54 protein-coding genes and 1 other RNA gene (1 of these 55 only partly in view) are annotated in these 57,671 nt (G+C 30.3%); 16 read left to right on the top strand and 39 right to left on the bottom strand.

Going from position 1 to position 57,671, the window contains the following annotated elements:
* From AC2TEO_RS01360 to pepE, 26 genes are all read right to left on the bottom strand, one after another.
* Positions 1 to 571: the start of a S8 family serine peptidase gene (locus AC2TEO_RS01360; protein WP_442266389.1), read on the bottom strand. 653 nt of this gene lie to the left of the window's left edge; 571 of the gene's 1,224 nt are visible here — the first part of the coding sequence; the start codon lies at positions 569 to 571; its stop codon lies beyond the left edge, outside the window.
* A gap of 120 nt (positions 572 to 691) precedes the next feature.
* The gene (locus tag AC2TEO_RS01355; RefSeq protein WP_442266388.1) at positions 692 to 4,072 is read right to left on the bottom strand and encodes an amidohydrolase family protein; all 3,381 of its coding nucleotides are present in this window, start codon (positions 4,070 to 4,072) and stop codon (positions 692 to 694) included.
* 121 nt (positions 4,073 to 4,193) lie between these two features.
* Positions 4,194 to 5,642 carry a nicotinate phosphoribosyltransferase gene (locus AC2TEO_RS01350; protein ID WP_442266387.1) on the bottom strand — a complete coding sequence of 483 codons (1,449 nt, stop codon included), beginning with the start codon at positions 5,640 to 5,642 and terminating at the stop codon, positions 4,194 to 4,196.
* The gene (locus AC2TEO_RS01345; protein WP_442266386.1) at positions 5,639 to 6,712 is read right to left on the bottom strand and encodes an adenylosuccinate synthetase; all 1,074 of its coding nucleotides are present in this window, start codon (positions 6,710 to 6,712) and stop codon (positions 5,639 to 5,641) included. Before AC2TEO_RS01345 ends, AC2TEO_RS01350 begins: the two co-directional genes overlap by 4 nt.
* A gap of 2 nt (positions 6,713 to 6,714) precedes the next feature.
* Positions 6,715 to 7,572: a hypothetical protein gene (locus AC2TEO_RS01340; protein ID WP_442266385.1), complete on the bottom strand. Its 858-nt coding sequence runs from the start codon at positions 7,570 to 7,572 to the stop codon at positions 6,715 to 6,717.
* A gap of 2 nt (positions 7,573 to 7,574) precedes the next feature.
* Complete coding sequence (locus tag AC2TEO_RS01335; protein WP_299621980.1) at positions 7,575 to 7,910, bottom strand: hypothetical protein; 336 nt, start codon at positions 7,908 to 7,910, stop codon at positions 7,575 to 7,577.
* Positions 7,911 to 8,015: 105 nt separating this feature from the next.
* Complete coding sequence (locus AC2TEO_RS01330) at positions 8,016 to 9,008, bottom strand: ADP-ribosylglycohydrolase family protein (protein ID WP_442266384.1); 993 nt, start codon at positions 9,006 to 9,008, stop codon at positions 8,016 to 8,018.
* Complete coding sequence (gene ybiA / locus AC2TEO_RS01325) at positions 9,005 to 9,556, bottom strand: riboflavin biosynthesis intermediates N-glycosidase (protein WP_442266383.1); 552 nt, start codon at positions 9,554 to 9,556, stop codon at positions 9,005 to 9,007. The genes AC2TEO_RS01330 and ybiA (AC2TEO_RS01325) overlap by 4 nt, the downstream gene beginning before the upstream one ends.
* Positions 9,557 to 9,568: 12 nt before the next feature.
* Positions 9,569 to 10,111, bottom strand: coding sequence for a DUF6939 family protein (locus AC2TEO_RS01320; protein ID WP_442266382.1), 543 nt, complete (start codon positions 10,109 to 10,111; stop codon positions 9,569 to 9,571).
* 311 nt (positions 10,112 to 10,422) lie between these two features.
* Positions 10,423 to 11,199, bottom strand: a complete 777-nt coding sequence (locus AC2TEO_RS01315; protein WP_442266381.1) for a metallophosphoesterase family protein — start codon at positions 11,197 to 11,199, stop codon at positions 10,423 to 10,425.
* Between the two features lies 1 nt (position 11,200).
* Entirely contained in the window at positions 11,201 to 12,013 is an 813-nt protein-coding gene (locus AC2TEO_RS01310; protein WP_442266380.1) for an SIR2 family NAD-dependent protein deacylase, read from the bottom strand.
* A 245-nt stretch (positions 12,014 to 12,258) separates the two neighbouring features.
* A complete protein-coding gene (locus AC2TEO_RS01305) occupies positions 12,259 to 12,852 on the bottom strand; it encodes a DUF4291 domain-containing protein (protein ID WP_299677949.1) in 594 nt (197 codons plus the stop codon).
* A 10-nt stretch (positions 12,853 to 12,862) separates the two neighbouring features.
* Positions 12,863 to 13,462 (bottom strand): macro domain-containing protein, encoded by a 600-nt coding sequence (locus AC2TEO_RS01300; RefSeq protein WP_442266379.1) that lies wholly within the window; start codon positions 13,460 to 13,462, stop codon positions 12,863 to 12,865.
* 21 nt (positions 13,463 to 13,483) lie between these two features.
* Positions 13,484 to 14,032, bottom strand: a complete 549-nt coding sequence (locus AC2TEO_RS01295; protein ID WP_442266378.1) for a prolyl hydroxylase family protein — start codon at positions 14,030 to 14,032, stop codon at positions 13,484 to 13,486.
* Positions 14,033 to 14,039: 7 nt separating this feature from the next.
* Positions 14,040 to 14,585: an RNA 2'-phosphotransferase gene (locus AC2TEO_RS01290; RefSeq protein WP_442266377.1), complete on the bottom strand. Its 546-nt coding sequence runs from the start codon at positions 14,583 to 14,585 to the stop codon at positions 14,040 to 14,042.
* Positions 14,586 to 14,668: 83 nt separating this feature from the next.
* Entirely contained in the window at positions 14,669 to 15,535 is an 867-nt protein-coding gene (locus AC2TEO_RS01285; protein ID WP_442266376.1) for an MBL fold metallo-hydrolase, read from the bottom strand.
* Positions 15,536 to 15,617: 82 nt separating this feature from the next.
* The gene (locus tag AC2TEO_RS01280; RefSeq protein ID WP_442266375.1) at positions 15,618 to 16,091 is read right to left on the bottom strand and encodes a macro domain-containing protein; all 474 of its coding nucleotides are present in this window, start codon (positions 16,089 to 16,091) and stop codon (positions 15,618 to 15,620) included.
* 104 nt (positions 16,092 to 16,195) lie between these two features.
* On the bottom strand, positions 16,196 to 16,702 hold the full coding sequence (locus AC2TEO_RS01275; RefSeq protein WP_442266374.1) for an O-acetyl-ADP-ribose deacetylase: 507 nt from the start codon (positions 16,700 to 16,702) through the stop codon (positions 16,196 to 16,198).
* Positions 16,703 to 16,842: 140 nt separating this feature from the next.
* The gene (locus AC2TEO_RS01270; RefSeq protein WP_442266373.1) at positions 16,843 to 17,265 is read right to left on the bottom strand and encodes an ADP-ribosylation/crystallin J1; all 423 of its coding nucleotides are present in this window, start codon (positions 17,263 to 17,265) and stop codon (positions 16,843 to 16,845) included.
* Positions 17,262 to 17,696, bottom strand: a complete 435-nt coding sequence (gene ybiA, locus AC2TEO_RS01265; RefSeq protein WP_442266372.1) for a riboflavin biosynthesis intermediates N-glycosidase — start codon at positions 17,694 to 17,696, stop codon at positions 17,262 to 17,264. The genes AC2TEO_RS01270 and ybiA (AC2TEO_RS01265) overlap by 4 nt, the downstream gene beginning before the upstream one ends.
* On the bottom strand, positions 17,689 to 18,657 hold the full coding sequence (locus AC2TEO_RS01260) for an ADP-ribosylglycohydrolase family protein (RefSeq protein ID WP_442266371.1): 969 nt from the start codon (positions 18,655 to 18,657) through the stop codon (positions 17,689 to 17,691). Before AC2TEO_RS01260 ends, ybiA (AC2TEO_RS01265) begins: the two co-directional genes overlap by 8 nt.
* Positions 18,658 to 18,722: 65 nt before the next feature.
* Positions 18,723 to 19,541 (bottom strand): TIGR02452 family protein, encoded by an 819-nt coding sequence (locus tag AC2TEO_RS01255; RefSeq protein ID WP_442266370.1) that lies wholly within the window; start codon positions 19,539 to 19,541, stop codon positions 18,723 to 18,725.
* Positions 19,542 to 19,557: 16 nt separating this feature from the next.
* The gene (locus AC2TEO_RS01250; RefSeq protein WP_299840071.1) at positions 19,558 to 20,193 is read right to left on the bottom strand and encodes a DUF4291 domain-containing protein; all 636 of its coding nucleotides are present in this window, start codon (positions 20,191 to 20,193) and stop codon (positions 19,558 to 19,560) included.
* Positions 20,194 to 20,411: 218 nt separating this feature from the next.
* Positions 20,412 to 21,239 carry a ribose-phosphate diphosphokinase gene (prs, locus tag AC2TEO_RS01245; protein WP_442266369.1) on the bottom strand — a complete coding sequence of 276 codons (828 nt, stop codon included), beginning with the start codon at positions 21,237 to 21,239 and terminating at the stop codon, positions 20,412 to 20,414.
* Positions 21,240 to 21,304: 65 nt separating this feature from the next.
* Positions 21,305 to 21,994, bottom strand: coding sequence for an NUDIX hydrolase (locus AC2TEO_RS01240; RefSeq protein WP_442266368.1), 690 nt, complete (start codon positions 21,992 to 21,994; stop codon positions 21,305 to 21,307).
* A 43-nt stretch (positions 21,995 to 22,037) separates the two neighbouring features.
* Complete coding sequence (gene pepE / locus AC2TEO_RS01235; protein WP_442266367.1) at positions 22,038 to 22,751, bottom strand: dipeptidase PepE; 714 nt, start codon at positions 22,749 to 22,751, stop codon at positions 22,038 to 22,040.
* Between the two features lie 81 nt (positions 22,752 to 22,832).
* On the opposite strand from pepE, the gene AC2TEO_RS01230 reads away from it, so the two are divergent.
* From AC2TEO_RS01230 to thrC, 12 genes are all read left to right on the top strand, one after another.
* Positions 22,833 to 23,624, top strand: coding sequence for a hypothetical protein (locus AC2TEO_RS01230; RefSeq protein ID WP_442266366.1), 792 nt, complete (start codon positions 22,833 to 22,835; stop codon positions 23,622 to 23,624).
* 102 nt (positions 23,625 to 23,726) lie between these two features.
* Entirely contained in the window at positions 23,727 to 24,494 is a 768-nt protein-coding gene (locus tag AC2TEO_RS01225) for a BamP family beta-assembly machine protein (RefSeq protein ID WP_442266365.1), read from the top strand.
* Positions 24,494 to 25,294 (top strand): BamP family beta-assembly machine protein, encoded by an 801-nt coding sequence (locus AC2TEO_RS01220; protein ID WP_442266364.1) that lies wholly within the window; start codon positions 24,494 to 24,496, stop codon positions 25,292 to 25,294. Before AC2TEO_RS01225 ends, AC2TEO_RS01220 begins: the two co-directional genes overlap by 1 nt.
* A 75-nt stretch (positions 25,295 to 25,369) precedes the next feature.
* Positions 25,370 to 26,161: a hypothetical protein gene (locus AC2TEO_RS01215; RefSeq protein ID WP_442266363.1), complete on the top strand. Its 792-nt coding sequence runs from the start codon at positions 25,370 to 25,372 to the stop codon at positions 26,159 to 26,161.
* 58 nt (positions 26,162 to 26,219) lie between these two features.
* The gene (locus AC2TEO_RS01210) at positions 26,220 to 26,711 is read left to right on the top strand and encodes a DUF6702 family protein (protein ID WP_442266362.1); all 492 of its coding nucleotides are present in this window, start codon (positions 26,220 to 26,222) and stop codon (positions 26,709 to 26,711) included.
* 59 nt (positions 26,712 to 26,770) lie between these two features.
* A complete protein-coding gene (locus AC2TEO_RS01205; RefSeq protein WP_442266361.1) occupies positions 26,771 to 28,909 on the top strand; it encodes a M1 family metallopeptidase in 2,139 nt (712 codons plus the stop codon).
* A gap of 134 nt (positions 28,910 to 29,043) precedes the next feature.
* Positions 29,044 to 31,278 (top strand): M1 family metallopeptidase, encoded by a 2,235-nt coding sequence (locus tag AC2TEO_RS01200; protein ID WP_442266360.1) that lies wholly within the window; start codon positions 29,044 to 29,046, stop codon positions 31,276 to 31,278.
* A gap of 73 nt (positions 31,279 to 31,351) precedes the next feature.
* Positions 31,352 to 31,918: a Crp/Fnr family transcriptional regulator gene (locus AC2TEO_RS01195; protein WP_442266359.1), complete on the top strand. Its 567-nt coding sequence runs from the start codon at positions 31,352 to 31,354 to the stop codon at positions 31,916 to 31,918.
* Positions 31,919 to 31,975: 57 nt separating this feature from the next.
* Entirely contained in the window at positions 31,976 to 32,974 is a 999-nt protein-coding gene (locus AC2TEO_RS01190) for an NAD-dependent epimerase/dehydratase family protein (protein ID WP_442266358.1), read from the top strand.
* A gap of 414 nt (positions 32,975 to 33,388) precedes the next feature.
* The gene (gene thrA / locus AC2TEO_RS01185; RefSeq protein ID WP_442266357.1) at positions 33,389 to 35,830 is read left to right on the top strand and encodes a bifunctional aspartate kinase/homoserine dehydrogenase I; all 2,442 of its coding nucleotides are present in this window, start codon (positions 33,389 to 33,391) and stop codon (positions 35,828 to 35,830) included.
* 11 nt (positions 35,831 to 35,841) lie between these two features.
* Positions 35,842 to 36,771, top strand: a complete 930-nt coding sequence (locus tag AC2TEO_RS01180; protein WP_442266356.1) for a homoserine kinase — start codon at positions 35,842 to 35,844, stop codon at positions 36,769 to 36,771.
* 2 nt (positions 36,772 to 36,773) lie between these two features.
* Positions 36,774 to 38,057 carry a threonine synthase gene (gene thrC / locus AC2TEO_RS01175; RefSeq protein ID WP_442266355.1) on the top strand — a complete coding sequence of 428 codons (1,284 nt, stop codon included), beginning with the start codon at positions 36,774 to 36,776 and terminating at the stop codon, positions 38,055 to 38,057.
* A gap of 54 nt (positions 38,058 to 38,111) precedes the next feature.
* Here thrC and AC2TEO_RS01170 read toward each other — a convergent pair whose 3' ends face one another.
* Positions 38,112 to 38,558 carry a hypothetical protein gene (locus AC2TEO_RS01170; RefSeq protein ID WP_442266354.1) on the bottom strand — a complete coding sequence of 149 codons (447 nt, stop codon included), beginning with the start codon at positions 38,556 to 38,558 and terminating at the stop codon, positions 38,112 to 38,114.
* A gap of 107 nt (positions 38,559 to 38,665) precedes the next feature.
* Between AC2TEO_RS01170 and AC2TEO_RS01165 the strand changes: the two genes are divergently transcribed.
* Both AC2TEO_RS01165 and AC2TEO_RS01160 read left to right on the top strand, forming a co-directional pair.
* Entirely contained in the window at positions 38,666 to 40,987 is a 2,322-nt protein-coding gene (locus tag AC2TEO_RS01165) for a DNA topoisomerase 3 (RefSeq protein ID WP_442266353.1), read from the top strand.
* 389 nt (positions 40,988 to 41,376) lie between these two features.
* On the top strand, positions 41,377 to 42,420 hold the full coding sequence (locus AC2TEO_RS01160) for a T9SS type A sorting domain-containing protein (protein ID WP_442266352.1): 1,044 nt from the start codon (positions 41,377 to 41,379) through the stop codon (positions 42,418 to 42,420).
* 566 nt (positions 42,421 to 42,986) lie between these two features.
* Here AC2TEO_RS01160 and AC2TEO_RS01155 read toward each other — a convergent pair.
* Positions 42,987 to 43,655 (bottom strand): TrmH family RNA methyltransferase, encoded by a 669-nt coding sequence (locus AC2TEO_RS01155; RefSeq protein WP_442266351.1) that lies wholly within the window; start codon positions 43,653 to 43,655, stop codon positions 42,987 to 42,989.
* A gap of 34 nt (positions 43,656 to 43,689) precedes the next feature.
* Between AC2TEO_RS01155 and AC2TEO_RS01150 the strand changes: the two genes are divergently transcribed.
* Complete coding sequence (locus AC2TEO_RS01150) at positions 43,690 to 44,382, top strand: SIR2 family NAD-dependent protein deacylase (protein ID WP_442266350.1); 693 nt, start codon at positions 43,690 to 43,692, stop codon at positions 44,380 to 44,382.
* On the opposite strand, the gene AC2TEO_RS01145 is transcribed toward AC2TEO_RS01150, so the two are convergent.
* The 9 genes from AC2TEO_RS01145 to AC2TEO_RS01105 form a co-directional block, all read right to left on the bottom strand.
* Positions 44,359 to 44,736 (bottom strand): lipocalin family protein, encoded by a 378-nt coding sequence (locus AC2TEO_RS01145; protein ID WP_442266349.1) that lies wholly within the window; start codon positions 44,734 to 44,736, stop codon positions 44,359 to 44,361. The two genes, AC2TEO_RS01150 and AC2TEO_RS01145, sit on opposite strands and share 24 nt — an antisense overlap.
* A 65-nt stretch (positions 44,737 to 44,801) precedes the next feature.
* Positions 44,802 to 45,269: a DUF6495 family protein gene (locus AC2TEO_RS01140; RefSeq protein ID WP_442266348.1), complete on the bottom strand. Its 468-nt coding sequence runs from the start codon at positions 45,267 to 45,269 to the stop codon at positions 44,802 to 44,804.
* The gene (locus AC2TEO_RS01135) at positions 45,259 to 45,942 is read right to left on the bottom strand and encodes a peptidoglycan DD-metalloendopeptidase family protein (protein WP_442266347.1); all 684 of its coding nucleotides are present in this window, start codon (positions 45,940 to 45,942) and stop codon (positions 45,259 to 45,261) included. The genes AC2TEO_RS01140 and AC2TEO_RS01135 overlap by 11 nt, the downstream gene beginning before the upstream one ends.
* Positions 45,943 to 46,004: 62 nt before the next feature.
* A complete protein-coding gene (locus tag AC2TEO_RS01130; protein WP_442266346.1) occupies positions 46,005 to 47,216 on the bottom strand; it encodes an anti-sigma factor in 1,212 nt (403 codons plus the stop codon).
* Between the two features lie 117 nt (positions 47,217 to 47,333).
* Positions 47,334 to 49,601 (bottom strand): aconitate hydratase, encoded by a 2,268-nt coding sequence (locus AC2TEO_RS01125; protein ID WP_442266345.1) that lies wholly within the window; start codon positions 49,599 to 49,601, stop codon positions 47,334 to 47,336.
* Between the two features lie 152 nt (positions 49,602 to 49,753).
* Positions 49,754 to 52,528 (bottom strand): bifunctional aconitate hydratase 2/2-methylisocitrate dehydratase, encoded by a 2,775-nt coding sequence (locus AC2TEO_RS01120; RefSeq protein ID WP_442266344.1) that lies wholly within the window; start codon positions 52,526 to 52,528, stop codon positions 49,754 to 49,756.
* A 409-nt stretch (positions 52,529 to 52,937) separates the two neighbouring features.
* Positions 52,938 to 53,253, bottom strand: an RNA gene (gene rnpB, locus AC2TEO_RS01115) — RNase P RNA component class A.
* Between the two features lie 159 nt (positions 53,254 to 53,412).
* Positions 53,413 to 54,537, bottom strand: coding sequence for a molecular chaperone DnaJ (dnaJ, locus tag AC2TEO_RS01110; RefSeq protein ID WP_442266343.1), 1,125 nt, complete (start codon positions 54,535 to 54,537; stop codon positions 53,413 to 53,415).
* Between the two features lie 55 nt (positions 54,538 to 54,592).
* Complete coding sequence (locus AC2TEO_RS01105; RefSeq protein WP_442266342.1) at positions 54,593 to 55,177, bottom strand: nucleotide exchange factor GrpE; 585 nt, start codon at positions 55,175 to 55,177, stop codon at positions 54,593 to 54,595.
* Between the two features lie 200 nt (positions 55,178 to 55,377).
* On the opposite strand from AC2TEO_RS01105, the gene AC2TEO_RS01100 reads away from it, so the two are divergent.
* On the top strand, positions 55,378 to 55,569 hold the full coding sequence (locus AC2TEO_RS01100) for a hypothetical protein (protein ID WP_442266341.1): 192 nt from the start codon (positions 55,378 to 55,380) through the stop codon (positions 55,567 to 55,569).
* Between the two features lie 56 nt (positions 55,570 to 55,625).
* Here AC2TEO_RS01100 and murA read toward each other — a convergent pair whose 3' ends face one another.
* Together murA and AC2TEO_RS01090 are read right to left on the bottom strand one after the other, a co-directional pair.
* Positions 55,626 to 56,939 carry a UDP-N-acetylglucosamine 1-carboxyvinyltransferase gene (gene murA / locus AC2TEO_RS01095; protein WP_442266340.1) on the bottom strand — a complete coding sequence of 438 codons (1,314 nt, stop codon included), beginning with the start codon at positions 56,937 to 56,939 and terminating at the stop codon, positions 55,626 to 55,628.
* Positions 56,940 to 57,578, bottom strand: a complete 639-nt coding sequence (locus AC2TEO_RS01090) for a DUF4290 domain-containing protein (RefSeq protein WP_442266339.1) — start codon at positions 57,576 to 57,578, stop codon at positions 56,940 to 56,942.
* Positions 57,579 to 57,671 lie beyond the last annotated feature (93 nt).

Raw genomic sequence — 57,671 nt, 5'->3', positions numbered from 1 at the left:
TTACATCAACATTTAAATCTGGATGATCTAAATCAATACCAGAATCAATTATCCATGCAGTTTGTCCAGCTCCACTAACAGCACCTCCAACTCTTGTTATTCCCCATGGAGTTTCTTGTGAAGGAGTACTTCCTCCACCTCCACCTGGCCCTCCTTTACCAGGAGGTGGTGCTAATGTGATTAAATAATCTTTTTCTATAGATTTAACTCTTGGATCATTTTTTAAATCAGCCACTTGCTTATCTGTAAGATTAGCTACAAAACCTTGAAGCGCATACCCAAAAGTTGTTTTTATATTTTCTCCTTTAATTTTAAATCCATCAAATTTATTACACACTTCAGTTTTTAATGAAGCTACAGTACTCTCATAAGCTATTTTAGTACCTCTTGCTGAAGGTCTACTTAATGTTCCATTAGTTAATGTAACAATGTATTGCCCTGCAATTATTTCTGAAGAATTCTCAACAATAGATTCGATAGAAACTTCTGATGTATCTTCAGATGAATTACATCCAACAAATGCAACTCCCGTAATTGCCAATGCTGTTAATTTTAAATAAATTTTTTTCATTTTGAAAGGTTTTTATAAAATAAATCGAGCTAATATAGTTATTTATTTAACATATATTTAACTTAACTGTAAAAAAAACAAAAAATCCACAATTTAAAAGTTAAAAAAAATATTTGCATTTTATTTTTTAATTCCCGGTAATCCTTTCGGTTTTTTAGTTTGCCAATAGAATATCTCTGCCTTTTTCTCTTTAGGCCAAATCTCATCTAATGTATCTCCATTATAAACTTTACCATTTTTTATTACATGAGTAATTGTATTAGTATTACGAATATTTTCTAATGGATTTTTATCTAAAATTAAAATATCTGCTAGTTTCCCTTTCTCTATACTTCCTAAATCTCCATCTAAACCAATAGCTCTTGCTCCTAAAATCGTTGCCACTTTTAAAGCATCAAGGTTTTTCATTCCTCCACTAGCAACAGACCAAAGCTCCCAATGATATCCTAAACCTTGTAATTGCCCATGACTTCCAATACCTCCAATACCATCAGATTCTATTAAATCTTTCATAAACTCAGCATGCTTTTTAAACACATGTTCTTCATCCATGAACCAACCTGGTCTTCTTCTAGATTTCTGAGCTAATTCTTCATAAGGTGTGAAATATTGAATTTTTTTATCTCCCCAAACGTTCTCTCTCGAATAATAATAATTCTCAGCCCAAGGCCCTCCATAAGAAACCAATAATGTTGGTGTTACTGCCATTTTAGAGTCAGCAACAGTTTTAGTAACATCTTTATAAATTGGATAAATTGGGAATGAATGCTCATGACCTGGATAACCATCTAAAAGTTGAGTCATGTTCAATTTAAAATCTAATCCACCTTCAGTAGTAGGCATTAATTTTAACTCCTTTGCAGCCATAATAATCCATTGGCGTTGCTGGCGATTTCCTACTAAATACATTTTAATACTCTTTGTATTATAATATTCACTGTATTGCTTTAGTACATCTTTAGCATGATCTAAACTTGTAATTTGATATTGCCAAAAACCTACACCCGGCCCAGTACTATAAACTCTCGGACCATGAAGCATACCCGAATTTACCATATCAGCATATGTTAATACATCTGTAGTACCAGTTTGTGGATCTCTAGTTGTTGTAACTCCATAAGCTAAATTTGCAGAATATAACCACACCTGATTTTTATGTAATCCCCAATACGGCCACATATGTGCATGAGTATCTACAAAACCAGGAACAATTGTTTTTCCTGTGATATTTATTACTTTCGCTTTTTTTGATGCATTTAAAGTTCCAGACTTACCTACAGCTTTAATTCTATTGTTTTCTATTAATACATCACCATTTTCTATAACTTCCTCACCATTCATAGTAATGATTCTTCCTCCTTTTAATAATAATGTTCCTTGAGGGATATCTTGTATATATTTTACCTTAATCTTAAACTCTTGTGCTTTAAACTTAGGTGTTTTTTTCTTCTTAGCTTTTTTGTCTTTACTATCTTTTTTATCTCCTTCTTTTTTCTTTTTAAGTTCCATTTCTTTCTTCTTAGCAGAGGCAAGACTATCTTTGAACTTCTTGCCTGCATCTAAATCGTATTTGAAATGACTAGCTCCTAAAGACCAATGTACTTCTTTACTATCTGAAGACCAAGCAGGAAACTCTCCTCCTAAAATAGTTAATTTCATTGCTGGAAAAGAAGCATTTTGTGGTTTTGCTAATGAAATTGATGGTGTTTTTCCAAAACGGGGAATAATAACAGTATAAATATTATTATTAATTTGTGCTAACGCTGATTTTCCATCTGGAGAAATTTGAATTTCTGAAGGTTTAGATGCTTTACTACTTTCTCTCCATCCTTCTTCATTACTTGGCATTGCTGTATGTGAATGATCATCATTTGCATGATTATGTCCCTTTCCGAAAACATCACCAGAACCATAAGTTGTAATTCCTGATAATTTTAAATGTTGTTTTTCATCTGTTCCATCCCAACGAATAGAAATTAGTCCTTTCTCAAAATGATTTAAATAAATGCGATTATCAATTTTAGTAAAATGAGGTTTTCCTCTTCCCTTTGTTTTATCAATAATAGTAATAGCTCCACCATCTGAAGGAATCCAAGCTAAATCCTCTTGTACTCTACTTGTAAAAGGACTCACTGCATCATCATAAACTTGTGCAGCTCCTTTAATAAATACAATTCTATCTGAAGAATATGACCAACTAGGCTCAGTATAAATACCTACTTCTTTTGTTAACTGAACTGGTTTTGCTCTACCTGTACTATTTATTTTATATAAATGACCTCCACCTTGTTTCCAAGTTGTAAAAACAATGCTTTTCCCATCAGGAGACCAAGCTGGATACGCTTCAGTAAAATCATTTTTAGTTAATCTTCTAGGCTTACCGTTAGGTAAATCCATAACATATAATCTATTTAAAGCCGTAAATGCAAGTTTGGTTCCATCTGGTGAAGGTTTTGCATCTCTAATTTGAGTTACAAAAGCTTCTTTAGTATCTTCTATAGGATATTTAAATTCTAACCTAGGTCCCATATCTAAATTTACGTCTACTGAGAAAGGAATTTCTTTTGCTGATCCTCCTGAGACAGGAATTGAATAAATTTTCCCTCCATAAGAAGCTATTAAATTTTTACTATCTGGTGTAAAAGACATAGCAGGTAACACACCCAAAGGAGCAATTGACTCTTGTTCATCTCTTTGGACTGGATAAGCTAGCCATCTTTCTTCTCCTGATTTTAAATCACGTAAAACCAAACCTGTTTCATCTTCAAAACGAGTTCCGTAAACCATCCAATTTCCATCATTTGATAATGTAGGAGTAAAAGCTGATCCATATCTTGAGGTAATAACAGATCTATCACCATCTTCCATATCATAAGTTCCTATTTGATATTGAGGCAAACTTGCGTTATAATTCCATGAACCAAAACGTTGCGAAAAGTATAATAATTTTCCATCTGGACTAAAAGCAGGATCAATTGCTTTTATTGATTTAGGTTTATCGAACAATTGTGATCCTGAACCACTATCTTTATGATAAATGTGTAATTTTATATTTCTTCTTCCTTTTCCTCCAACTATATAATCTCCATCTGGAGTCCATTCAGCTGAAAAAAAATTATGTTTACTTTCTTTAGTAATTTGTTTATCCTTTTTGGTTTTTAAATCAAGTGTCCAAATATTATCAGAACCACTTTTATCTGAAATAAACACTAATGATTTTCCGTCTGGACTATATTTAGGATGTACATCATAAGCTAATCCCTTAGTAATTTGAGTTGCTTTTCCTCCAGTAATTGGAATTGTGTAAATGTCTCCCATTAAATCGAAAACAATTGTTTTACCATCTGGACTAACATCTAAAGAAATCCAAGTTCCTTTATCTGTAGTAAATGAAATTGTTCTTTTAGGCTCAAGCGGGAGTGTTTTTGTAGCCTTTTTCTTAATAGAATCTTTCTTCTTTTTTGTTTCTTGAGCAAAAATACTGTGTATACTCGTAAACAAAAATAAGAGTACGAATACTCTTATTTTACTTTTAATTATCATATTTATCTGGTTAATATTCTAACCAAATATATTGATTTTTCAGTTTATTTAAAACACCTAAATCTTTAATTAACAAGGTTTATAATAATCGTTTTCTAATTTCAGCCAAACTATCATCGATTAATAATTTTCCATCTCTATATACTTCTTTTAATTCACCTTTTTGTTCTTCTTCCCAAGAAACTTGATCAACTAATTTGTACGTGTCATTTACTTTTTCAATTTTAATTAATCCTTTCGCTGATTTTTTAGTTCCATCATCTGTAATTGGATCTTTAAAAATGGCTCTTCCTTCTCCAGCTACTTCTCCGTACGTTGCTTTCATAGCGAACCCGAAAGTATCTCTTGTATTATATTGATATGTAAAAGAACCGATTCCTAAAACAACATTGGTAGATGCAAACCCTTTTTGTTTTAATCGCTCACAAATTTGAGTTGCTCTAGCTAAAGTGATACTGTCACCATAAATAGCTCCGATGTGTGCATCTAACTCTTTATACCCTTTTTCATTTGTAACTCCACCAAAAATATCCCAAAGTAATTCTACTACTCCTTTTTGTTCAACTTCTGAATTCGCATTTGGATTTCCACAAATAATATCAACTGGATCTCCACTATCTGGACGAATGACTACTTTTCCATCTCTTGCTAAAACCTCTTCTTTTAAATTCGGAAGATATTCTGTTAGCACTTTCCATAAATCCCAAGTATCAGAAACAATAGAAACAATTCCTTTAGGATACACTTCTGTAATTAATCTTTTAAATGTTTCTTCTTCTCCACTATTCGTTCCCATACACATTACAGAGTGTTCGGTTGCAGCAACAGATCCTCCAATTAACTCAGTATCAGAATTTGCATTATAGTATTCTTCTAAAAAATCTACTGATGGAATTGTATCTGTTCCTGTAAAACTTAATAAGTGACCAGATGCAGATAAAACAGCAGCTTCTAATCCTGCCATACCGCGCATAGAAAAATCGTGACCTTGCCAGTCTACAAATTCAGGAATTGAAGAAGTTTCTAAAGCATATTTATCTAAAATCTTTCTGTATTGCTTCGCTATTGTTGCTGAATTACAAGGCATCCAAATTGTTGTAGATAATAAAGTCTCAAAATAATTTGTTAACCAGAAAAACTCAGGTAATGTATTATACATCGTAAACATTGGTACACGAATCGGTACTGAAACTCCTTCTGGTAAAGCTTTAATTACCATTGGTAAAAATCCTAAATCGTGTAATGCTTCAATATGCGCTATACCCACTTGATTTTCGCCTAAATAATTGTTGATTCTTCTCGCATATCTTTTTGAAATTTCTTCTTTTGATTGCTGAAAGAAATTCTTCGAAAAATCATCAATAATATATTTTTTAATGAAGTATTGTAAGCCGAAGAATACAACTTCGTTTACACCTTCAATTCTACTTTTTCTTGGTGTCCAGTTAGAATATACTAAAGTAGTGTTATCAGGATATTGTCTTCTGTGATCTACTTTGTATCCGTCTGTATATAATAAGGGATTCATATGTTTATTTTTTTAATTGCTGTTGATTCTGCACCGTAAGAGCCATAAATTTCATCAAAATTTTCTTTTAATAACTCCCAATTTAATTCTGGTTCATATTGATCTAAACACGTCATTATTAAAGTTGATTTCTTTGATTTATTATAAATCTGGTCAATATTTTTCGCATGTAATAATAACAGTATGTTTAGTTTAGCTGTTCGTAAATGTTTCTGAAATTCGTTGTAAACACAGGTTTCTTCTTCAGTATTTACCAATTCTAATTCTTCTTCATTTAGCATCCAACCATTTCCATGTCGTGTCGCATAAGATCTTGTTATATAATAGGTTTCTATATTTTCAATGTTTAACTTTTCACAAATCTCTATGGCATTTTTTGCTGTGGTGTTTGCATAAGTGACATTAGGAAACGTACCATGATTCATATCTAATAATACTCCTTGACTACCTTCGAAAATAATGGTTTCATATGTATTTAAAAAAGAATAGTCTTTAATTTTTATATCTAAATCGGAAACACAATCTAAAAAATATGCTACTTCAGCGCTTAATTCTGGAATATCATATAATCCGTAATAGTTTGCAATACTGTTTAGTTTTTCTAAAAGCATAGATTTAGGACCGACCAAATCAATTGCATACAATTTATACGGTCCTTCATTTCTCTTCATTGTTGCTCCTATCCCTTTACCACAACTTCCGTGAACTAAATTTTTATTGTTTTTTCTATTCGACCAAACATCGAAAGGAGTCGTTACTTTTGCCAATGGATGAACTGACAAAGTAACGTTGCCTTTCTTCTTTTTTAATTCTTGTAATTCTGTATGCAAAAAAGTAGGATGAATAGTACAGTGTTCGCTAAAATAAGAAGGTAATCCACGTAATGCTCCACTACAAAAACTAGAATGTACGTGTTTTCTATCTCCTATTTTTACCGTATGTGCTGCTTGTTGTCCGCCCGAAAAACGAACTACTATAGCTTCTGGATTTTTAGTACACAAAAAATCTGTTGTAATACCTTTTCCTTCATCACCAAAACCTAATCCTATAACTATTTTTGCTTTTTTCATCTTTATAACATTTCTATATCATCAAAATTTACTCCTGAAATATCTGTTTTTCCACTTGCTGATGGATAATTTTCACATACTACTTTTGTAATAACTTCAGGAATTGTTCTGTAATCACTAACAGAAATACAATTGTCTCCTAATAATTGTTTCCAGCCTTTTTCTGCTTGAATTGCTCTTCCGGAATGATTTACGCTGATATGGAATACATCATATTTCTTTTGAACTTCTTGAAACAATTCCATTTCTGAAAATGTTTGCTGACCGCTTCCCATAATTTCTTTTATTGCTGAAGCTGGTAAATGTTTCAAATTAGGTTCGTCTCCAATCGTAAATAAAATTCCTTTTTGATTTCTCTTTTCAAAAGCATCTGTTCTTGTATGGAAGGCAGCGAAATACCATGATAACAAGTAACTTTCACCTGCATTTCCACCTCCACCAGATTCGATATAAGTTCTCGTTAACCACATATCTAATTCTTCATCACCAGATTCAAACTGACCAACTTGTAATGGATAACTGTCACATTCATGATCTCCGATTCCCAAGAATAATAAAGCGACATCTTCTGCTCCATTTTGAATAATTCCTCCCATTAACTTAGGCAAACCTTCTTTAATTAAATCGTGTGGAATGTGTCCCATACTTCCTGTAACATCTAACGCTAAGATTACTGGAAATGAATTTGGGTGTACTTCTGAATCTCTCGCTTCTCTGAAATCTACCCCATTCGGATTCATTGAATTGTGCGCGCGTCTTTCTCTATTCTGCTTAAAGATTTCATTTATTGACTTACTTGCGTAGCCTTCCTTTTGTGCTTTTAAAGCTCTTTTACTTAAATTGTATCTAGTTCCTCCCATAATTATATTTTTTTACCGAATAAGTATTCGTATCGTTTTTGTGCAATTTCTAATTGAATGTTTAAGTTTCTGATTTTTAAGGATAATTCTATGTCTTTTATCACAAAACTTTCCGGATCAAAATCTGCAAACGTTAAACTGTTTTTATCTAATGGACTGATGTCTATCGCTCCTTCTTGTTCTCTAGTTAATCTTTTAATTTTTAACTCGATGTCTTCTACTCTTCTTCGATAGATTAATTCTGCATCTTCTCCAATAGTTTTGGCTCTGTCTTCTCTAATTTGATCGTTATTCCTTCGTAAGGCATCAACAAATCTTGGTTTTAATTCTTCACTCATACTATTTATTTTATCACAAACAAATTCATTTGCGTAATTACAACACAAATATAATTCAAGAAAACATATCTACAAAATATTTTGCGTTACATTTACACAATTAAATTAAATTTTAAAGTTTTTAACTATTTTTTTAAAGTAATTTTTCCCTTCTACATTATCAATCATGTAGTTTGGAATACTTTTTAAACCATGTATTCCAGCCATTATACTAGTTGTAATAGAAGCTACTGAATCTACATCTCCTCCTAAATAAATTGATTTTTGTAATGCATCAAAAGCATCTGCACTCTGTTTTAAAATATACAAAACGCAACCTGTTGTATATTTTGAATCTGAAGGCATTCCATGAATTCCGCTTAAAAAATAAGGAACTTCTATTGGTTGTTTTCCACAAAGAGTGACAAAATCATTATTTGTTAAATCATTATAATCTGGTAAATCTTCAATCAAACGTAGATACGTCTTGTATTCCTCATTTAATGAAACTGTTTTAAAACAATAAGCTATTACATCTTTTACATTACCATTCTTCTGGATTAAAAACTCTGTTGCTCTGGCGATACATTGACTAGATAATATGGCATTTATATTAGGATGCGTTGCATTTGCATTGATTTCTGCATATTGATTTATAAGATCACTTTTTATTAAACCTAAAGGAACAGATCGCATTGCTGGAGCATTTCCAGGATTTGGACGATCTTTTTGAAATTCACGAATTTCTTCAATAGTCTTTTCGCCAGAAAAACACCAACGCATAGATCCATGTCCGTTTCGTCCGTAACCTTTTTCTAATTTTCCTTTTTCATACTCTTCAGTCCATTTTTGTACTAATAAAGCTTCACAAAACTTTTCTTTAGACTGTAATGCTTTTAATACACCAATAGTCATTTCGGTATCATCGGTATATTCCCATTCATGATAATTTTCAGTGAATACACTTATCTTTTCATCAGGTACTTGAATCTTGTGCCTTACATTTACAAAAGAGGAAAAATCAACGTGTTTTCTTATCCAATTTCTATCTTGAAATTCTACACCTGCTCCATAAGCGTCTCCAATTGCTGTTCCTAATAATATTTCATATAACTTCATTTTTCTACTAACTTATCACGAACTTCCATTAAAACATAACCTAACAAATTTAATCCTTTCCACCTGTTCGGATTTTCAATATTCTTGTAATCTGAAGCCAAACCAACTCCCCATACTTTATCATACGGACTAGCTTCTACCAAAATTCTATCTTTAGTGTTGATTAGAAATTCTTTTAATGCGTCGTTTTGAGAGAACTTTGCTAAATTCCCCTTATAGACTATTAAATATTTCTGATTATCCCAAACTGATGAATTGAATCCTTTAACTTTTCGTCCTAGTTGTTTCACATCATGCGGATGTTTTGAGGATAAGATTTCTGCTAAAACCTCATCATCGTTAAACAATCTAGCTTTTTCTGCCATCATGTAATGTTCAGCAGTTTTGTATGCAATTCCGTTGATAACAAAATCAGACTCCCACCACTGACTAAAGCATGATTTGCTTATACTTCCGTCTTTCTTTGGTTGATGTCCCCAGAAGAATATGTATTTTAAATGTTCTCCTGTATTATATCTTTCTTGTATAGTTGTATTTGAATATTTCATAGCTTTTATATTCTATAATCTTCCTTCTATTTTCATTTTAATTAATCCAGCATGAGATAGAGGTTTTCTAGGATTTTCGATATCTTCATTTGTTTCATAATCTAAAAGAACTAATGTTTTACTTTTAGATAATTTAGTTAACTCTCTTAATTCATCTTGTAAAACATGATCTAAAACCCAATTATATACTGGTAAATAAATTTCTTTTCTTGCTGATATATAATCTAACAACTCCTCTCCTTTTACTCCTTTTCTATGTCCTAAAGGTTTTCCAAATTTTCGAACTGTTCTTTTTAAACCTTTCATGGAAGTTACCTCAAACTTTGATTCATCTACATCATGTGTTTCAAAAACTTTTAATCCTTGCCATATTCCTTCTACAGAAGCTGAATATTTACCTTCAGAAAAAGGAATTGGAATATTTCCTAAAGGATAAAACGGACTAAATTTTACCATTGGCATTTCTCCTTTTGAAGTTACATCAACTATAACTGCATCTGGAAAATCTTTTAAAATGTTTTCTATCTTTCTTCTTTTACTTTGAATAACAATCATGAAATTAGTTTAAATAGTTAATTATTCTTTTTTCCATTGATGAAAAAAGAATCAAAAAAATCTAGTCTTAAGAAAATTACGTTCTAAAACCTCATCCTCGACACTAAATAAAAAGAACTCGCTTCGCTTAAACAACTTTTTATTTTTTACGTGTCTTACGGTGGATTTTTAGGCTTATTTTCTAATGACAGCTTATATTTATTATTAATTTAAAATATTATATTCTTCAATCTTATTTTGATGTGAACCTGAAATAAATTCAGGTTGACGTGTATTCTTTAACTATACATTTCGAATAATTATAAAGTTTATTAATCTGGAATATTATATTTCTTTTTAATAACATTATATGAACTTTCATTTCTTCCGCTTTCATCTGGATATAATGAATATAACTCTTTACTTTGTATAAACTCCTTCGTATCGATATTTAAAGCCGTTAAACATCCATTAAAAGCTGCTCCGGTATCTACATTCCAAACATTAGCTCCGTTCATTGGCCCAAATTGATTATATCTTGTTGTTGGTGTATGTCCGATATAAATCTCATGAAATAAGGTCAATCGTTTCGGGTACAATGGTGAATCTTTATCTAAAGTTTTGTCTAAAGAAATTGCCGTTTCCCAAAGTGTTCGATCCCAATTAAAATTAGATTCATACACTTCTTTTTGCGGTCCGTGCATTGATGAAAAACCAGCATGAATAAACAATCGATTATCAGCATCAATATGAAATAATTTCATCTGTTCTATAAACTGTAAGTGCTGTTGTTTATCATATTCTGTATACCCTTCATAACTTTCAATTGTTTTAACACCTCCATGAAATAACCAAATGTCATTCGTTATTCCACTTCTTAACCAGTTTTCGCAATATTCATCGTGATTTCCTTTTATGAAAATACAATCGTGTTTTTCTCTTAATTTCATTAAATAATCGATAACCTGAGCAGATTCACTCCAACCATCTACATAATCTCCTAAGAAAATTAAGGTATCGTTTTGTTGTAATTCTAATTTATCAATTAACTGACGTAAGCCTAATAAGCCTCCGTGTATATCTCCTATGGTAAATGTTCTTGGTTCCATTTTATAATGCCTCTTGAAATTGTGTTAAAAAATCTAGCGCTGTACCTCTAAACTTGTAAAACTTCTTTTTATCTCCGAAGTTTTCTGTAAAGTTGTTGTCTTCTAGATTTACGTCTATTACAGCCCCTCCGTATTTAATTGTTTGTTCTACTAATCTATTCGGTAAAGTAGTAGCACCAGAACTACCTAAAATTATTAAAACTCCAGAATTTTTAGCTATTTTTAATGTTGTGTGTAATTTAAAATTTCGTTCATTATAAAACTCGTCAAACCATAAAATATTCGGACGCGTATCTGTTCCGCATTTTGGACAAACTAATAATTGCTTTTCATCATAACTTAAATCCTCATCTATAGCTTTTAACTGAATCTCTTTAGACATTTCATAAACATCTTTCGAACATTCATCTGCACAACGCATTTCTCTTAAATTACCATGTATTTCGTATACAGTTTTAGATCCTGCTCTTTGATGCAAGTTGTCTATATTCTGTGTGATTAAATGAAAACGATCTTGTAAAGTGTTTTCTATTTCAACTAATTTAAAATGCGAAGCATTCGGTTTAGCTTCTGCAAACATTTTCTTTCTAAAAAATGTGTATTGCCAAACTTCATCTGCATTCTTACTAAAATGTTCAAAAGTTCCAAACGATTCGGGTTTGTAATATTTCGTTCCTTTTATCCATATCCCATCTGTTCCTCGGTAAGTTGGTATTCCACTTGCTGATGATATTCCTGCTCCTGTAAGGAATGTGATGTTATTTCTATTATTTTTTGAATTTACTTTAGTTAGTATTTCTTTTAACTCTTTCATTTTATTTCTTTATTTATCATTCTTTTTTCCATTGATGAAAAAAGAATCAAAAAATCTAGCCTTAAGATCATATCACTCTAAAAAAGAATATCCTCGATGAACTCGTTTCACTCAGACAGCTTTTCATTCTTAACACATCTTGTGGTAGATTTTTAGGTGTATTCTCTTTATGACACTTCTCATAATTAACTTTTAAACTCTTTTGTACATCATAACTATTTCTAGTGTATAATTTATCTCTAAAATTATCTTATGCCTATTTTATCTTCTAATGAAGAAGGCAATTTATAAATTCGTTCTTTGGGAAGAAGTCTTTTGGCTTCGGTATATTTTCCTTTCTTCCTCAGCTCATTGATTTTCTTCGTTAAAGGAGTAAAATCAACAATTTCTTGAATCCATTCTTCATTAAATTCATGTATTAAGCACCTACTGATTCCTACTTGAATAGATCTATGTTCCAATTTATTTCCTCTAATATTTCGTTCTGGATCCCATTGAATATGAACTTTAGCTTCTTTAAATTTTTGTTCCCATTCCATTCCACTTTTATAAACTTTAGTATCAGGATCTGTTAATACCCCCATTTCTAAAGCTTTCTCCCATTTAATTCGTTTTATTTTAATTCCCAAAATATAATCTTGATTACTTTTTGTCCCCCAATTACTTCGTTCCATTAACCATAAATATGATGGTTTAATCCATGTCATTCTGGTAAATGAAAAAGGCGATTCAAATCGATTATTTTTAAGAGCTTTCGTTGCTATTATTTTGTTATAAGCCTGATAAACAGTTATTGTATTTTTATCATAACTGGCTCTTATTTCCTGATAATTAGCCATTTTTTAAATTTTAATAATCCCATATCAATCCTTTTTCATTTAATCGATATTGGAATTTTTGTGTGTCACCAAAGGTTTTATAGTCTTTATAATTTCCTAAAATAACTTCATCGTATGCTAAAAACATTTGATTTGCTGCAATATCAAAAGGCATTCTTCCACAACCTGTACATAAACCTGGAACAGCAATGGTATGAATTTCTTCGTGTTTTTTTGCCGCTATTAAAATTGCTTTCATTGCTAAATAAGCATTTACAGAAGTTGCAATATTAAAACTCATAGGAACTCGCATTGTTGGAGCAGATATCAAATACGGGATTTTTTCATTCTCCGTTGGAATTATCATTGACTGCCCTACCAATAATTCTCTTTCATCTAACTGAGCTATTCGTTTTTGTAATTCGTCTTGAATATGCCAACCTAAAGTTTCTGATAAATGAATATCTAAACCTCCATCCATAAAACCAAAAGAATTTGCTGGACTGACTATAGCGTCGCAAGCAACCTTAACGATATCTTCTCCAATAATTTCAACATCTTCAAATTCTGAAAAGTAAGATTCCCAAGCTTTACCTAATTCTGGTTCTTTATATACTAGTTTTATTTTCATGACACTTTACTTGATTAATTTTTAAACTCTTCTGTACATTACATCTGTTCTTAACACATACTTTACTCCTGAAATTAACTCTTTTCCTTCATGACGTAATCGATGTCTAAAAACTAAAGCAGTTCCTTTATTTGGTTTTACTGTACCAATGTTTCGAAAAGCTGTTTCTCCTCCTTCAAAATCATCATTCAAATAAATTAGAAAAGAATAGAAACTTTGCTCTTCTAAATTCCTTCTGTAACTTCCATCTATGTGCATTTTAAAGCGCTGACCTTTGGTGTATTTATACACTCGAAACATTTCATTTAAGCCAATTCTTTCATAAAATCCAACTTTCTTAGGAATAAAATCTTGTAATCGATTCCAAAAATCTTTTCCTAAATCTTCATCAAAAAACAAATAACGATCGTTATTACGAACTCCTTTATTCATTACCTGATTTCCATCTACAGAAATTTTTGCTTCTTCAAATTCTACTGTCTGGTATTTTAGTAAATACTCAAAACACTCTTCTTCTGAAAGGAAGTTTTCTATTAAAAATATTTCGTCGTGTACATTAATTTTTTTCATAGTTGTTTTATTTGTCTATAAACTTTGCTGGCACATGATCTGTTAACCATACTCCGTTTTTAGATTGGTAAAATTCGTATCCTGCCATATGCATAGCTCCTGAGCGAACAGTTAAAATCGTTGGAACTCCTCTTCTACTTCCAACTTTTTTAGCTGTTTCTATATCTTGACTTAAATGCACATGTTGTCGGCTCATTTTTTGCAATCCTTTTTCTCTTATCGATTGCATAAACTTAGGCACCGTTCCGTGATATAAATATTCTGGTGGCTGAATAGCTTCTAATTTTAAATCAATCGTTTTTAAAGAATGACCTTGATTGGCTCTAATCTTCGTTTGATCTTCATTAAAACTAAATCGCTTTTTATCGTTTGTTGCAACTACTTCTTCTAGTTTTTCTATTGAAAAGTGCTTTCCTTTTCTTTTCGATTTCTCAATAAGTTCAGCTACATCTGCCCAACCATTTTCATCTAATTTCAATCCGATTAAATCAGGTTGATGTCTTAGTAATAGACTTAGAAACTTACTTATACTTTTTATTTCTCTTTCGTTCATTTTGTTTTGTTTTTAATTGATCTCAACTGCGTCGTTTTGACATTATACACTTATACGCAATCTCAAGTTTTAACTATATATAGTTAATTTAAAGGTTTTTGATTTAAAATATCTCTTTGATATCTTCCTAAAGGAACTCTAAATACTGGTATTTTAATATTATAGTATTTAATGAGCTCTTTAATTGTTTGATCGATCTGTTGCATATCATACCGCGATGAAAAATGACCTAAAATCAGTTTTTCAATATTGATTTGACTTACCATTTCTAGCACTTCTTCTAAAGAACTGTGTTTATTTTTATCATTCCCTTTTTCTACTTCTTCTTTCTTTAAAAATGTGGCTTCATGAATTAACACTCCACAATTATCATATTTAGAATAATCATACACTGGTGTATCTCCTGAATACACTAGAACTGAGTTTTTAATCTTCTCTTTGATAAAATCTTCTCCTTTATCTTGTTTTATAGCGATAATCTCTTTTGAAGACAAATTCGAAAACTCTTGCTTCAACTTATGTTTTGTTTCAAATACTTGAAAAGACAAACTTTTCAATTGATCCTTCACATCTATATGTTGATTTTCAAAACATAAAACTTCGATACCTGATTTTATCTGAATAATTTGTTCATCTTCTAATCTATTCCATCTTGTTCCATATGTATGTGGATCAAATTGACTAGTGAAATTTTGTATAAATGGAAACGATCCTGAATCTTTCGGATAATAAATATTTGGTTTACGATGTGCAAACAATTGATTATACTGAAAAATTCCACCTAAATGATCTCTATCTGCATGTGAGATAAAAATGTTTTTTATTTTACCACACTTTCCTAATAAATTGGATGTTAATCCGTCGCCAGCATCAAATAACAATCCAAGTTCTTCAATAAAGTACCATGTTGAAAATAATGCTGTTGAATATCCATGTATGGTTAGTTTCATCTTTTTATTTTTTTATTATTTCGAGACAAGAAGTAATCTATTTACAGATTATTTTGTCTCCTTGTATTCTTGATAACTTTTATTATAAATCATACACTATTGTATCGATTTCATTTTTTATTAAATTCTCTGTGATAATTGGCTCTATTTTTTCCCATTTACCTCCTGCTAATCCACATCCTATTCTTGGCATATGTACAGAAGCATTTAACTCTTTCGCTACATCAGACAATTTTGCGAGACATTTATTAACTGCTTCATATCGTATTGGAACTCCATTACTACCAGTTTTCATTCCTCTTTGCCCTATCATATTACATACATATACAAACTCATCAACCTGTATAATTTGAATGTTTCCAAGCTTAAAATCATTTTCTGATCTTTCTCTATGCCATTTCCTATAACTGGTCTCTGGTTCTTTCCATCTTTTTGAAATAGCCAAAACAAATCCTTTTCCCCAGCCTCCTAAATCATTACATATATGGGCTATAATTTTAACTCCTTTTGCTTGAGGTGAAGTTGCATCACCTTTTATATATTTTATCTCTTTCATTTCTTTATCATTTTTAATTGAGAGTTTACATCATATCATCTGTTGCATTCATTTTGTCTTGATACAAAGAATCAAAAATCAAAACAAATAATGGTTTACTCCTTTCATTTCAAAATATCTTCATAAATCCTGTAATTATCTTCATCAAAGCAGACAAAAATTAGCTTTTCTACAACTGGGTGTTTTTTTACCGTTTCAATAGCTATTTCTGCTGCTAATTGTTTAGGAAACTTGTAAATTCCTGTACTAATGTTGGGAAAAGCAATCGTTTTTAAATCATGTTCCTTCGCTAATAACAAACTATTTTTATAGCAATTGGTTAATAATTCTTTTTCCAACGCTAATCGATTTCCTCCGTTATAAACCGGACCAACAGTATGGATTACTTTTTTAGCTGGTAAATTTCCTGCTGTTGTAATTACTGCTTCTCCAGTTTTACATTTTCCTTGTCGATTTCGAATCTCTTGACAAGCCTCTAAAATAGATTTCCCTCCTGCTCTATGAATTGCTCCGTCTACTCCAACACCACCTAATAAACTAGAATTTGCTGCGTTTACAATTGCATCTACTGCTATTTTAGTAATATCTCCTTTATGTAATTCTATTTTCATATTTCTTGTTTTATTATCATATCGAGTGATTCCAATATATTAGAATTGCATCGAGATATTTTAATTTGTTCTCGATACAATTTTTCTTCCGATTTCGATAAACTCAATCTTCAGAAAAATCACTCGAACTGACATATTACTTAATTATGAAAATTTTCTACAGTTTTCATAATTTCATTTACAAGTAGACTTTCACTAGTTTTATAATCTTTACCGATATAAACTTTAAGTGTTTTTATTTCTCCTTGTATCGAATCATTAAAACTTTCCAACTGATTTGCTGAAACCCATAATTCATTATGAATTTTCCCGCCTACATTTTCGATTGGATATTTTTTAAACTCATCTTCAGAAATTTCAAAAGCTGTTACAAACCCTAAATAGTTACCAAAAGGATCTGTGGTATTCCATTTACTTGCTATTTCTGAAGCATATTCTTCATTTAAAACAGGATAAAAAATAGGTTGCCATTCTAATCTTGGCGGAAATTTTTTAAATCCACTTTCAGCTATTAATTGCATTTCTTTTTCTCCTACTGGCCTATATAACTTTATCTTTTTCATCTGATTTTGTCTCTTACTCTCATTAGAATTTTACCTAATTTATTAAATCCTTTACCATTTTTACCATCCCCCCAGTACAGATCATTCTCTGTGTGTTCTATTATTTCAAAATCTAAAGTTTGTAAAAGAATTTCTTTAAGGTATTCATGCTGTGTGAATTTTGCATAGACTGCCTTATACATAACATTATCTTTAACCTTGTCCCAATTCTTTTTTATTTTAATTCTTCTAGACCTACCTAATTCAGCTGCTTTCATCGGACTAGAGCTCTTTCTTATTGTTTCCTTGTAAGTAATACTTTCAAATTTTTGAGCTTGAAAATAATGTTCAGATGTTGGCCAAATTTTACCATCTAATTTAATTGGATATAAAGCAAAATTTGAAAACTCACCCCACTTATCATTAACACTGTAAAACTTAATTTTACTCATAATCTAAACTTTTTGAAAACCGATGTGATAAATCGATTATTTCTTCTCTTTTTACTAAATCATGTAACCAATCTTTTGGTATACATTCTTCTTCATAATATAAACCTGCTAAGGCTCCGGTAACACAAGCAGTTGTATCTGTATCTTCACCTAAATTCACAGCTTTTAAAACTGCTTCAGCATATGAATCTGTAGTTAAAAAACTCCACAAACTCGCTTCTAAAGTATTTAATACATAACCTGATCCACTAATCTGTTTTTCTTCCAATTTATATACAGGTTCTATTATATAATCGCCTATTGGATTTTCTAATATTCTATGAAACTTATTGATTTCACTTTCTGAACAAATCCCATTTTCATTTAAGAATTTATTCACTATGTGTTGCATATTTTCGTAAGCTTCAAATTTTTCCAATCCTCTTAATAAACCTATCATAAACTCCACATAAATGAAACAACTCAGTACAGAGCGAATATGCCCATGTGTAATTGAAGAAACTTCTTTAACTTTTTGAAATCGTTCTTCGATTGACATATCTTTTACATAAAATGCTAACGGACTTATTCTCATTAAAGATCCATTTCCATTATCAAACTCTCCAGTTCCACCTGCTAATGTTGCTGGCGTTCCTTTTGCAAAAGCATTTATAGCTGTATTTGTTGCAATTCCGATATCGAAAACTTCTCCGTGTGCCGTCCAATAACTATCTCCATACCAACGTACAAAATTTGTAGCTATAGATTTTGTGTTATAACCTTTACATAAACTTTCGGCCAAACAGAATGTTAAAGAACTATCATCGCTCCAAGTTCCTTTAGGTTGGTTATGAGAACCAAAAGCTCTCATTGTTTTTACTGGATTTTGCTGTAATTCAAATCTTGTTTTAAACTCCACAGGAACTCCCAAAGCATCTCCTACTGCTAATCCTAAAAATGTTTGTTCTATTTTCTTTTTCATTTTGTTGGTTTTGATTTTTTGAATTGGTGCCTTCGAGTACCTCAGGCACCAACTCCAAATTATATTTAATCAAACTCTTTTTGAAATGCTTCTATAAACTTTTCATTTTTTGAATAGATTGCAAAGACTACTCTTTTAAATTGATTTTTAAACTTATTGTCAAGATGCGATTTAAACAACTTTGCAATATCATTAGGATCATTCTGAAAAACTCCACATCCCCAAGCACCTAAAATCAAAGTATCGTGTTTTTTTGCATAACTTAGACTTAAAAGCTTTTCAATACGCCTGCTCATCACTTTTGGAACACTTTCAACTTTATTCGGTTCATTACGTTTTACTGCTCCTAAATTTACTGCTGGAGAAGTAATAAAACTGCATTGTTGATATTCTGATAAAAGCTCTGTTGTATGGTCTCTAAAGACTGGCACATTTGGACTGTAAATCATGTTATCTGTATACAAACAAGATTTCATCTTTCTATGCATTTCATAAAATTCAAAAACACTCATTTGAGATTCATGCAATCCTGATGATAATGCTAAACTTTCTTCTTGTGCTAATGAACCATTTAAAAAGCCTCCTCCTGGATTCTTTGCTGAGGCAAAATTTAAACACATTACTTCTTCATTTTTTGACAATCTTAAAATTGCACTAATTGAATCTTCATTAGTTACTTCAAAAATCGTATCGAAATTTTTATCTAAAACTACGTTATCATTTAATTCATCTAAATCTTCAGATGTATAATGTACTGTGTTTTTTACTGAATTATCTATATCTGTTTTTAGTTCTACTCGACTATTATTTTTATCATAATAAAAACCATCTTCAAAGATTTTTACTGTCTCTTCTGCTTTTATTTTTCTTCCTGCTCTATTCACTTTTTCTTAATTTTATTTAATTAATCTTCAAAAACCGATTTACTTCTTCATTAAAACTCAAATATGGTTTTTCTTCTGGAAGCTCTAAGGCATCTAAATTTTTGTTTAATACGAATTGATATTGTTGATTCACATATGCTGATATGTCTTCTATTTCAATAATATCTTCTTTACCAAATTTTACTATTTCTTCGTTTCTGATTCCTAATTGAATTGCTCTACGTTCTAGTTTTGCTCCATACGGATCATGATCTGGATCCCACTGTAATCGAATGTTTGAATTTTGAACTTCTTCTTTCCAAGCTTCTTCATTTTCGTACAAATGCGATTGATAACTCGAATACACAGCCTGACTCAAATAGCGTTCGAAGGCTGTTCTTTTTAAATGAATTGCTAAAACAACTTCTTGACCTTCTTTTGTTCCCCAACCATTTCTATACATCATCCATAGAAAGTTTGGTTTAATCCAAGTCATTCTTGTATACTTAAATGGACCTCCAAAAAATTGGTTTCTCACAGCAAAATTCCCGATCGCTGGTCTGTATGACTGATATACAATTACTTTTTCTTCATCGTATTGAGCCATGATATGATGACCTGATTCTGGCCATTCATTCAATTGTTCTTTATAATTTTTTAATTTCAGTTTCATTTTTTTATAATTATCTACAATTTGTAATAATAAACTTACGTCAACCTGAACTTGTTTCAGGTTCTCATCACGAATTATTCTTTGATAGTTTTATGAGATTCCGAAATAAATTCGGAATGACGTTACAAGATTAATTTCAATTTTTATCGAGAAGTTTTCATCTCTTAAATAGTTCTCGATACAATCCCGATAAATCGGAATTACTCGAACTGACATTATTACATAAGCGTTTCCAATTTTATCTGCTGAACGTCTTCAACATCTTTAAAACTATCTGTTGTAAACACTTTTGTAAACTTTTCTTTTAAATGTTTTACTCCTTTACTAAAAATTCCGTGACTTACAGCTAAATATAAATCACCTGCGTTTTTCTTTTTCAGTTCATCTGCTAACCCCATAAAAGTTCCTCCACCATCACAAATATCATCTACAATTAAGCAATTCTTCCCACTTAGATCTTCTTCGTAAACTTTAAAACCTTCCAGTTTTCCGTTTGTTACATTTCTCTTTTTCGAACATTCTACTACAGCAATTCCCCCTAAATATTCCGACACTTTATATATCTTTTTCAAAGCTCCTCCGTCAGGAGAAATTAATAACACTTCAGATCCAATTTTTTCAATTACTTTTTCAATGAACTTATAATTAGTTATCACTTTACAATCATTTAAAACTGCTGGAGTAACTTCAGAATGTGGATCAAAAACAGTAATTTCATTTAATTTCAAACTATTTAACAAATCCGCGTACACTTTTACCGTTAATGGTTCTCCAGGTATCATAACCCTGTCTTGTCTTGCTCCTGGAAAATATGGTATAAAGAGACTGATTATTTTTACTCCACATCTTTTAACAGCATCAACTGCACACAATAACAATCCTACATCATTAAAAGAAGTAACTCTAGTTGTTATCGTTACTTTTTCAACATTAGTTAAATCAGACGATATTTTAATGTGAGGTTCTCCTCCAGAAAAAGTGAACGATTTAAATGTTACTTGGTTACCTCCTAATGGTTCAAATGTTGAATCTAAATTGAAAATCATTTTTGTGTTTTTTTTACGCAAAACTAAAACATAAAAACAAACTGACAAAATAATTTGTGTAAAAATTACACTATCTTAATTTCAAAGTGGAATCCTTCTTGTACTAATTGATCGTATTTCTTTTTATTAAACTTAAAGAGTTTTGCAGGTCTACCGCTACCTTGCTGATGAATTTTGTCGGTTTCTTCTACAATTTCAAAACTCAATATTTTTTTTCTGAAGTTTCTACGATCAATCTTGTGTTCTAAAATTGTAGTGTATAAATTTTCTAAGTCTGAAAACGGAAATTCTTTATTTAATAGATCAAAACCTATGGGTTGATATTGCAATTTAGCTTTTAAACGATCTTTAGCCATATCTAATATCATTTGATGATCGAAAGCTAATTCTGGTAAATCATCTAACGAAAACCATTGTACATCATTAGCATCTGTGTCTGCTTTAATAGTGAAGTGATTAGGACGTACTAATCCAAAATATGTAATAGATACTACCCTATTTCTAGGATCTCTACCAGGTTTTCCAAAAGAATACAGCTGTTCTAGATAATCGAATTTAACTCCAGTTTCTTCTTTTAATTCTCGTTTTACAGCATCTTCTAAAGACTCATCATCCATAACCAATCCACCTGGTAATGCCCAAGAATCTTTAAAAGGTGCTACTCCTCTTTTTATTAATAAAACCGAAATTTTCTTGGCTTCGTAACCGAAAACAACTGCATCTACAGCTACCTTAATATTTTGAATTGCTGGCATAGGTTTGTGTTAATAAAACACAAAATTACAAATTATTCGATTTTTAACTCAATGTTTCCTGTTTAATTATAGTATCTGTATCTAATTCTACAGCTACTGCATCTTTTCTAAACAAACGAGCAGTATATTCTCCTTTTAACAAAACCTGATTGTCAGTTACTTGCAACCAACTTCCTTCACGTAAACCTAAAACAGGAGTTTCATTAAAAACATGATATTCTTTAATTCTTGTTTCTCTAGTTTCCCCCATATGTTTCGATGTTGGATCTGGATCTAAATAATGCGCATTGATATTAAAAGGAATTAATCCCATGGTATCAAAACTCGGTGGATATACTATTGGCATATCATTCGTATTCATCATGGTTACTCCACAAATATTACTTCCTGCACTTGTACCTAAATAAGGAGTTCCGTTTTCTAAAACTTCCTTAAGAATATTAATTACATTATTCTTGTATAATTGATTTACCAATTCAAAAGTATTTCCTCCACCAGTGAAGATTCCTTCAGCATTTTTAACTGCATCTACAGGATTATCAAATTCATGTATTCCTTTTACTTTTATTCCTATTTTTTCAAAAGCTTCTTTAGCTTTAGCAGTATAAACATCATAAGAAATTCCACTTGGACGTGCATAAGGTATAAATACAATTGTATTTACATTTTTGAAAAAAATTGATAATTCCGGTAAAATATATTCTAAGTATCCGCTACCATGAACGGTTGAAGTACTTGCTATGATTAATCTTTTCATAATTCAAATTAACAAAAATTTACAGCTGTATTAAAACTTTTTAAGAAGGATAGTTCTTTTATTTGTAAATCAATTAATTGTATGCAAAGATTATTACTTTATCTAATTTTATTTTTTTCTATCCTTTCTTATTCTCAAAATAAAAGAATAGAAATATCTGGTACACTTTCAGATAGTTCTGGTAAAGTAATAGATGCTCATATCATAAACATTACTTCGAAACAAGGAACTTTTTCGGATGAAGCTGGTAACTTTGTTATTCCTGTAAAATTAGGAGATGAATTAAAAATTACTTCCATACAACATAAAGAGGAAAACCTAATAGTTGCTAATGTTATCATTAAAAACAAACGGCTGGATTTAACTTTATTTCTTAAAGATTATCTCTTAGAAGAGGTTGAAATAAAAGAAACATATTTAAGTGGAAGGTTAGGAACTGACGCTAAAATAATAGGCAAAAGTGATCGTCAAAAAGTAATGGAAAATTTAGGAATTAATCCTTTTCCTAAAAAACTATCTAAAATTGAGAGAGAAATTAAAACAGCTTATGCTGGTGGCATACAATATAATTTAATAAGTGTAACTGTTTCTGTAGATTATGTTATTAATTCTATTTCAGGAAGAATAGACAAACTTGAAAAACAAAAAGAAATACTAGACAATAATGATAAATTAGAAAAACTAAAATCAACATATAAAAGTTACATTATTAATGATTTAAAAATAGATTCTACAGAAGTTTCAAGGTTTTTATATTTCTCACACTTTGACAATGGTTTTAAAAATGCTTATGATAACGGAAATTTAGACTTAATTTTATTCTTAAAAAAGCAAGCTCAATTATATAAAACATTAGAAAAAGAAAATAATTAACAAAAACAAAACTTACTTCACGCCTTTCTTTAACATATATTTACAGAGTCCTTAAAACTTTTTAAGAAGTATAGTTCTTTAATTTGCATTTCAACCAATTATATGCAAAAACTATTACTTTATCTTATTTCACTCATTTCTTTCTTATCCTATTCACAGAGCAAAAGAATAGAAATTTCAGGGAGTCTTTCCGATACTACAGGAAAGGTTGTTAATGCACATATCATCAATACTACATCTAAACAAGGGACTTTTTCTGACGAAAATGGTAATTTCGTTTTACCTGTAAAACTAGGTGATGAATTAAAAATTACTTCAATCCAACATGAAGAAGAAAATTTAATAATTGCCAACGTAATTATAAAAAATAAACGATTAGAATTAGTTTTAATTCTGAAAGATTATTTATTAGAAGAAGTTGAAGTAAAAAAAACATATTTAAGTGGAACAATAGGAACTGATGCCAAAATAATTAAGAAAAGTGAAGAACAATTACTAATGGAAAAATTAGGTTTTAATCCTTTTCCTAAAAAAATACCACAAATAGATCGTGAAATATTTACAGCTTCATCTAGTGCTGGACCAGTACCTTTAGACTTGATTATTAATACTCTTTCTGGAAGAATTGCTAAACTTAAAAAAAAGAAGAAACTTCTTGAAAACGAGCAAAAAATGGACGCTATCGAAAAAACTCATAAAATGTATATTATCCATCAACTAAAAATAGATTCAACAGATCTTTCTCGATTTATTTACTTCTGTCACCTCGACAGTGACTTTAAAAAAATAAGTAAATCTAATGAGTTTGGAATGATAGAATTTCTTCAAAAGCAAGCTAAATTATTTAAAAAACTAAAGAATAATAAATAATGCGTAATCTATTAACCATACTTTTTATCTCTCTTTCACCTGTAATAGCTATTGCACAAAAAACAATTACAATAGATGGAATTATAAAGGATAAAACTGGAACTGTTTCAAATGCTCATATATTAAATAGAAATACTAAAAAAGGAACTATTTCTAATGATAATGGTAAATTTGAAATTAAAGTACAGATAAACGATATTTTAGAGATCAGTACTATTCAACACTATAAAAGAATTATTACAATTACAAATGAAATTCTAAAATCTAAAAAATTAGACTGTGAAGTATTTTTGAAAAGTAACCTATTAAATGAGGTGGAAGTTACTAATGGCGATTTATTTAGTGCCTTTCATAAAACAAGAGATCCTAAATTAGAAAAAATAGCCATAGCTAGCTCTAAAGGTGCCTTAAATTTTTCTAACGTTAAACCTGAAGCCAATTTAAATTACAATAAAAATGATGAAATTAACAAACGCTTAAACAATATTGTAGATCCTACAAAACAATTTGAAGGTATAAATTTTGGTTTTTTCCTTTCTTTTTTTAATTCTAAAAAAAACAAAAAACAAAAGAAAGATTTAAAATATAAAGAAAGTTTCCCTAAACTTTTAAAAGATAAATTGGGAGATGATTTTTTCCATAAAAAGCTAGGTATTCCTAAAGATAAATATCATAATTTCCTTTTGTATTGTGAACCATTAGGAATCGAAAAAAAGTTTAAAAATGGAGATTTAATTGGAGTAATGGATATTTTCTTTAAAGAACATAAAAATTATTTAAACATTATAAAAAAACAATAATTTTTTATTCATAAAGAGTAATATTTTTTGTATTTTAAATGAGAATTTTTATTTCACATTTAGACCTATTTTCCTATGAAAAAAATCATATTTCTATTTTTAATTTTTACAATTCATTTTTACGCACAAAGAACACAAATAACTGGAACTATTTCTGATAATCTAGGAATAGTAGATAACGCTCATGTAATTAACTTAACATCAGCAGAAGGTACTTTCTCAGATGCTAAAGGATACTTCTTAATTAATGCTCAAATCGGAGATGTTCTTCAAATTACTTCAATACAACACTATGGTAAAAAAATGAAGATTTCTTCAATTACTATGGATCGAAAAAAAATTAATATTCTCTTAGAAATACAAGAACGCGTTCTAGAAGAAATTGAAATAAAAAAAACTACATTATTACAAAGACTTACATCAGATATTAAAAAAACTCCAAAAAATATCGGAGTAGAAAAATCAAAAAAAGCAACTAAATTTGAAAATGTAAAAACAACAGATAATATTGTGTTATCTAGTGCTATTAAGAAAAGTGAATCTGAAATGAAATCAGATCCAATTTTAGCTTTTGAAGGATTAACATTAGTTCAATTTTCTCTATTCACTTCGAGCGAAGAAAAAAGATTAAAACAACGTATTAAAAAAGAAGTATTTCGTGATCATTTACCAGAAAGAATAATGAATATTGTTGGTAAACAAAACTTTACAGAAACAATTAAAATTCCAGAAGATCAAATACTTAATTTTATCAATTATAGTATCGATGATGAAATTACAATGAATGTACAACGAGAAGAACATTTTAAAGTTATTGAGAACTTAAAAGAAAAAAGTATTTTATATTTGAAAAAATTAAAGGACTAAACTCACTTTTATTATAAAAAATCAATAATTTGGCTCAGCTTTTGAAGCTTTACAAGTCATGAAAAAAATTCTAATTCTATTTATAGGGATTTCATTTTTATCCTTTACTGATCACAAATACTACATTGCATTAACAGAAATTGAGCATAATTCTACAAACAATTCAGTAGAAATGATTATGAATGTTTTTGTTGATGATATAGAAAAAGCTATCAATACTGATTATAATACTGACCTACAATTAAACACTCAAAAGGAACATCAAAATACAGATTCTTACCTTACTAAATACTTAAAAAATCATTTTAAGATTTCTATTAATGAAAAACAAGTAGACTATAATTTTATTGGTAAAGAATATGATGGAAATATCGTTTACTTCTATTTAGAAATTGAAAACATAAATGAAGTAAAAAGTATTGAAGTTGAAAATGATGTTTTAGTTCAACACTTCTCCGATCAACAAAACTTAATAAAAGTAAAAGTAAATGGAGATCGAAAAAGCCTTTTTCTAACTAAAAAAAATGATAAAGGTTTGTTAAAGTTTTAATCAATATATTTACTAAACTTTAACTTTATCAAATCTTACATTCAAATTATAAACAGATAATGAAAAAAATTTTTTATTCATTTTTTCTAATCTGCTTTGCTATCACAATTTCTGTAGATGCACAAAGTAGAACTAGAAAAACGCAGAAAGGTCATACTAACGAAAATAAATTCAAACAATTAGAAGATCTTTTAGCGACTCCAAATGAAGTTCATACCGCTTCAGGTGCACCAGGAAAAAAGTATACTCAACAAAAAGTTGATTATAAAATGGACATCTTTTTAGATGATGAGAAACAGAGAATAACTGGTAGTGAACAAATAGTATATCATAATAATTCAGAAGACGAACTTCCATATTTATGGGTGCAATTAGACCAAAATATGAGAGCTGCAGATTCTAAAACTCCGGATATTACTTCTGTTAAAGTTCCAAAAAACATTAGTAAGCGTAACTTTAACCGTTTCTTTCCAGAAAAACCTTTTGATGGTGGTTTTAAAATTACTGAAGTAACCAATGCAGATGGTAGTAAATTACCTTATATCATTAATAGAACAATGATGCGTGTTAATTTACCTAAACCATTAGCTGCAGGTGGTACTTTTAAATTTAATATCAAATGGTGGTACAACATAAACAATCACAGAACTCAGGGAGGTAGATCTGGTTATGAGCATTTCCCAAAAGATAACAATAACAACTATGTTATAGCACAATTTTACCCAAGATTATGTGTGTATGATAATGTAGAAGGTTGGCAAAATGACCAATTTTGGGGACGAAGTGAATTTGCTTTAGAATTTGGTGATTTTGATGTGAATATTACTGTTCCTTCAGATCATATTTTAGGTGCAACTGGTGTTTTACAAAATGAAAGTGAAGTTTTAACTAAAAAGCAACAAGAGCGATTAGCTAAAGCTAGAAGAACCTACAATAAACCTGTTTTAATTGTTACTCAAAAAGAAGCTACCAAAGCTGAAAAAAATAAGTCTAAACAAACAAAAACATGGAAATTTTCTGCAAAAAATGTAAGAGACTATGCTTTTGCAACATCTAGAAAGTTTATCTGGGATGCTATGGCTGTAGATATTAATGGAAAAAATGTAATGGGTTATTCACTATATTCTAAAGAAGCAAATCCTTTATATGGTGATCATTCTACAAGAGCAGTTGCACAAACTCTTAAAACATATTCTCGTTATACTTTCGATTACCCATACCACAAAGCAATTTCTGTAGATGGTCAAATGGGAATGGAATATCCTCAAATTTGTTTTAACCCAGGACGTCCTAATCCTGATGGAACTTATTCTGATAGAACAAAATATTTAATGATCAAAGTTACTGTTCATGAAGTTGGACATAATTTCTTTCCTATGATAGTGAACTCAGACGAGAGAAAATGGACTTGGATGGATGAAGGATTAAATTCTTTCATGGAAATGCAAGCTGAATTAGATTATGATCCTAATTTCCCTATTGTAAGAGGATTGCCTAAAAACATAATAAAATATATGGATGGTAATCAAGCAACAATTGCTCCTATTATGTCTAAAGGAGATAATGTATACAGCTTTGGAAATAATGCTTACGGTAAGCCAGCCACCGCTTTATATATACTTAGAAACACTATTATGGGGCCAGAATTATTTGATTATGCTTTCCAAACATATTCTAAGCGTTGGAAATTTAAACACCCAACACCAGCAGATTTCTTTAGAACTATGGAAGATGCTTCAGCAATGGATTTAGATTGGTTCTGGAGAGGTTGGTTTTATACTACAGATGTTACAGACATAGGAATTAAAGCTGTTAAAAAATTCTATACTCAACCTGGAAAAGGAGACACTGTCGATTTTATTCAAGATAAAACTGAAGGTTTAGGTTTCGGAACTGCGAAAAATCCAAAATCAAAATACCACTATGAAATTACATATAATAAACCTGGAGGATTAGTAATGCCTATTATTGTTGAATTTACTTATTCAGATGGAACAAAAGAAAGGAAAAAATATCCTGCTCAAATTTGGAGACTTAACGATAATGAAGTTACTAAAGTTTTCTCTTCTGATAAAGAAATCAAAAATATTGAAATTGATCCTGATTTAGAAACTGCAGATGTAGATACTGAAAATAATAGTTGGCCAAGGAAACAAAATAATAAGTTTCAAAAATTTAAAAATAAGGTCAAAGGATAATTATTAATAAAGCCGATAGTTAAACTATCGGCTTTATTTTTATAAAACTTTGTTAATTTTTACAACAAATTTTAACTTACCAATATAATTTCTTTAATTTCAAAAAATTATTTTAAAATCAACTAAATTTTATAATGAGAAAGTTATCAGCTTTACTACTTACTGTGATCTTAATCACTTCCTCAGTATATGGTCAAGAAACCAAAAAAGATACTGAAAAAAAGCCTCAAAAAGGTCATGTAGATAATAATAAATTTCGCCAATTAAAAGATGTTTTAGCCACACCTAATTCGAATAGAACAGCTTCAGGTGCACCAGGACACGAATATTCACAACAAAAAGTTGACTATGTAATGAATCTTCGTATAGATGAAAAAAACAATAAATTATATGGAGATGAAACAATCACTTACTATAACAACTCTAAAGACCATTTAGAATATTTATGGTTACAATTAGATCAGAACATGCGTGCTCCAGATTCTAAAACTCCATTATCAAACTCTACACGTGCTAATTTATTTGAAACTCCAGAAGATTTTGTTACTAAAAATATGGGAACTAAAAAAGATTTTGGATTTAAAATCGAAGCCGTTAAATATGAAGATGGTAGAGATTTATCTCATACAATTAATCGTACAATGATGCGTATTAATTTACCAACTCCTCTAGCTCCTGGAGCAAATTTCAAATTTAAAATAAAGTGGAACTATTTAATTAATAATTCTGTTACCGATGGAGGTAGATCTGGTTTTGAACAATTCAAAGATGGAAATAAAGCTTACACCATAGCTCAATTCTTTCCAAGATTATGTGTGTATAACAATGTTGAAGGATGGCAAAACATGCAATTCTGGGGCCGTAGCGAATTTGCTTTAGAATTTGGTGACTACGATGTAAAACTTACTGTTCCTGCTGATCATATCGTCGATGCTACTGGAGATCTTCAGAATGAAAAAGAAGTTCTTACTAAAGAGCAACGTAAAAGATTTGAAAAAGCTAGAAAATCTTTTAAAGATCCTGTATTCATTGTAACACAAGCTGAAGCTGAAGAAAACGAGAAAAAAGGTACTGATAAAACTAAAACTTGGCACTTTAAAGCTAAAAACGTTCGTGATTATGCTTTCGCTTCTTCTAGAAAGTATATATGGGATGCAATGGCAGTTGATATTAACGGGAAAACTGTTATGGCAGTTTCTTTATATCCTAAAGAAGGAAATCCTTTATGGGAAGAGCATTCTACAAGAGTAGTTGCTAACACTTTAGAAGAATATTCTAAATTAACTTTTGATTATCCTTATTCTAAAGCAATTTCTGTTCATGCTGACAGACAAGGTATGGAATATCCTATGATTTGTTTTAACTATGGTCGTCCAAATCCTGACGGAACTTATTCAGACAGAACTAAAAATGGAATGATTGGTGTAATTACTCATGAGGTTGGGCACAATTTCTTCCCTATGATTGTAAATTCAGATGAGCGCCAATGGACTTGGATGGATGAAGGTATTAACTCGTTTGTAGAAATCTTAGCTGAATTAGATTATGATCCTAATTTTAATACAAATAACTTACCTAAAGATATTGTTCGTTACATGAGCTACGATCAAGAAAATTTATCTCCAATTATGTCTCAAGGAGATTATGTGAAAAATTTTGGTCCAAATGCTTATACAAAACCTGCTGCTGGTTTATACATGTTAAGACAAACAATTATGGGACCAGAGTTATTCGATTATGCTTTTAGAACATATTCTCAACGCTGGATGTTTAAGCACCCTACTCCTGCTGACTTCTTTAGAACTATGGAAGACGCTTCAGGTATGGATTTAGATTGGTTCTGGAGAGGTTGGTTCTATACTACAGATTACTGTGACATAGGAATTAAAGAAGTTAAGCCATTATACTTAACTAACAAGCCTAGCGAAAGAACTAAACAATTACAAAAACAATATCCAGGTTATTTTGCATCATTAGGAAAATTAATTCATATAACTACTGAAAAAGCAGAGGCTGATCCAAGCGAATTAGAGAATTATATAAAAGGTTTACCAGCTGATAAAAAAGCTAAACTAAAAGAAATACCTAAGTATATGTATCAAGTTGAATTCGAAAAACCTGGAGGCTTAGTTTTACCTTTAATTGTAGAATTAACATATGCTGATGGTACTAAAAAACGTGAACAATTTCCTGCTCAAATTTGGAGAAGAGATGACACTAAAGCTTATAGAGTATTTACATCAACTAAAGAAGTTAAAAGTATTGTAGTAGATCCTGATTTAGAGACTGCAGATATTGATACTTCTAACAATAGTTGGCCTAAGAAAACTGAAAGTAAATTCGATAAGTTTAAAAATAATAAAAAGTAATTTTTACTTTTAAAAACAAAAAACCGCAATTTACATTGCGGTTTTTTTAGTAGTAATTAATTTAAATCTATAAATGATACAGCTAAAAAACTATATTAATAGCTATGCAAAATTAAGCAATTCTGATTTATATTATATAGAAAACGGCTTCATTTATGAAAAATTTAGTAAAGGAGAATTTATTATTACTTCCCAAAAAAGAGTGAATTATATATTTTTTTTAATAAAAGGGATCGTAAAGGGTTTTGAATATGAAAAGGAAAAAATCGTTATTCAACACCTTATAGAACCAAATAACTTTTTTACAGACTTTGATAGTTTTATGAGTAAAGAAAACACTAACGAAAATTATCAAGCTATAACAGACATAGAAGTATTAAAAATAGGTTATGAAGATTTTCAAGTATTTAAACATAAATCTCTAACATTTCAAACTACTTTAAATAAAATTCTTCAAGAATCTTTATCCTGCAAAATGGAACGCTTACAAGATTTTCAAACATTAAATGCTAAAGAACGCTATTTAAAGCTTCTAAACAACTCTCCTACCTTAATTCAAAAAGTATCAATAAGTGATTTATCTTCTTATTTAGGTATAGAACCATCTTCATTAAGTAGAATACGAAAACAAGTTTTCTAACATTTGTCATTTTTTTCATCATTTTAAAAGATCAATTTTGGTCCAAACTTTAAAATTATGAATGAAATCTCTTTAGTAACTGGTGCTAACGGACATTTAGGTTATAATCTATGTAAAATACTTTTAGAAAAAGGTGAAAACGTAATTGCAACATATAGAAATCCTAAAAACCGAAAAATTTTATCTGAATTAGGATGCAAAACTTTGCCTGTTGATATTATGGATAAAAACGCTATGATAAAAGCATTTTATGGAGTTACGAATATATATGCTGTAGCTGCGTCTTTTAAAATGTGGTCAAAAAATCCAAAAAAAGACATCTATGATAACAATGTAGAGGGCACAAGAAAACTGTTTGAAGCAGCTAATGAAAGCGGCGTAAAAAATATTGTTTATGTGAGTTCTGTAGCTTCATTGGATTTTACTAAACTTCCAGCAAAAGAAAGCAATGGCTATAATACAGATCGAAGAAATTGGTATTACAATTCTAAAAATGATTCGGATAAATTAGCTTTAGAGTTGGGCAAAAAATTTAATATTAGAACTGTACTTATTTTACCATCAGCTATGATTGGTAGTAAAGCTCATCAATTAAGTTACTCCAATCGATTAGTAAAACAGATTTTAGATGGTGAAATGATTGCTGATACAAATATTACTTTAAACTGGATTGATGTTAAAGATGTTGCTTTAGGAGCTTATTCTGCCATGAAAAAAGGAAGAAATGGTGAACGATATATTCTAGCGAATGAAACACATACCTCTATTCAAGAAAGTGTAGCTATAGCTGCTAAAACATTTCCTGAATTAAAGTTAAAAACTCCCCCAAAAATACCGAAACCATTACTTTATATAATTGCCTTTTTTATGAAAACTGGAAGTTTAATAACGGGAAAAGAACCTCTATTACAAAAAGAATATATTGATATGTTTTATGGTTTAAAACAAGATTATGACATCAATAAAGCCAAATCTGAATTAAATTTCACTCCTAAATCGAGTAAAAAAGCTCTAATTGAAGCTCTTAATTATATCAAAAATGAATGGAATCATTAATTTTTTTAGAAAACATCATTTTTATGATATACAAAATTATTACAAATATAAATCGACATAGAATTACAATATATCTACTTAAAAGCAGTTTATTTTATCAAATTGATACTTTAACAAACAACTCCTTTTCTTTTCCTAAAGATTATATGTAAATTTTTATGGATTAAAATATATCTCCATTTTTTTATTAAAAAATTAATAGTACTTTTATCGGCGTGAAAGCGGATAAAATAAATATTCATGTTCTTAAAGACGTAACTACTACGTTTGGATTCGCTTACACGATTATTTCTACAATTATTACGACCCTTTTGGGGTTGTTTTTCTACATATAATTCTCGGGGTAAGTCTTTTTTTAAAAAAAGACTAAAAATAAATCACACAAAATAATCATTTTACCTTAATTCACTTAAAATGAAAGTCCTAAAATTCGGAGGTTCATCAGTTAAAGATTATCAAAACATAAAAAAGGTTTTGAACATCATTGAAGAAAAATCAAAAGAAGATCAATTAGCAATAGTAGTTTCTGCGTTTGGTAAAACTACAGATACTTTATTAAAAAGTGCTCAACTTGCAAAAAATAAAGATGACAGTTATTTGAACTTAATTAATCAAGTAGAACAACACCATTTAAAAACTATTGAAAATTTAATTAGTAATAATTCTAACAATGTTATAGAACGTACAAATGAATTATTCAATCAATTAAAAACCTTATATAAAGGCTGTTATTTATTGGAAGAACTTTCTCCTAAAGCTAAAGCTATTATAAGTAGTTTCGGAGAACGCTTATCTTCATATATTATATCTGAGGCAGCTAAAGAAAGATTAAATGCAACTTATAAAGACAGCCAGGAATTAATAATTACAGATGATAATTATTTAAAAGCTCAAGTAGATTTCGAAACAACTTATAGTAATTGTTCTTCTTATTTTAACAACAATAAATTTCAAGTTGTAGTATTACCAGGTTTTATTGCTAAATGTTACAATGGCCAAACAACTACTTTGGGACGTGGTGGTTCAGATTATACTGCCTCAATTTATGCTGCAGCAGTACATGCGGAAGAATTACAAATTTGGACAGATGTTAGTGGTATGTTCACTGCAAATCCATCTATTGTAAAACAAGCAAAACCTATCCGTCATATATCCTATCAAGAAGCAATGGAAATGTCTCATTTTGGAGCTAAAGTTATCTACCCTCCTACAATTCAACCTGTAAGAGAAATGAGAATTCCACTGGTAATAAAAAACACAAATGCTCCTAAAGATGAAGGTACATTAATCACATTAAATACTAACAAAAATTCATCGGTTAAAGGAATTAGTTATATAGAAAATATTGCTTTACTAACCATTGAAGGTAGTGGAATGATTGGTATCTCTGGAGTTTCTAAACGTTTATTTGAAGCTTTATCTGAAGATAATATAAATGTAATATTAATAACACAAGCTTCGTCTGAACATACAATTTGTGTTGGGGTTTTAGAAGAAGATGCTGAAAAAGCAGTAACTAGTATCAGTAAAAAATTTAACATAGAAATTAATCTAAAAAAAATAGATCCTATACATACTGAAAAAGGTTTAAGCATATTAGCTTTAGTTGGAGATAATATGAAAAATCATCAAGGATTAAGTGGAAAAATGTTTAGTGCTTTAGGAAAAAATAATGTAAACATAAGAGCTATTGCGCAAGGTGCTTCTGAAAAAAATATATCTGCTGTGATAAAAAGTTCAGATGCTAAAAAAGCATTGAACACATTACATGAACAATTCTTTGGAGATCAAACCAAACAATTAAATCTTTTCGTTACTGGTGTAGGTAATGTCGGAAATCGATTCTTAGCACAATTACAACAACAAAAAGAATATTTACAAGAACAACTTAAACTCAATGTAAGAGTTATAGGCCTTTCAAATTCTAAAAAAATGTATTTCGATGAACAAGGAATCGATTTACGACATTGGAAAGATTTACTTTTAAATAAGGGAGAAACTACTAGCTTAGATATTTTTCATGAAAAAGCTAAAGGGTTAAACTTAAGAAACAGTGTATTCGTTGATAATACTGCTAATAAAAATGTTTCAGAAATGTATCAACAGTATTTAGAAAACAATATTGCAGTAGTTACTTGTAACAAAATTGCTTGTGCTTCTGAATTAAACAATTATAAGACACTAAAAAAAGTTTCTAAACAATTTAACGCTCCTTTCTTATTTGAAACTAATGTTGGAGCTGGTTTACCTATTATTGATACTTTAAAAAACCTTATCGCTTCAGGTGATCGTGTTCATAAAATACAAGCTGTTTTATCTGGTAGTTTAAACTTTGTTTTCAACAATTTTAATAATACTAATACTTTTCATGATATTGTAGAACAAGCTCAAAAAGAAGGGTATACAGAACCTGATCCTAAAATTGATTTAAGTGGTGTAGATGTTGCTAGAAAAATTTTAATTTTAGCAAGAGAAAGTGGTTATGAACTAGAATTATCAGATATAGAAAATCAATCATTTTTACCGCAAGAAAGCTTAGATACTTCAAACAATAAAGATTTTTATGAAAGCTTAACAAAATTTGAATCTCATTTTCAAGAAATTTATACTAAAGCAAATAATGAAAATTGTAAATTAAAATATGTCGCTGAATTTATAGATGGTAAAGCTAAAGTTGGTTTACAACATATTCCACAAGATCACCCTTTTTATAATTTAGAAGGAAGCGACAATATTGTACTGTTTTTTACAGATCGTTATCCTATTCAGCCGCTACAAATTAAAGGTGCTGGTGCTGGTGCAGATGTAACAGCTTCAGGTATTTTCGCTGATGTAATTAGAGTTGGTAATAATTAAAAAAGTACGACATGAATCAAATTAAGATATTTTCACCAGCTACAGTAGCCAATGTCTCTTGCGGTTTTGATTGTTTAGGTTTTGCAGTTAATGATATTGGAGATACAATGACATTTACAAAAACCGAAGAGAAAGGAATTAAAATAACAAAAATTACTGGTGCTAACTTACCTTATGAAACAGATAAAAATGCTGCTAGTGGAGTTGCTTTATCCATGTTTGAAAAACATCCTGTTGATTTTGGTTTGGAAATTGAAATTCATAAAGGATATGCTCCAGGTAGTGGATTAGGAAGTAGTGCTGCTAGTTCTGCTGGTGCTGCTTTTGCTGTTAATGAACTATTAGGAAAGCCTTTTACCCAATTGGAGCTAACTAAATTCGCTATGCTAGGAGAGCAGATAGCTTGTGGTACTCCTATCGCCGATAATGTCGCAGCAGCAATTTATGGTGGTTTTATATTGGTACAACAGTATTATCCTTTAAATATTATTAAAATCCCTGTACCTTCAGAATTAATTTTAGTTGCAATTCATCCTCAGGTAGAAGTAAAAACTAAAGATGCTAGAGAAGTTCTTCCAGAAGAAATATCTTTAAAAAAGGCTGTAACACAATGGGCTAATGTAGGTGGTTTAATTAGTGGTTTATATACTAATAATTATGAATCTATAACTAATTCTCTTAAAGATATTATTGTTGAACCTGCAAGAAAACATTTAATCCCGTATTTCGATGAGGTTAAAAAAACAGCTTTAAAACACGGTGCTTTAGGTGCTAGTATATCAGGCTCTGGACCAACAATTTTTGCACTTTGTAAAGGGGAAGAAACAGCTAAAAAAGTACATCAACAAATAGATGAATTATATCAAAAAACTGGTATCGATTATACCATGGTGTTATCAAAAATAAACACACAAGGAGTAACCATATTAGAATCTAATTAATCATGAAATACTATAGTTTAAATAATAATGCTAAATCTGTTTCTTTTAGTGAAGCTGTAATACAAGGATTAGCTCCTGATAGAGGTTTATATTTCCCCGAAGAAATTCAACCTTTATCTAAAGAGTTCATTACTAATATTGATCAATATTCTAATGAAGAAATTGCTTTTGAAGCAATTAAACAGTTTGTTGGAAATGAAATTCCTAAAGAAACTTTACAAAAAATCGTTTCAGAGACTATTGATTTTGATTTTCCTGTTGTTTCTTTAGAAGAAAACATTGGAACTCTGGAATTATTTCATGGCCCTACTCTAGCTTTTAAAGATGTTGGTGCTAGATTTATGGCTAGGTGTTTAGGTTACTTTAATTCTCAAAACCCAGATAAAGTAACTGTTCTAGTTGCAACATCTGGAGATACTGGAGGGGCAGTTGCTAATGGTTTCTTAGGTGTAAATGGTGTTGATGTTGTTATATTATATCCTAGTGGTAAAGTCAGTGAAATTCAAGAAAAACAATTAACTACTTTAGGTAAAAACATTACTGCTTTAGAAGTTCATGGAGTTTTTGATGATTGCCAAGACATGGTTAAATCTGCTTTTTTAGATGAAGGTATTACACGACAATTAACCTCTGCAAATTCTATAAATGTAGCACGTTGGTTACCGCAAATGTTTTATTATTTCTTTGCTTACAAACAACTATACAAACAACATGCAGATATTGTTTTTTCTGTACCAAGTGGAAATTTCGGAAACATTTGCGCTGGTATGATGGCTCAAAAATTAGGTTTACCCATTAAACATTTTATCGCTGCTACAAATGTAAATGATACTGTTCCTCAATTTATGAAAGCAGGGAAATACGAACCTAAAGCTTCTAAAGCTACAATATCTAATGCAATGGATGTTGGAAATCCGAGTAATTTTATTAGAATTCAAAAGTTATTTAATAACGATTTTCAAGATTTAAAAACTAGATTCTCTTCTTTTTCATTTTCAGATGATCTTACTAAAGATGCAATGAAAAGAATTTACAAAACATCTAATTATGTAGCAGATCCTCACGGTGCTGTTGGTTATTTAGGTTTAGAAACTTATGGTTTACAAGAGAAAGAGTTTGGTGTGTTTTTAGAAACTGCACATCCTGTAAAATTTTTAGATGTGGTTGAGGAAACATTATCTCAAAAAATTCCTATCCCAGAAGAAATTCAAGAAATCATAACAAAAAAGAAAGAATCTATTCAAATTAGTACTTACGAAGAATTAAAGTCTTTTTTGAATTCATAAATAAAAAAGCGTTTCTAATTTTAGAAACGCTTTTTTATTTTCTTAAGCTATTACTTATTTCTTGAATAACTTTGTGACATCTTCAGCAGTTAATAATCTAGATACTTTTACATTTTCTTCAACATCTACAGGATTATCTCCACTAGTCATTTGAATTTGTAAGAAAGCTTCTCCATCTTCTCTAGAATACTTTAACCAAACAATTTGTCCGTTTGCTTTCATTTTTAACGGATCTCTTGGTACGCTTTGAAAACCTGCCATTAATCCATTATATAATTTATCTATATCGTTATCTATATTTTTAAAACTAAAGCTTACATATTCATGGCCGATTGCATTAATGTTTTTAAAGAAAAAATTGTAATCATTTTCACCAACCTTCTCTAAATACACATAACTAATTTTTCCTACAACTTCACTTTGGCTTGTTTCAATAAATTCGATTTGTGAATACACAGATCCTGAAACAACTAACAATAATAACAATAAAGCTTTTCTCATAATTCTTCTAATTTTAGGGATTCGTATTTTTATTAATTACTTTAATAACGCCTAAAAATAGAATTATTATATCAATTTTACTATTTTTCGGCGATTAAAAATGAATAATGAAAGTTTGTATCGCTGAGAAACCTAGTGTGGCAAGAGAAATCGCTAACATTTTGGGAGCCAACACCAAACATGATGGATATTTTGAAGGAAACGGTTATGCCGTTACCTATACTTTTGGTCATTTATGTACACTTTTAGAACCAAAAGACTATAAACCTCACTGGAAAAGCTGGGATTTGAACAATTTACCCATGCTTCCAGAGAAATTTGGAACCAAAGTCACAGCTGATTCTGGAATCCAAAAACAATTTAATATTGTTAAATCACTATTTGAAAAAGCCGATGTGGTTATTAATTGTGGAGATGCAGGGCAAGAAGGAGAATTAATACAACGCTGGGTAATTAACCAAGCTGATTACAAAGGAAAAGTAGAACGATTATGGATTTCTTCATTAACAGAAGAAGCTATAAAAGAAGGTTTCAATAACCTTAAAAAAGAAGAAGATTATAACAATTTATACTACGCTGGTTATTCTAGAGCAATTGGAGATTGGTTATTAGGATTGAATGCTACACGTTTATATACTGTTAAATTTGGTGGCTACAAACAAGTACTTTCAATAGGAAGAGTTCAAACTCCAACCCTAGCGATGTTAGTTAATCGTCATTTAGAAATTGAAAATTTTAAGCCTCAACCCTATTGGGAACTTCAAACTACTTATAGAGATACACTCTTTAATTGTGAAGAAGGTCGTTTTTTAAAGAAAGAAGATGGACAAAAATTCGCAGATAAAGTAAAAGAATCGGATTTTGAAATTGTTTCTGTAAAAAAGAAAAAAGGAAAAGATTATGCTCCTAAACTTTTCGATTTAACTGGATTACAAGTTTACTGCAATAATAAATTTGGATTTTCAGCTGATGAAACCTTAAAAATTGTTCAGAAACTATATGAAATGAAAGTAGTTACTTATCCAAGGGTTGATACTACTTTCTTACCAAATGATATATATCCTAAAGTTGCTGGTATTCTTAAAAATTTAACTAATTATGCTGAAATAGCTCAGCCTTTATTAGGTAAGAAAATTAAGAAATCGTCTCGTGTTTTTAATGATAAAAAAGTCACAGATCACCACGCTATAATTCCTACTGGAGTTCAAACGAATTTACAATACAATCAGCAACAAGTTTATGATATTATTGTTCGTCGTTTTATAGCTGTTTTTTATCCTGATAGTGATATTGCCAATACAGCCGTTATTGGTAAAGCCGATGATGTATCTTTTAAAACTACCGGAAAAGAGATTTTAACTAAAGGGTGGCGTGTTGTTTTTGAATTCAATGAAGAGCCTAAAAAAATAACTTCAGATCAAAGTTTACTTCCTAATTTTGAAGAAGGAGAAAAAGGTACGCATGAACCAAGTTTCTTAGAAAAGGAAACCAAACCTCCAAGAAATTATACAGAAGCAAGTTTATTACGCGCTATGGAAACTGCTGGTAAACAAGTAGACGATGATGAAATGCGAGAGTTAATGAAAGAAAATGGAATTGGTCGTCCATCTACACGTGCAAGTATTATAGAAACACTTTTTAAACGTAAATATATTGAACGTCAGAAAAAATTAATTCTACCAACTAAAACTGGTATAGATTTAATTCAATTAATTGATAATGAACTTTTAAAATCTGCTGAACTTACTGGACTTTGGGAAAAGCGTTTAAAAGAAATTGAACGTGGAGATTACCATGCAAGTACATTTATTAAACAAATGAAACAAATGGTAGATCAATTAGTTTATGAAGTTCGTTCTAGTAAAAAAACTGTTCGACTTTCTGCAGAAAATAATACAGAAAATGCGACTGCGAAAAAAACAAAAAAGAAAACAACTACTAAAAAGACAGTAGTTGGAAAAGAATGTCCGAAATGTAAAAAAGGAAACTTGTTAAAAGGTAGTTCTGCTTACGGATGTTCGAATTATAAAAACGGTTGTGGTTTTAAACTCCCATTCTCTTTCTTAGAGAAAAATATTTCTGAAAGTCAATTAATTCGATTACTTGATAAAGGATGTACTACGAATTTAAAAGGTTGGAAAACTGAACACGGAAAAGTAGAAGGTTTAGTTCGCTTTGATGATCATTTCAATTTAAAGTTAGAACCTAAACAAAGTGGTACAGAAAAAGCAAAAGCTGTTCCTGATAAAATTACCTGTCCTAAATGTAAAAAAGGTACTATTTTAAAAGGTAAATCTGCTTATGGCTGCTCAGAGTATAGTAATGGTTGTACTTATGTTTTTCCTTTTACAAAAATTAAAGAGTTAGCTAACGGGAAACATATTACCAAAGAAATGGTGTATGATTTTTTAACAACTAAGTTTGAGTAACCTATCAAATTCGAAAAAGTTACATGCTTTTGAATTAAGTATTTTAATACAAAGTTGTTCTTCTGAAGACTTCTAAGTAAAAAGTTAAAATTATAGTTAGATCATTCAAAAGTTGAAGTAAAAATAGAAATAACTAAAATAACTGGAAGAGAAAAGTTAGAAAAAACCTGAAAACTTAAACTTTGAAAATTAATTCATAAAATTTTCTTTATTTGGCCATAAGCTTGTTATTAAACTAAATAAGTTTTTTTATTATAAAGTTTATTATAGATTAATATTTATATTTGCACCGCTTAAAATTTAATATTGCTATGATTAATTTTTACTAAGCTATATTTCCCTGTATTTAAGCCTTTTTAAAACTAAATAATTAAACAAAATTGAATGTTATGAGAAAAAACTACGTTTTACACATTATTCTTTTCATTATTTATCTGAATTCAAATGCACAAGCAGACTTTTTTATTTCAACTGGCTTCCAAAGTAATCCAGTTGGGTTATTAGTTAAAGGAGATGATTTATTAATAGGATCGGTTGGAAAACAAAAAATTTACAGAGTAAATTTAAAAGAAACAACTCCTACACTAAATGAATTTATTAATGATATTAGATTCCCTGGCTTTTTTAAAAAAGTTGGTAATATTCTTTATGTACCGGGAATTAATACTTTGACTGTATTTGATATAACCAATAATACTTCTACTAAATTAAAAGAAATAGCTTCTGATACATTTTTAGTTAGTACTGCTATATATAATAATGATTTGTATGCTGCTTATTACAATGGTGGTAAAATTATTAAGTATAATTTATTAGACTTGGATACTCCTCCTGTTGAAGTACTAAGTGGTTTAGGTAATTTAGTTGATCTCAAAATTCATAATAATGAATTGTACTTTGTTCAAGCTACTGATAGAAAAATATCAAAAATAGATCTTACTGTTTCTAATCCTACTATAAATGAAGTTATTGCTGTTAGAGGAGTTTTAGGACTGTTATTTGTTGGAGATGATTTGTATTTTTCAACAAATGATAATGGTAATAAAGTTTCAAAAATAAATATAAATGATATTAATCCTATTCCTGAAGTGATTGTTGACAATCTTGCTAACCCTGTTTGGGGATTAGAATTTCATGATAATTATTTATACATGGCTCAACAATTTGGTCATGGTGTATGGAGAGTAAATTTAAATAGACTTAATACTGATAAGTTTGATAAAGATACAAGTATTTTATATCCTAATCCTACAAAGGATTTCATTAATATATCTAGTGATAAATACAAGAAATATATTATTAATGATCTAAGTGGTAAGATCGTTTTAAAAGGAAATATTTCAAATCAAAAGATTGATATTAGTAAGCTAAATACAGGTATGTACTTTTTATCTATTGATGGGAAAAAATCGAAAAAAATAATAAAACAATAATCTTATATTTAAATCTTAAATATTCTGAAGCACTTATGAAAAAAAGTATTCATTGTAGCTTTTCTATTATTTTAATAATCTAGTTTTTTTCTCAAGCCATTTAAGATGAAAATTTAGTTGGAAAAATTTTAGTAATTATAATTTTGTAACATTAATCGGAGATACTCTTTCTATTAATAATGAAATAAAAAACAAAACTAAAATTATTATCATTTCTACTTCGTGTTGTGCTCCTTATCAATTTAAAACCTTAGCTATAAACGAATTAGGGAATAAGCATCACACTAAAGTAGATTTCATTAATTTACCGTAGGATTGTGAAACTAAATGTTATTGAAATCAAAGAAAAACACATTGATAAAATCACTTTAATTACATCAAAATTTCAAGAAGAAAATTTGAATTGTATTTCAATATCTGGATTCAAACAGTTTAAATAAATTCTTCAATGGAAATTAATAAAACTTATAGCATTTCTTTTCAAAGAAGCTCATAAAATCAATTAAGAATGTAGATAATATAGAAAAAATTATAATATAATAAATCCAAAATTAGTGAACATTTAATTATTTATTTTCCAAATAAAATTTTTTGAACTTATCTACATTCTTAATTGATTTTTCAATCCACTCTGAATAAATAACTAGTCGTTCTTCTTTTGTTAATTTCCAATTTACATTTGATTTTCTTAATCGAGTTGTTACATCTTGAAGTATAATAGCTGCTGCTACAGATATATTTAAACTCTCTGTAAAGCCTACCATTGGAATTTTTAAATAACCATCTGCATTCTCCATCATAAACTCAGACACACCTTCTCTTTCTACTCCAAAAACAAAAGCAGATTTTTTGGTAATATCAAAATCAGATAAATAACAGGAATCGTTATGTGGTGTTGTTGCAATAATTTGATATCCTTTACTTTTTAAATCTTCGTAACATTCTTGAGTGTTATTATTTTGAGATTTAAATCGATGAAAATCTAACCATTTTTGACTCCCTTTAGCTATTTTCCTAGAAACTTTATTTACATAGCTATTCTCTACAGTATATACATCTTGAATTCCGAAAATATCACAACTTCTTACTACCGCACTTGCATTATGTGGTTGAAAAACATTCTCTAAAACAACAGTAAAATGTTTAGTTCTATTATCTAATACTTCTTTAAACGTTTGCTTTCTATTGTCTGTAACGTAACCTTCTAAATATTGTAATAATTCTTCATCTATCATACCGCAAACTTATAAAAATTATTACTTTAGAAACATGAAAAAATTAGTTGTACTTACAGGAGCTGGAATTAGCGCAGAAAGCGGAATAAATACTTTTAGAGATGCTGATGGATTATGGGAAGGTCATGATATTATGGAAGTAGCTTCACCACAAGGTTTTAGAAATAATCCTGAATTGGTTTTAGATTTTTACAATCAAAGAAGAAGACAACTATTTGATGTTTCACCTAATGAAGCTCATTATAATCTGAAAAAGTTAGAAGATAAATTTGAAGTACATATCATTACACAAAATGTAGATGATTTACATGAGCGAGCTAAAAGCTCACATATTATTCATTTGCATGGAGAGCTTTTAAAAGCAAAAAGCTCCCTTACAGATAATTTTATTTGTGAATGGGTTAAAGATATAAATATTGGAGATAAAGCTAAAGATGGCTCTCAATTGCGTCCTTACATCGTATGGTTTGGTGAAGATGTACCTATGATACCAAAAGCTGTTGAAATTGTTGAACAAGCAGATGTTTTAGTTATCATTGGAACCTCTATGCAAGTTTACCCTGCAGCAAGTTTAATCAATTTTATTAAAGAAAGTACACCTATATATTTCATTGATCCTAAACCTATGGTAAATAAAAACGCCTTTAACAATTTAACAATTATTAAAGACGTAGCTTCTTTGGGGACAAAAAAATTATTAGAATTACTTAACGTAAGTAATCATTAAATTGTCGTCTGAGTTCTCAAGATCTTCTACTAACTCGATGATAAGTTTACTTTCAGAAATTTCAATAACTCTGTGGAAAATTGTTTCATCTCCAGAAAGTTTAATCATTTTCTTACTCTTATCGTAAGTCCATGAAAAGGTTTTAGAATCACCAAAATGATTCTCCTCAACTTTTCCATCTTTAGAAAATACTAACCATTCATCGGTTTTATTCGATGCTAATTCAGGTTCTTCGCCTTTTTCTTGAATAGATTCAATGAACCATTTTCCTGAAGTTAAGATTGTTTCAACTTCTTGTGCTTTAACAGTAAAAGTTAATAAACCTAAAAATAATGCTAATACTAATTTCTTCATTTTGATAGATTGTGTTTTTACTCAAAAATAAACAAAAGTTAGACCAAAATTGTAATTGTTGATAATTAACTTATAATTTTTTCAAAAAAATTATACAAATCTCCTTTACTTATGGTACTTCCTTTTTCTATTAAATCAAATACTTCTACGTTTCTCTCTAAAGAATACGTTTTTGTTCCGTTAAATAACTCTACGTCTTCAGTATCATAATTTTCCAGTAACCAATTATAATCATTTTGAGTCAATAAATCAACTTCTTTATGAACTTTAATTACAATTCTGGATATTTTTTCTTCTTTACACTTAAAAAGATTAATCGTATTTTTAGAAAAATGTTCTAGATACTCAGTTCTATTTAATACATTTTCCCAAACAATATCACTAAATAAATTCAATTCATTTTCTGCTAAAGAAGGTTGGTTTTCTTTAATTTTTTTCCACTCATTAAAATCTACTCCCTGTGTTGCTAAAAACTTTGAAAATTCTTCATGCAAACTTTCGAACTGTTCTTTTGTTAGCTGTCTATATTTCATTTGGCAATTTTAATAGTAAATTTGGATTTGGACAATTTTGTTGATAAAAATCTACATCTTCTTTTGAACAAACCCCAGGATAATCTCCTTGCTTACCTTGCATATCTATAATTAATTGAAAATGTAAATGCGGTGCATAATCACCATTTACTATATTATCTCCTAAATACCCAATAATTTCTTCTTGAGTTACTCTTTGTCCAACTTCAATATTTTCTGATGAATCTAAAGATAAATGACCATATAAACTATAAAATTCTATACCTTTAATTTGATGCTTAATAATTATTGTTGGCCCATAATCTCCATGATTCAAATTATTTTTAAAACTATGTATTTCTCCATCTAAAACTGCAAGGACTTTTGTTCCTGCATCACACCATAAATCAATTCCTAAATGAATATTTCGCTCATTGTCTTCGGAAGAATTGAAGTAAGCACTTCTTTTATAAATATCTCTTTTTTCAAAATACCCACCAAAAGCTACTTTTGCTTTTTTCTCTTTTAAAAATTTCTCTAAGTAAACAGACCATTCTTCAGAAGAACTGACATCAAAAGTACTTAAATCAGTATTTTTTGTTGATATAGAAACAGCTGTGTAATCGGATATAGCTAAACTAGTATCTATCACTTTCAAACTAGTTTTTGATATAGAATTGAGAATTTCTTTCATGACATAAAAATAAAAAAGTGCAGTTAAAACTGCACTTTAATTCATTATAATTTAATGATGTTTTATCTTGTTACTGTACCAGAAATTACTTGAACTGGTCCTGCTCCAATATTTAGTACTGAATGGTCCATCGCCATTGCTGGAATACCTTGTGCCAAAGGCTTTAAGGTAAATGGTGCTGAACTATTATCTGGACTTGGTTCAACAGAAATAACAACTGTATTTCCTCTTAAATCAATAGGAAAAGTAATACTTCCAACACTTCCCATAACATAATCCTCACCTGGATAAGAAGGTCCGTTATTAGAAGTTCCTTTAAATGGTGAAGTTGCTGCATTGTCATCAGCATTAGATACATCTGTAAATGTTCCTGTACTAATTGGTGTTCCATTAATAACTACCCATCCTTCATATTTCCATCCTGCCGGTAAAGTTGGTAAATTTAATCCTGCAACAGGAGACATTCCTGAATTATCTAAAAACCAAATTCCGCTATATTCATTTGTATCATCAGTGTCTGTAGGTGTTGCTAAAATATACTTACCTGTTGAACCGCTAAAATCAGCTACAACACCTGTAGAAGTAACATTAGCAGAACTTCCTGAAAAATCTCCTGACAACAATTTAGTTGCAGCTGGAGCTGGATCTGGATCAACAGCTGGTTCAATCGATAAAACAAATGCTGTTGCAGCATCTAAGTCAGATTTTTTAACATAAAACTCTGTTTGAGACAAAGTTCCCGAATCATCAACTGTAAAAACACCTGTAGTAACTGGAGCTCCATTCACAATTATCCAACCTTCATACTTATAATCATTTCCTAAATTTTCTAAACCTGTAAAATTAAGTGATAAACTAGCTCCTTGTATTCTATCAACTTCTATATTATTAGATAAATCATAATTACCTGAAAGGTTATTGGCATTTTTACCCATTTCTAAACCTTCTAAACCGTTCTCATAGGCAATAAACCATATAAAACATTTTCCTGCTCCTGCTCCATCGAAATTTACGCCTTCCAAAGCGGCAATGTCTCCTGGTAATCCTAAAATCATTCCAGCTTCATCAGTTATAATAAAAGATGTGTTAGTTCCTACAGTATTTCCTCCAACAGAAATTCCAGACACATTATCTGCTATACCATCTACTAAAAAAGAAAATGGTCCACCAGTTAAAGTTCCTGCCTCTGTTATTGTTACGTCTTCATCATCGTTACACCCAGTAAACGTTAATGTAAAAGCCAAAGCAAGTGCTCCTAAAATTAGTTTTTTCATTATTAATTAGATTTTAGTTAATTATAGCCTTTTAGTCGATAACCATACTCTTACTTACAAAAAACTCCTGACTTTTTATTCAGGAGTTAATTTAATATCAAAAAAAGTAAATATATTTTAAGCGTTTTGTTTTTTTATTAAATTTAGAGCAGAACCTTCTTTATACCATTCTATTTGACCTTCATTATAAGTATGGTTTACTTTTATTTCGTCTTTTGAACCATCGGAATGCACAACCTCAATTGTTAATTGTTTTCCTGAAGCAAATTCATTTAAATCTAAAAAATTAAATGTATCATCTTCTTGAATTAAATCATAATCTAATTCATTAGCAAAAGTTAAACCTAACATTCCTTGCTTTTTTAGGTTTGTTTCATGGATACGAGCAAATGATTTAACAATGACTGCTACTACACCTAAATGACGTGGTTCCATTGCGGCATGCTCACGAGAAGAACCTTCTCCATAATTATGATCTCCAACAACTACAGTAGGAATACCTGCTGCTTTATAAGCTCTTTGCGTTGCTGGTACGGCATCATACTCACCGTTAATCTGGCTTTTTACAAAATTTGTTTGTTTATTAAACGCATTTACTGCCCCAATTAAACAGTTGTTTGATATATTATCTAAATGTCCTCTATAACGTAACCATGGACCTGCCATAGAAATGTGATCAGTTGTACATTTACCAAAAGCTTTAATTAAAAGTTTGGCTCCTTTAATTTCGCTTCCGATAGGTGTAAATGGTGTTAATAATTCTAAACGCTCAGAATTTGGATTTACAATTACTTCTACTCCGCTTCCGTCGGCAACTGGTTCTAAATATCCATTCTCTTTAACTTCAAAACCTTTTGGAGGTAATTCCCATCCTGTTGGTTCATCAAGCTTAACTTCTTCACCATTTTCATTTATTAATGTATCTGTAATTGGATTAAAATCTAATCTCCCAGCAATTGCAATTGCTGCAACTAATTCAGGTGAAGCTACAAAAGCATGCGTATTTGGATTTCCATCTGCTCGTTTAGCAAAGTTTCTATTGAAAGAATGTACAATACTGTTCTTAGGTGCATTTTTTGGATCTTCATAACGCCCCCATTGTCCGATACATGGTCCACAAGCATTAGTGAAAATTTTAGCATCAAGTTTTTCAAAAACTTGTAAGATACCATCACGTTCAGCTGTGTAACGAACTTGTTCTGAACCAGGATTAATTCCAAATTCCGCTTTAGTTTTTAATCCTTTATCTAACGCTTGCTGTGCTATTGAAGAAGCACGAGATAAATCTTCATAAGATGAATTTGTACAAGACCCAATTAATCCCCATTCAACTTTTAAAGGCCAATCATTAGTATTTGCTTTTTCTGTCATTTCAGGTCCAGCTGGCGTAGATAAATCAGGTGTAAAAGGTCCATTTAATAATGGTTGTAATTCAGATAAATTAATTTCTATTACTTGATCGAAATATTGTTCAGGATTTGCATAAACTTCTGCATCAGCAGTTAAATAATCTTTTATTTCATTTGCTGCATCAGCAACATCTGCTCTATCTGTAGCACGTAAATAACGTTCCATAGAATCGTCGTAACCAAAAGTAGAAGTTGTTGCTCCAATTTCTGCCCCCATATTACAAATTGTTCCTTTACCAGTACAAGACATTCCTGTCGCTCCTGGTCCGAAGTATTCTACAATAGCATCAGTTCCTCCTTTTACAGTTAAAATTTCTGCTACTTTTAAAATCACATCTTTAGGAGCAGTCCAACCAGATAATTTTCCAGTTAATTTTACTCCTATTAATTTAGGAAACTTTAATTCCCAAGGCATACCCGCCATAACATCAACGGCATCAGCTCCACCAACTCCAATAGCAACCATTCCTAATCCACCAGCATTTACAGTGTGTGAATCTGTACCTATCATCATTCCTCCAGGAAATGCATAATTTTCTAAAACTACTTGGTGAATAATTCCTGCTCCTGGTTTCCAGAAACCAATTCCGTATTTATTTGAAACTGATTCTAAGAAATTAAATACTTCATTACTTATGTTTAATGCATTTTGCAAATCTGTACTTGCTCCTTCTTTTGCTTGAATTAAATGATCACAGTGTACAGTAGTTGGAACAGCTACTTTATCTTTACCTGCCTGCATGAATTGTAGTAACGCCATTTGAGCTGTTGCATCTTGACATGCCACTCTATCTGGTGCAAAATCTACATAATCTTTACCTCTTTGAAAAGCTTTAGATGGATTACCATCCCAAAGGTGTGTATATAATATTTTTTCTGCTAATGTTAACGGTTTACCTGTAATCTTTCGAGCAGCATCTACTCTTTCAACTACTTTAGCGTAAACCTCTTTTATCATATTAATATCGAAAGCCATGAACTATAAGTTTTAGTTTGTAGACTAATTTACCAAAAAAACGTAATAGAAATTCGTAACCTATTTTAATTATAATGAGTTTAAATAAGGTATTGAAATAAAAAAAGCCCAAGTAAAACTTGGGCTCTATAATATGATATAAAAGTTGTTAATTAAACAACTAATAGCTTTTGTGATGGCTTGAATTTAGTTAACACAATACCTTCAACAGCTGCTTGATATTCTTCTAATGTTGGGGTTCTTCCTAAAATTGAAGATAACACAACTACAGGAGTTGATGATAATAATGATTCTCCTTTTTTCTCTTGTGAATCTCTAACAACACGACCTTGGAATAAACGAGTAGAAGTTGCCATTACAGTATCTCCTGGCTCTGCTTTTTCTTGGTTCCCCATACAAAGGTTACATCCAGGACGCTCTAAATATAATACATTTTCATACTTTGTACGAGCTGCTGCTTTTGGAGCATCATCATCAAACACAAACCCAGAATACTTAGCTAAAACATCCCAGTCACCTTCTGCTTTTAACTCATCAACAATGTTATATGTTGGAGGAGCTACAACTAAAGGTGCGTTAAATTTAACTTCACCTTGCTGAGCTTCGATATTCTTTAACATTTGAGCTAAAATCTTCATATCTCCTTTGTGAATCATACAAGATCCTACAAAACCTAAATCAACTTTCTTAGTTCCTCCATAGAAAGATAAAGGTTGAATGTTATCGTGTGTATAACGCTTAGAAACATCTTCGTTATTTACATCTGGATCGGCAATCATTGGCTCAACAATCTTGTCTAAGTCAATAACAACTTCAGCATAATATTTAGCATCCGCATCTGGTCTTAAAGCTGGTCTGCTTCCTGATTCTAATTCAGCAATACGGTTGTTAGCTTTATCAACTAAACCTTGTAATACTTGCTTTTCATTATCCATTCCTTTATCGATCATAATTTGAATACGATCTCTAGAAATTACTAATGATTCTATTAATGTTTCATCTTCAGAAATACAAATAGAAGCTTTAGCTTTCATTTCAGCAGTCCAATCTGTAAATGTAAATGCTTGATCAGAAGTTAATGTACCAATGTGAACTTCAATAATTCTTCCTTGGAAAACATTTTCGCCTTCAAATTGATCTAACATTTGTTGTTGTGTAGCATGTACTACATCACGGAAATCCATATATGGAACCATATCTCCTTTGAAGGTCACTTTAACTGACTCAGGAATTGGCATTGTCGCTTCACCTGTTGCTAATGCTAAAGCTACTGTTCCAGAATCTGCTCCGAAAGCAACACCTTTTGCCATTCTTGTGTGAGAATCTCCACCGATAATAACATCCCAATCATCAACTGCTATGTCATTTAATACTTTGTGAATTACATCAGTCATTGCATGGTAAACTCCTTTAGGGTCACGACCAGTAATTAAACCGAAGTCATTCATAAACTTCATTAATCTTGGAATATTAGCCTTAGATTTATCATCCCATACAGAAGCTGTGTGACATCCAGATTGATACCCAGCATCCACGATTGGAGAAATTACAGTAGCTGCCATCATTTCTAACTCTTGAGAAGTCATTAAACCTGTAGTATCCTGAGATCCAACAATATTTACTTCTACACGAGTATTAGAACCTGCATGTAACGTAACTCCTGGAGTATTTCCTACAGCGTTTCTATTGAAAATTTTCTCTACTGCAGTTAATCCTTGACCTTCGATAGAAATTTCTTTAGAAGGAGCATATACTTGAGGCACATCAATACCTAATGCTTTACATGCAAAAGTTTGTAATTTTTTACCGAAAACAACAGCATAAGAACCTCCTGCTTTAATAAACTCCATTTTTTGAGGAGTTAACGCAGTAGAAATATCTTTTAATTCAGTATTTCCGTTGTATAATTTCTTTTCTTTAGTATTGATTGTTAAAACTGTACCTGTTTTAACTGAATAAACTTCTTTTAAGATTGGATCACCATCTTTGTCTACAATAGTATTTCCATTTTCATCTTTTTGCTTCACCCAGTTTTTAAGGTCGATTCCAATACCTCCAGTAACACCAACTGTAGTTAAGAAGATTGGAGCAATACCATTTGTTCCAGCAATTACTGGTGCAATATTGATAAAAGGTACATATGGACTAGAAGGAATACCTGTCCATAAAGCCACGTTATTTACACCTGACATACGAGAAGAACCAACTCCCATTGTTCCTTTTTCTGCTATTAACATTACACGCTTATCTGGGTGTTGCTTTTGTAATGCTAATAATTCGTTCTGCATATCTTTATTATGCTCGAACATAGATTGACCGTGTAATTCACGATCTGATCTTGAGTGTGCATCTGCACCTGGAGAAAGTAAATCTGTAGAGATATCTCCAACTCCTGCTATATAAGTTACAACTTGAATTTCTTCATCAACCTCTGGTAATTTAGTAAAGAATTCCGCTTTAGCATAGCTTTCGATAATATCTTTAGCTAAACTATTACCATTTTTCATAGCATTCTCTAAACGCTCAGTATCTGCCTCATATAAGAATACTTGTGTTTTTAAAACTTTTGCAGCTTCTTCAGCAATGCTTAAATCGTTTCCTAATGCTAAATCTAAAAGTACTTCAATTGAAGGACCTCCTTTCATATGTGATAACTGTTCAAAAGCAAAAGTAGGTGTAATCTCCTCTACTATAGATTCTCCAAGGATAATCTCTTTTAAAAACTTTGCTTTTACACCAGCTGCACTTGTTGTACCTGGTAATGTATTATAAATAAAGAAATTAAGAGACTCTTTTCTGTGCTCGTTATTTACATCTTTAATTTGTGAGATAATTTCACTAAGTAATTCGCTGCCATCAATTGGCTTAGGATGTAAACCTAGCTCTTTTCTTTCTTCAATCTCTTTTAGGTAATCTTGGTAGTTCATAATAGAAAAATCTTTTCAATGTTAAAGGCAATTTTATCAATTAGTTATTTACACCTAATCTTACTTTGCCATAGTTAATTGTAACAATGTCGTTTGTATAGTTGCATATCATCTGCAAGACTATTCTAGTTTATTGTCCTCTGTAAATTTTATTAATAAGACTCGATTTTTATAATCTGCTTACAAACGTAAATTACACAGTAAATGTTTATAATTTTAAGTCTGGCGAATTTACAAATTTTCATTCATATTTGAAAATAATATAACGTTTTCGGTTAAACATTAAATATTACATAATAAAAACATTTTTAAAAAGATGTTTTTTATTAATTTACTAAAAAAGAAAACGTAAATTATCAATTTCACAATTTTAAACATTAGATTTTGAGATAAAAAAAATATTTTAGAAGAAAAAAGCAGACCAATAAGCCGGATTCTGTTACTTTTTAATACAAAAAAGCCCTTATCATTTATCTAGTTAGTGCATTACTGCAAAAATCTATCTGCCTACCCCTTAGAATCGTGCGAGTAACACTCGAGCTCTAATATACGTGGCATTGCACCGCATAGAGTTTACCTGATTTCACTACAGCATTACCTGTACATTCTTTCTGTTGCACTTGTCCTCAGTTTACACTGGACGGATGTTATCCGCTATGCTTACTCTTTGGTGTCCGGACTTTCCTCTAAGAAATAAATTCCTAGCGATAAGGCTGGTCTGCTAATTTATTTTTTTCACTTATTAGCTTTCATAAAAAAACCCACTCAAAGATTGAGTGGGAAAATTGCTATGAAAAAGAAAAAGTATCTGGAACGTCTTCCAGACACTACAAATATATAACTTTTTTTAACTTTCTACAAAAAAAAATAAAAAAATATTCTTTTTAAGAAAACATATCTTTTACCCTATCAAAAAATGACTTATCAGTTTTTTGCGGGTTTGGTGAAAAATTATCATCTACCAACATAGATTCGAAGAACTTACGTTGTTCTTTTGTTAATTCTTGCGGTGTCCATACATTAATATGAATTAAGAAATCACCTGTACCATATCTTTCTATACTTGGTAAACCTTTACCTTTTAATCTTAAAATTTTTCCTGATTGAGTACCAGCATCTATTTTAATTTTAACTTTTCCTGTTACAGTTTCAATCTCTTTCGATGCTCCTAATACAGCTTCAGAAAAATTAATGTACAAATCATAATGTAAATTACTTCCTTCTCGTTTAATTGCTTCGTGCTGTACTTCTTCAATTAACACTAACAAGTCTCCTGGAATAGAATTTTTACCTGGTGCTTCGTTTCCTTTACCTCCAACCTTTAACTGTACTCCTTCTGTTACACCTTCAGGAATATTAATTGAAACCGTTTCTTCTTTAACAACCATTCCTTGAGCATCAGCGTCATTAGGACGTTTGTCAATCATCTCTCCTGCTCCTTGACAAGTTGAACAAGTAGTTGCAGTTTGCATTCTACCTAAAATGGTATTTGTTACACGCATTATTTGTCCAGTTCCATTACAAGTACTACATGTCTTATATGATACTCCTTCTGCCTGTATTTTTCTACGAACCTTTACCTTTTTCTCTACACCTTTGGCTATTTCTTCTAAAGTAAGTTTAACTCTAATTCGAAGATTCCCTCCCTTAACTCTAGCTCTTCCTCGACTTCCACCTCCGAATCCACCAAATCCACCACCGAAGGCACCTCCGAAAATGTCTCCGAATTGACTAAAGATATCATCCATATTCATTCCGCCACCACCGAAACCACCGGCACCTCCTTCAAATGCAGCATGACCATATTGATCGTAACGTGCTTTCTTCTGCTCATCACTTAAAACTTCATAAGCTTCTGCACATAATTTAAACTTCTCTTCTGCTTCTTTGTTATCAGGATTTTTATCTGGGTGATATTTAATAGCCATCTTACGATATGCCTTCTTTATCTCTGCTTGAGTAGCTGATTTAGCTACACCTAATACTTCGTAATAATCTTGCTTTGCCATGTCTTTTCAATTATGAATGAACAATTATCATTAACTTTTAACAATTGATCAATCTTTACGCCTGTCCTACAACAACTTTGGGGTGACGAATAATTTTATCTCCAAGTTTATAACCTTTTTCTACGCAATCTATGATCTTCCCTTTTAAATCGTCTGAAGGTGCTGGAATTTGTGTTATAGCTTCATGTGTATCTGCATCAAAAATATCTCCTTGATTTACCTCAATAGAAGATAAACCTTTTTGTTCTAGAGTTTTAATTAGTTTTTGATAAATTAATAAAACTCCTTTCCTTAATTCCTCTGCTTCTTTATCATCTTCAATATGTGTTAAAGCTCTTTCAAAATCATCCAAAATTGGCAGTAAAACTGTCATTAATTCCTGGTTTGCTGTTTTAAAAAGCTCCACTCTTTCTCTTGAAGTACGTTTTTTGTAATTTTCAAATTCTGCAAATAAACGCAAATATTTATCTTTTTCACCTTGTAATAGTTCTTCGAAAGATGGTTTTCCTTCTTCTTCTATAACATCCTCTTCTTTATTCTCTGCTTCATTATCATTAACTTGCTCTTCACTTGATTTATACTCTGCACTTTTCATAGCATCGTTAAACTCATCTTCTTTAGTATATTGATCTTTACTCATTGTAAATCGCTTCTTTAATTTTAGTTTGCAAACTAAAAGCAAGAATACTGCCATCACAAAAAAGATGTCATAATGACATCTTTTTTGTGATTTAAAAATGATTTTTTAACATTTAAAAACTGAATTTATATTTTAATTAACAAGAAAACTTTTTAATTTTATAATTGATAATTTTATTAACCTCATAAATCAAACTTATTATGAAAAACTTATTGAACATTAATGGTGTATCTGTTTTAACCAAAAAAGATCAGAAAACTTTAACTGGCGGAATTCTCTTAATCGATCCAAAATATTGTGGTTGTGATTGTGCTGGTAGAGTAACTGGACCAAAATATTGCGAACAAGTTATTGCTTGCCCACAAGAGTATACTTGCAACGAAGAAATGTAAAAAAAAGCGACTTATAAGTCGCTTTTTTTTTCAAATTAAATATTTATATCATCTATTTAATCTTCTATTCTTTCTATTTTAGCACCTAATGCCTGTAAGCGAGGAACAATTCGTTCATAACCTCTATCGATTTGTTCGATATTATTAATAATACTTGTTCCTTTGGCCGACAAAGCCGCAATTAATAAAGAAATACCAGCTCGAATATCTGGTGAAGTCATTTTTGTTGCTTTTAATTGTGATTGTCTATTATGTCCAATAACAGTGGCCCTATGAGGATCACATAAAATGACTTTAGCACCCATATCAATCAATTTATCCACAAAAAACAATCTACTTTCAAACATTTTCTGATGAATTAAAACTGTTCCTTTTGCTTGTGTAGCAACAACTAGAACAATACTTAATAAATCAGGTGTAAAACCTGGCCAAGGAGCATCAGCTACTGTTAAAACAGATCCATCGATATAATTTTGAATCTCATAGCTTTCTTGAGCAGGAATATAAATATCATCGTTTCTTTTTTCTAACTGTATTCCTAGTTTTCTAAATACATTAGGAATCTGTCCTAAATCCTTCCAACTAACATCTTTAATTGTTAATTCAGATTTAGTCATAGCAGCCATACCGATCCAACTACCTATTTCAATCATATCAGGCAAAATACGGTGTTCACACCCACTTAACTCTTTAACACCTTCAATAGTTAACAAGTTAGAACCAACACCTGTAATTTTAGCTCCCATACTATTCAACATTTTACAAAGTTGTTGTAAGTAAGGCTCACAAGCAGCATTATAAATTGTTGTTTTTCCTTTAGCTAAAACAGCAGCCATTACAATATTTGCTGTTCCTGTTACAGAAGCTTCATCAAGTAACATATCTGTACCTGTTAACCCTGAATCAGTTTCAACTCCATAGAAATATTCTTCTTTATTATAACGGAATTTAGCTCCTAAGTTTATGAAACCTTCAAAGTGCGTATCTAAACGACGTCTTCCTATTTTATCTCCACCAGGGCGAGGAATATATCCTTTTCCAAAACGAGCTAATAAAGGCCCAACGATCATAATAGAACCTCTTAAAGAACTTCCATCTCTTTTAAAATCTGCGCTTTCTAAATATTTTAAATTAATATCATCTGCTTGAAAACTATAAGAGTTATCTCCTAATTTTTCAATCTTAACTCCTAATTCTCCTAGGATGAATATTAATTTATTAACATCAATAATATCAGGAATGTTATTGATAATTACTTTTTCTGCTGTTAATAAAACCGCACATATAATTTGTAATGCTTCGTTTTTTGCTCCTTGAGGGGTTATTGTACCTTTTAGTGGATGTCCTCCTTCAATTTTAAAAGATGCCATTTATTTTTTTCTGTTTTTTGAATTTTTGTTGTGAGTTGATTTCTTTTTTCCTTGCCCTTGATTACTTCTTTGTTTTAATAAAATTTTAATATCTGCCAACTCATCTTCTTTACCTCTATAGTCTATTTCTCCGTCTGTTAATTCGTATAAATGGTCTAATATTACTTCATCATCAACATTATCTTTATTCCAATTTAGATAACATTTTTTCATATGATTAGCTATAGTGTATACTAAGGCTTCTTTCATCTCTCCTTCTTCCCAAGTTAAAACAACATCAATCATGTTTTGAATATTATTTCCGTAAAACCTATACTTAGAAGCCGATTTTGGATAAGGCATCGATTGAGGTTTTTCCTTTAATTCTTCTTGAGAAGGTTTTTCGTAAGGAGAATCAACATCTAATTTAAAATCAGACATGATATGTAATTGATCCCATAACTTATGTTTAAAATCAGGAACATCACGTAAATGAGGTTGTAGATTTCCCATTACATCTATGATAGCTTTGGCCATCGTATTTCTTTCTTCTTTAGTAGGTAACCCTATACAATGATCTACCAATTTTTGAATATGCCTACCATATTCTGGTATTATAAGTTTTGTTCTTCCTGAATTATATTCTAAATCAAACGTCATTTCCTTTAATATATTTAGTGCAAAGTAAGGATTAATTGTCGGTTAACAATTATAGACATATTAATTATTGTTGAATGACAATTATTTTGAGAT

It is taken from the genome of Tenacibaculum aquaeponti, from assembly GCF_057221555.1.
The sequence above is the reverse complement of the archived record's forward strand: the minus strand, read 5'-3'. Positions and strand labels throughout refer to the sequence as shown.

Excerpts from the sequence above, each read along its gene's own strand:
- AC2TEO_RS01105 (WP_442266342.1), bottom strand. The coding sequence starts at position 55,177 with ATGAGTAAAGATCAATATACTAAAGAAGATGAGTTTAACGATGCTATG.
- AC2TEO_RS01290 (WP_442266377.1), bottom strand. The coding sequence starts at position 14,585 with ATGAACGAAAGAGAAATAAAAAGTATAAGTAAGTTTCTAAGTCTATTA.
- ybiA (WP_442266372.1), bottom strand. The coding sequence starts at position 17,696 with ATGAGTAAAATTAAGTTTTACAGTGTTAATGATAAGTGGGGTGAGTTT.
- AC2TEO_RS01150 (WP_442266350.1), top strand. The coding sequence starts at position 43,690 with ATGAAAAAATTAGTTGTACTTACAGGAGCTGGAATTAGCGCAGAAAGC.
- AC2TEO_RS01140 (WP_442266348.1), bottom strand. The coding sequence starts at position 45,269 with ATGAAATATAGACAGCTAACAAAAGAACAGTTCGAAAGTTTGCATGAA.
- AC2TEO_RS01315 (WP_442266381.1), bottom strand. The coding sequence starts at position 11,199 with ATGGAACCAAGAACATTTACCATAGGAGATATACACGGAGGCTTATTA.
- AC2TEO_RS01155 (WP_442266351.1), bottom strand. The coding sequence starts at position 43,655 with ATGATAGATGAAGAATTATTACAATATTTAGAAGGTTACGTTACAGAC.
- AC2TEO_RS01215 (WP_442266363.1), top strand. The coding sequence starts at position 25,370 with ATGAAAAAAATCATATTTCTATTTTTAATTTTTACAATTCATTTTTAC.
- AC2TEO_RS01195 (WP_442266359.1), top strand. The coding sequence starts at position 31,352 with ATGATACAGCTAAAAAACTATATTAATAGCTATGCAAAATTAAGCAAT.
- AC2TEO_RS01120 (WP_442266344.1), bottom strand. The coding sequence starts at position 52,528 with ATGAACTACCAAGATTACCTAAAAGAGATTGAAGAAAGAAAAGAGCTA.
- AC2TEO_RS01130 (WP_442266346.1), bottom strand. The coding sequence starts at position 47,216 with ATGAAAAAACTAATTTTAGGAGCACTTGCTTTGGCTTTTACATTAACG.
- AC2TEO_RS01210 (WP_442266362.1), top strand. The coding sequence starts at position 26,220 with ATGAAAAAAATTCTAATTCTATTTATAGGGATTTCATTTTTATCCTTT.
- thrC (WP_442266355.1), top strand. The coding sequence starts at position 36,774 with ATGAAATACTATAGTTTAAATAATAATGCTAAATCTGTTTCTTTTAGT.
- AC2TEO_RS01330 (WP_442266384.1), bottom strand. The coding sequence starts at position 9,008 with ATGAAGTTATATGAAATATTATTAGGAACAGCAATTGGAGACGCTTAT.
- AC2TEO_RS01305 (WP_299677949.1), bottom strand. The coding sequence starts at position 12,852 with ATGGCTAATTATCAGGAAATAAGAGCCAGTTATGATAAAAATACAATA.
- AC2TEO_RS01145 (WP_442266349.1), bottom strand. The coding sequence starts at position 44,736 with ATGAAGAAATTAGTATTAGCATTATTTTTAGGTTTATTAACTTTTACT.
- AC2TEO_RS01205 (WP_442266361.1), top strand. The coding sequence starts at position 26,771 with ATGAAAAAAATTTTTTATTCATTTTTTCTAATCTGCTTTGCTATCACA.
- dnaJ (WP_442266343.1), bottom strand. The coding sequence starts at position 54,537 with ATGGCAAAGCAAGATTATTACGAAGTATTAGGTGTAGCTAAATCAGCT.
- AC2TEO_RS01300 (WP_442266379.1), bottom strand. The coding sequence starts at position 13,462 with ATGAAAATAAAACTAGTATATAAAGAACCAGAATTAGGTAAAGCTTGG.
- AC2TEO_RS01270 (WP_442266373.1), bottom strand. The coding sequence starts at position 17,265 with ATGAAAAAGATAAAGTTATATAGGCCAGTAGGAGAAAAAGAAATGCAA.
- AC2TEO_RS01230 (WP_442266366.1), top strand. The coding sequence starts at position 22,833 with ATGCAAAGATTATTACTTTATCTAATTTTATTTTTTTCTATCCTTTCT.
- AC2TEO_RS01200 (WP_442266360.1), top strand. The coding sequence starts at position 29,044 with ATGAGAAAGTTATCAGCTTTACTACTTACTGTGATCTTAATCACTTCC.
- AC2TEO_RS01135 (WP_442266347.1), bottom strand. The coding sequence starts at position 45,942 with ATGAAAGAAATTCTCAATTCTATATCAAAAACTAGTTTGAAAGTGATA.
- AC2TEO_RS01250 (WP_299840071.1), bottom strand. The coding sequence starts at position 20,193 with ATGAAACTGAAATTAAAAAATTATAAAGAACAATTGAATGAATGGCCA.
- prs (WP_442266369.1), bottom strand. The coding sequence starts at position 21,239 with ATGATTTTCAATTTAGATTCAACATTTGAACCATTAGGAGGTAACCAA.
- AC2TEO_RS01295 (WP_442266378.1), bottom strand. The coding sequence starts at position 14,032 with ATGAAAAAAATTAATGTACACGACGAAATATTTTTAATAGAAAACTTC.
- AC2TEO_RS01335 (WP_299621980.1), bottom strand. The coding sequence starts at position 7,910 with ATGAGTGAAGAATTAAAACCAAGATTTGTTGATGCCTTACGAAGGAAT.
- AC2TEO_RS01160 (WP_442266352.1), top strand. The coding sequence starts at position 41,377 with ATGAGAAAAAACTACGTTTTACACATTATTCTTTTCATTATTTATCTG.
- thrA (WP_442266357.1), top strand. The coding sequence starts at position 33,389 with ATGAAAGTCCTAAAATTCGGAGGTTCATCAGTTAAAGATTATCAAAAC.
- AC2TEO_RS01090 (WP_442266339.1), bottom strand. The coding sequence starts at position 57,578 with ATGACGTTTGATTTAGAATATAATTCAGGAAGAACAAAACTTATAATA.
- murA (WP_442266340.1), bottom strand. The coding sequence starts at position 56,939 with ATGGCATCTTTTAAAATTGAAGGAGGACATCCACTAAAAGGTACAATA.
- AC2TEO_RS01165 (WP_442266353.1), top strand. The coding sequence starts at position 38,666 with ATGAAAGTTTGTATCGCTGAGAAACCTAGTGTGGCAAGAGAAATCGCT.
- AC2TEO_RS01240 (WP_442266368.1), bottom strand. The coding sequence starts at position 21,994 with ATGCCAGCAATTCAAAATATTAAGGTAGCTGTAGATGCAGTTGTTTTC.
- AC2TEO_RS01340 (WP_442266385.1), bottom strand. The coding sequence starts at position 7,572 with ATGGGAGGAACTAGATACAATTTAAGTAAAAGAGCTTTAAAAGCACAA.
- AC2TEO_RS01275 (WP_442266374.1), bottom strand. The coding sequence starts at position 16,702 with ATGAAAATAGAATTACATAAAGGAGATATTACTAAAATAGCAGTAGAT.
- AC2TEO_RS01345 (WP_442266386.1), bottom strand. The coding sequence starts at position 6,712 with ATGAAAAAAGCAAAAATAGTTATAGGATTAGGTTTTGGTGATGAAGGA.
- AC2TEO_RS01170 (WP_442266354.1), bottom strand. The coding sequence starts at position 38,558 with ATGAGAAAAGCTTTATTGTTATTATTGTTAGTTGTTTCAGGATCTGTG.
- AC2TEO_RS01350 (WP_442266387.1), bottom strand. The coding sequence starts at position 5,642 with ATGAATCCCTTATTATATACAGACGGATACAAAGTAGATCACAGAAGA.
- AC2TEO_RS01260 (WP_442266371.1), bottom strand. The coding sequence starts at position 18,657 with ATGAAAAAGAAAATAGAACAAACATTTTTAGGATTAGCAGTAGGAGAT.
- AC2TEO_RS01220 (WP_442266364.1), top strand. The coding sequence starts at position 24,494 with ATGCGTAATCTATTAACCATACTTTTTATCTCTCTTTCACCTGTAATA.
- AC2TEO_RS01310 (WP_442266380.1), bottom strand. The coding sequence starts at position 12,013 with ATGAAAGAGTTAAAAGAAATACTAACTAAAGTAAATTCAAAAAATAAT.
- AC2TEO_RS01180 (WP_442266356.1), top strand. The coding sequence starts at position 35,842 with ATGAATCAAATTAAGATATTTTCACCAGCTACAGTAGCCAATGTCTCT.
- AC2TEO_RS01285 (WP_442266376.1), bottom strand. The coding sequence starts at position 15,535 with ATGAAACTAACCATACATGGATATTCAACAGCATTATTTTCAACATGG.
- AC2TEO_RS01190 (WP_442266358.1), top strand. The coding sequence starts at position 31,976 with ATGAATGAAATCTCTTTAGTAACTGGTGCTAACGGACATTTAGGTTAT.
- AC2TEO_RS01125 (WP_442266345.1), bottom strand. The coding sequence starts at position 49,601 with ATGGCTTTCGATATTAATATGATAAAAGAGGTTTACGCTAAAGTAGTT.
- AC2TEO_RS01280 (WP_442266375.1), bottom strand. The coding sequence starts at position 16,091 with ATGAAAGAGATAAAATATATAAAAGGTGATGCAACTTCACCTCAAGCA.
- pepE (WP_442266367.1), bottom strand. The coding sequence starts at position 22,751 with ATGAAAAGATTAATCATAGCAAGTACTTCAACCGTTCATGGTAGCGGA.
- AC2TEO_RS01225 (WP_442266365.1), top strand. The coding sequence starts at position 23,727 with ATGCAAAAACTATTACTTTATCTTATTTCACTCATTTCTTTCTTATCC.
- AC2TEO_RS01100 (WP_442266341.1), top strand. The coding sequence starts at position 55,378 with ATGAAAAACTTATTGAACATTAATGGTGTATCTGTTTTAACCAAAAAA.
- ybiA (WP_442266383.1), bottom strand. The coding sequence starts at position 9,556 with ATGAAATATTCAAATACAACTATACAAGAAAGATATAATACAGGAGAA.
- AC2TEO_RS01320 (WP_442266382.1), bottom strand. The coding sequence starts at position 10,111 with ATGATTGTTATTCAAAGTAAAAGAAGAAAGATAGAAAACATTTTAAAA.